A 57,509-nucleotide genomic window follows, 5' to 3' on the forward strand; every position below is an offset into this window, starting at 1 on the left:
GCGCCTTGAACGTTTGCCCGAGGTAGTGCGCGGTGGCTTCGCCTTCGTTGGTGAAATTGGTGGCCAGCACGACTTCCTTGACGACCCCGTCCGACGCGCGCCGGACCAGCCGGTCGAAATGGATTTCCTTGGGGCCGACGCCGTCGAGCGGACTGAGTCGTCCCATCAGCACGAAATAGAGGCCGCGATAGGTCATGGTCTGCTCGAGCATGATCTGATCGGCCGGCGTTTCGACGACGCACAGCAGCGAAGGATCGCGTTCCTCGTCGAGACAGGTCTCGCAGATCTGCGCCTCGGTGAAGGTGTTGCATTTCTCGCAGTGCTGCAGATGCTCGGTCGCGAACAGCAGCGAGCGTCCGAGTTTTTCGGCGCCGTCGCGGTCGTGCTGCATCAGGTGATAAGCCATGCGTTGCGCCGACTTCGGCCCGACTCCGGGCAGCGCGCGCAGCGCTTCGACGAGCGCCGACAAGGCGGAAGGTTGTTTCATGCGGATCGGCGTCGAAGTGGAATGGCCCGGGTGGGCGGATCACGATGCGGTTGAAGCGATCGGTTTCTACCATCGCGGCCTGGGTGCGCCTTCGAGGCGCGCACGATGCGCAACGCCGGCGAACCACAACCGCTGGTGTCCAACCGGAACAGGCGCGCCGCGAATGCCGCACTGCCAGCATGCGCGATTCGCGCGTTCCGTTTGCGCCGCGGCTGCGACAGCCGCGGCGTCTGCACCGCCTTGCGGCGGCGTCGTTCAGAACGGCAGTTTGAAGCCCGGCGGCAGCGGCAGGCCCGACGTCATGCCACCCATTTTTTCCTGGGCGGTGGCTTCGGCCTTGCGCACGGCGTCGTTAAACGCGGCGGCGACGAGGTCTTCCAGCATGTCCTTGTCGTCGGCGAGCAGGCTCGGGTCGATCGAGACGCGGCGCACGTCGTTCTTGCAGGTCATGGTCACTTTCACGAGACCGGCGCCCGACTGCCCTTCGACTTCGATCAGAGCGAGTTGCTCCTGCATCTTCTTCATGTTTTCCTGCATCTGCTGGGCTTGTTTCATCAGCCCGGCGAGTTGACCTTTCATCATGGACATGCTCCTTCTAGATAACGTGAAATTCGGAAATCGGGCGCGTTCCGCACTTTCGGGCCTGTCGGCCTGACGGCTTACCGCGCGGCGAATCAGTGGACCGACGGCGCGCCGGCCGGGCCGGCGTCCGGTGTAATCGGGCGAATCGAGCCGGGCACGATGCTCGCGCCGAACTCGCGGATCAACGACTGCACGAACGGATCGGCGCCGATCTCGCGCTCCGCTTCCTGCTGGCGCTGCGCGCGCGTCGCGGCGTCGTGCGCGGCAGCCGTGCGGCGAGCCGCACCGACTTCGACCAGCACCTCGACATTGCGGCCGAGCTTATCGGCGAGCGCGCTTTTCAGTTTGGCGACCTGCGACGCTTCCGCGTACTGCGGCACCGGCACGTTCAGTTTGAGCGTATTGCCTTCGAGCGCCATCAGTTCGCTGTTGAACGCGAGCTGATAGGAAATGCCCTTGAGCGGTAGGTCGACGGCCAGCGCCGGCCAGTCGCCGTTGAAACCCAATGGATCGAGCGGCACGGCGGGCGGCAGCGGGCGCTTGTCGATCACCGGCGCAGGCGACGGCGCGGGCGCGGCACTCATGCGCACGTCGTCCGGACCGCTGTCGAAGACCGGCATGTAGCTGTCGTCCGGCGGGCCGTAGTAGCCGTCGTCCGAGGCCGACAACGGCATGTAGTCGTCGGGCGGCATGTCGTCCCACGGCGGAACCGCTGAACCGTTCTGCTCGGCGCCGTTGCGTTGGGCGCCATCGCGTTGAGCGGGCGACGCTGAGCGCGGTGCGGTTGCGGCGGCCGGCGCGGCGTCCTGCTGCGGCGTGCGGCGCGGTGCGCCCGGCGTCGGCACCGGGACGACGACGCGAGGTGCGGCGGGTTTCGGCGTGGGCGCGGCGGCGGCCGTCGCGCGGCCACGATCCGACGAAACCTTCAAACCGGCACTGCGCAGGACGTCGAGCGCTGCGCTTGCTCCACCAGCTCGACGCGGCGGGATGCCGGCGGCGGCCGACGGTTCCTGCGAGGCGGCGGCGGACGCGGCCTCTTCCGCGCGTGCAAATGCAGCGGTTGCGGGCGCGGTGGGTGACGACGCGGGTTGTTGGTCGTCGAGACTGCGGAAGACGGCGGAGGCTTGTGCCGCGATTGGAGCGCTGAGGTCGCCGGACACCGCTGGGACTTCCGTCGACGCCGGGGCGTGAGAACCTTCGGACTCAACCGGGGCGCGCAGACCAGAAGCCGCAGAGACTTCTGAAGTAGCCGTGGCGTCGACGTCAGGCGCTGCGGAGATATCCGAAGCAGCCCTGCCGTTGTTGTCATTGACTGCCGGGACTTCCGACGCGGCCTTGGCGCTCACGTCGGATGTTGCCGAAACATCAACCGGGGTCGCGGCGTTCGCCTCCGACGCCAGAGGCGCTTCGTTCGCAGAGGACTCAACGGGCGCGTCGTCCCATGGAGCCAGGGGCGTTGTCCCGGTGGCATCAGCGGACGCCACTTCAGGTATCGACGTCGCCAACGCTGCATCCGCATCGACGGATGAGCGTGCTGAGATCGAACTCCCCTCGCCGGTAACCGGCGCAGGTTTGGCGACAGTTACCGCTTCGGCGCCGACGGCTCGTGACGCGACCGCATGCTGCGCGGAATCCGCGGAGACGGATTGCGCGGTGTCAGCCGCGGGTTCGGCATGCTGAACGACCGGCGCGGCCATCGTTTCGCGCGAACTCACCGCCGGCGACGCCGGCACCGATACCACGGCCGCCGTCGATACCGCCGCAGCCCCGGCCGACGAGCCCATCGCCCCGTGCTGCGCGGCTACCGCCGGCGCCCCCGCACGCCTTGCACCACCCGCACCCGCCGCACGGTTCGCTCCCACTGCGCCGCCACCGCCGCCCGTAGGCGCCGGTTCGAATGCCAGCATGCGCAGCAATGTCATCGTGAAACCGGCGTATTCGTCGGGCGCGAGGCCCAATTCGCTCCGGCCGATCGTTGCGATCTGATAGAACAATTGCACGTGCTCGGCGCTGAGCGCTTCCGCGAAACGACGCAGATCGGCCGCCTCCGGCCATTCGTCCAGCACCGACGACGGCGCGAACTGCGCCCATGCAATTCGATGCAGCAAGCTCGCCAGATCCTGCAACGCCGTCGAGAACGACAGACTGCGCAGCGCCATTTCATCAGCAACTGCGAGTACCGCTGCGCCGTCGCCGTCGGCGAGCGCGTCGAGCAGGCGAATCAGATAACTTTGATCGAGCGCGCCGAGCATGCCGCGCACGGCTTCTTCATTGACCTGATTGGCCGAGTACGCGATCGCCTGATCGGTCAGCGACAGCGCGTCGCGCATCGAGCCGTCGGCGGCGCGCGCGAGCAGACGCAGCGCTTGCGCGTCGAACGGCACCTTTTCTTCGCCGAGAATGTGCTCGAGATGCGACACGATGTGGCCGGCCGGCATCTGCTTCAGATTGAACTGCAGGCAGCGTGACAGCACCGTGACCGGAATCTTCTGCGGGTCGGTCGTGGCGAGAATGAACTTGACGTGTGCGGGCGGCTCTTCCAGCGTCTTCAACATCGCGTTGAAGGCGTGGTTGGTGAGCATGTGCACTTCGTCGATCATGTAGACCTTGAAGCGCGCGTCGACCGGCGCATAAACCGCCCGCTCCAGCAGCGCCGCCATTTCGTCGACACCGCGATTACTCGCCGCGTCCATTTCCACGTAATCGACAAAACGCCCTTCGTCGATCTCGCGGCATGCGCGGCACACGCCGCAAGGCGTGGAGGTCACGCCGGTTTCGCAATTCAGCGCCTTGGCGAAGATGCGCGACAGCGTGGTTTTGCCGACACCGCGCGTACCCGTAAACAGATAGGCATGGTGCAGACGGCCGCCGTCGAGTGCGTGCGTGAGCGCGCGCACCACGTGCTCCTGTCCGACGAGCGAAGCGAAACCCTTCGGCCGCCATTTGCGTGCGAGAACTTGATAGGTCATCCGGAAATTGTATCAGTAACGATGCCGCGCAAAACCGATTCGAGACGGTGTGCGAACGCCTGTGACCGCTTCATTGAAACGGGCTACCGAACCGATAGAAAAAAATAGTGGGAGCGAGTGAAAAACGCGAGCGCGGCCTCATGGCACGCATGAGAATTGCGGCATTGCGCACGACTCAGGGTAAAACAGGAGATGGGAGGTGAAGCGGAGAAAGACGACGACAAAAACAGAAGAAAGGAAGGTGACGAGCCTAACCCTCGGCACTGGTGGAAAACGGCTGTGGCTGCTTCGTTCCCGACCTGACCAGGTTGACCATCCCTCCATGCGAGGAGGCCCGTCACGAAACATTCTATCACCGCTTGGGCCGTCGCGCGACTGTTAATACGATCAAAGTGACATCGACGCGCCGAATCGCGACCTTCGCACGTTATAGGCAACGCAAAGACCGCGCTGTGCGCAGCCGCCGCGTGCCGCGCACTTGTGTTTGTTGCGCCCGCCACCAGATAGGCTGCGTGGCGGTCAGTAAAACGTCGCGGCGATTCATCGGCAGGTATCGGCCCCACTGCTCCTGATGAGTACTATCGCCCCCGGCAACGCATAGCGAATTAAGCTAAACTGCCGTACGGATGACCCGCAAGCGCGTGCCTTCCGCGCATGCCAGCCTAAGTCGACGACTTGTCAGGCGTGTGTCGGCGGGGCTCCGATTGCGGCAAAGCGAACGGAAGTTTCCCTAGATTTTGACGTATCGTGGCGAGCAATTCAGGCGGGCCTCGAACCGATAGAGGTATTCATACAATGAGCGAAAACATCAAGCATATTAGCGACGCATCGTTCGAACAGGACGTCGTGAAATCCGATAAACCCGTGCTGCTCGATTTCTGGGCTGAATGGTGCGGTCCGTGCAAGATGATCGCGCCGATCCTCGACGAAGTCGCGAAGGATTATGCCGATCGCCTGCAAATCGCCAAGATCAACGTCGACGAACATCAATCGACGCCGGTCAAGTTCGGCGTGCGCGGCATCCCCACGCTGATCCTCTTCAAGAACGGCGCAGTCGCCGCGCAGAAAGTCGGCGCACTGTCGAAGTCGCAACTCACCGCGTTCCTCGACGGCAACCTGTAAAGCAATGCGCATCGGCGTGCGGCGGATCCTTCGAGGTCCGCATGCGCGCTGAATCGAGCATGTTGTCAGTCGGCAACATGCTCGACAAGAAAGATGCCATGCCGTCGCACCGACGGAAATTGGCGTGTGCTATGCTAGAATCCGCAAAACGTCGAAAAGACGTGTAAGTCCTTGAGCGGTTCCGCTCACTCTCCTCCCAGATTTCATTTCGTCGCACCTTCTCCTGCGGGTTCTCCGTATGCATTTATCCGAGCTTAAGACTCTGCACGTGTCCGAATTGATCGAGATGGCCAATGGCCTCGAGATCGAAAGTGCAAACCGCCTGCGTAAGCAGGAACTGATGTTTGCCATTCTAAAAAAACGCGCCAAAACGGGCGACACGATCTTCGGCGACGGCACGCTCGAAGTGCTGCCGGACGGCTTCGGCTTCCTGCGTTCGCCGGAAACCTCGTACCTCGCCAGCACGGACGACATTTACATCAGCCCGTCGCAAATCCGCCGCTTCAACCTGCATACGGGTGACACGATCGAAGGCGAAGTGCGCACGCCGAAAGACGGCGAACGCTATTTCGCGCTGGTGAAGGTGGACAAGGTCAACGGCCAGCCGCCGGAAGCCTCGAAACACAAGATCATGTTCGAAAATCTGACGCCGCTGCACCCGAACAAGGTGCTGCTGCTCGAACGTGAAATGCGTGGCGAGGAAAACGTTACGGGCCGCATCATCGACATGATCGCGCCGATCGGCAAAGGCCAGCGCGGCCTGCTGGTGGCCTCGCCGAAATCCGGCAAGACCGTGATGCTTCAGCACATCGCGCATGCGATCAAGCAGAACCATCCCGACGTCGTGCTGTTCGTGCTGCTGATCGACGAACGTCCTGAAGAAGTGACCGAAATGCAGCGTTCGGTGGCCGGCGAAGTGATCGCCTCCACGTTCGACGAACCCGCCGCGCGTCACGTGCAAGTCGCCGAAATGGTGATCGAAAAAGCCAAGCGCCTCGTCGAAATGAAGAACGACGTGGTGATTCTGCTCGACTCGATCACGCGTCTCGCGCGCGCCTACAACACGGTTGTGCCGGCCTCCGGCAAGGTGCTGACGGGTGGTGTCGACGCCAACGCGCTGCAACGTCCGAAGCGCTTCTTCGGCGCCGCGCGCAATATCGAGGAAGGCGGCTCCCTGACCATCATCGGTACCGCGCTGATCGAAACCGGCAGCCGCATGGACGACGTGATCTACGAAGAGTTCAAGGGCACCGGCAACATGGAAGTGCACCTGGAGCGCCGTCTCGCTGAAAAGCGCGTCTACCCGTCGATCAACCTGAACAAGTCCGGCACGCGCCGCGAAGAACTGCTGATCAAGCCCGAAGTGCTGCAAAAGATCTGGGTGCTGCGCAAGTTCATCCACGACATGGACGAAGTCGAGTCGATGGAATTCCTGCTCGACAAGATCCGCCAGACAAAGAGCAACTCCGAATTCTTCGACATGATGCGTCGCGGTGGCGGTAGCTAAGCAAGGCTTCACGCCGACCTGACTGCACCGGCTTCGCAACAAGCCGTCACACGTAAAAGAAAGCCGCTCGCCGCAAACGAGCGGCTTTTTTTCGTCCGTGCGGCGGGGTTTTCGACCGTGGGATTCTGGTCGCCCAATATTGGCCGAGAGTATCAACCTGTACGTGAACGTTCACGTTGAAGTACAATGCGATGGTTGCCTGCGATAGCTGCACCACCCTTTATGCCAACGGACTCCCCCGCTCTGCTCACGGTGCGCGACGCCGCCGAACGTCTCGGCGTCACGCCTCGTACCTTGAAGTACTACGAGGAGCGCGGCCTCGTCTCGCCCACGCGCAGCGAGGGTCGCTACCGGCTTTACGACGAGGAAGATCTCAAGCGCTTCGGGCGCATTCTGCGGTTGCGCTCACTCGGTTTTTCGCTGCATAGCGTCACCGAAATGCTCAAACGGCCGCTGGAACCCGTCGACGGCGGCCTGCGCTATTCGACCGAATCGCTGCAGCAGATTCACGACGCCATCGCGCAACAGGTCGAAGCGCTCGACGCCCGTATCGACTCGATGCGCCGGGAACTCAAGGAAGCGCAAAAACTGCGCGCCGAACTGAGCCCCGACATCGACTATCTGAGGCGGCGTCTGGCGGGTGAAAACGCGGAGGCGTTGCTGGCGCAACGGCGCAACGCGCGAGCGAAATCGCCGGGGGCGGCGCCGGTTGAACGCGCGGATCAAGCGGATCGCTCGACACCGCGCAAGCCGCGTGCCGCCGAGCCAAGCGCAACCCGCGCAAGCAAGTCAAAACCCGCCGAACCCACTCGAAGCAAAACCGCACAACGCGAGCCGGGACCAGCGAAAGACAAGGCCAAGGTCACCTCACCCGAGCCGCAACCGCGCGCCTCCGCCCGCCGCCGGTCCACGCCCGGCAAATCCCCCGTCGGCGATCTCAAATGACTGCGGTATCCCCTCGCGCACCGCTATTCAGCGTCGACAACCTGCGCGGCGATTTTTTCCCTTGGGTGCTGGCCGTCGTCACCGGCCTCGACTATTTCGACAACTCGATCTTTTCGTTTTTTACGAGCTATATCGCGGGCGGCATCAACGCATCGCCGGACGAACTCGTGTGGGCCTCGAGCGCGTATGCGGTCGCCGCCGTGCTTGGCATCCTGCAGCAGCAATGGTGGGTCGAGCGCTTTGGCTACCGGCGTTATGTCGCCGGCTGCATGCTGCTCTATGCGGCGGGTGCAGTGGCCGCGGCGCTGTGCGAATCGTCGATCGAACTCGCGTTCGCGCGCGGCTTTCAAGGCTACTTCATCGGCCCGATGATGGGCACCTGCCGCATTCTGATCCAGATGAGCTTCACGCCGCAGCAGCGGCCCGCCGCCACCCGCGCGTTTCTCCTGCTGATCGTATTGAGCAGCGCGCTCGCGCCGCTGATCGGCGGTCAACTGGTTGCGCATTTCGACTGGCGCGCGCTGTTTCTATGTACGGTGCCGGTCGGCGTTCTGTTTGCCGTGCTGGCGTTTCTCGCGCTGCCCGACGCCGGCAACCGCCTGCCCGAAGAGCGCGGCTCGGCGCATTTTTGGCCTTATCTGATCTTCGCGTTCGCGCAAGGCGCGTTGCAAATTGTCATGCAGCAGGTGCGCTTCCAGTTGTTCAGCACGTCGCCGGGCCTGATTCTGCTGACCGTCGTCGGCATCACTGCGCTCGGCTGGTTCGCGTATCAGCAATGGCACCACCCGTCGCCGCTCATGCGTCTGCATGCGCTGCGCGAAAAGGTCTTTCAGGTCGGGCTGGTGCTGTACATGTTCTATTACTACATCTCGACCGTGTTCAGCTATCTGATCTCGCGCTTTCTCGAGAGCGGCCTCGCTTATCCGGTCGACAACACTGGGCGCCTCGTCGGTGTCACGTCGCTGATTTCGGCGAGCGCGCTGTTCGTCTATCTGCGCTATGCGAAGCTGCTGCCGCACAAGAAGTGGATCATCGTGCCGGGCTTTGCGGTCGCCGCGTTCGCCGCGGCCTGGATGACACGCATGTCGCCCGGCGTCGGTGAGGCCGCGCTGATCGTGCCGTTGCTGTTGCGCGGCCTGCTGTTGCTGTTCATCGTGCTGCCGGTCGCCAATCTGACCTTCAGGATCTTCGCGATCGAGGAATTCACGCACGGCTACCGGCTGAAAAACATCGTGCGGCAACTGACCATCTCGTTCGCGACGGCGTCGGTCATCATCGTCGAACAGCATCGCCAGGCGCTGCATCAAACTCGCCTCGCGGAGTTCGTGAATCCGTACAATCCGTTATTCCAGAACTCGCTTGCCGCCTTGACGCAAAGCTTCGCCGCCGGCGGCCGCTCGCCGTCCGAGGCGCATTCGCTGGCGATCGTGGAAATCAGCCGGACGGTCGCGACCCAGGCCAGCTTTCTGGCCTCGCTGGACGGCTTCACCTTCCTGATCGGCATTGCGATATGCGGCGGCATCTTTGCCGCGTGGCAAAAACAGATCGACTAAAGGTTGCCTCAGGTCATGCTCACGAAACTCACCCAATGGCTGGGCACACGCCGCCGCGACCGCGCGCTGCGCGACTACGCGATCGACGACGCGTTATGGCAAGCCACGCTCGACGGCCTGCCGTTCCTCGCCCATCTCGAGGCACCGGACCTTGCACGGCTGCGCGAACTGACCAGTCTGTTCATCGCGCAAAAGGAGTTCTCCACCGCGCACGCGCTCGAACTCACCGACGCGATGACCGTGGCGATTGCCGCCCAGGCTTGCCTGCCGGTGCTGAATCTGAGCCTCGACCTGTATCGCGGCTGGGTCGGCGTGATCGTCTATCCGGGCGAGTTCGTGATCCGCAAGACGGTCGAGGACGAAGACGGCGTGGTCCACGAAGTCGAGCAGGACGCGAGCGGCGAGGCGTGGGAAGGTGGCCCGGTGGTGTTGTCGTGGGAAGACGCGCAAATGACGGACGGCGTGGACGCCTACAACGTGGTGATTCACGAATTCGCCCACAAGATCGACATGCTGAACGGCGAGGCCGACGGTCATCCGCCGCTGATGCGTCGCTGGCACGCGCCGCTCGATTCGCACGCGTGGGCCGACGTGTTCGATCACGCCTACGACCAGTTCTGCGCGAAAGTCGATGCGGTGCCGGAGCGGCGCTGGGCGCGCTTCGAGCGCGAGTCGCTGATCGATCCGTATGCCGCGGACCATCCATCGGAATTTTTTGCCGTGTGCAGCGAGGCGCTGTTCGTGCAGCCGCAGGCATTCGAGGCGGCCTACCCGGAGCTGTACCGATTGCTGGCGCGCTTTTACCGGCAGGATCCCGCGCGTGTCGGACTGACTTTTACCGCGACCTGACCGGCGTAACGCTGCCATCAGGTCCAAAGCACGCAATTTAGAAGGCCCGCAGTGGCCGCCAGGCAAGCGTTACGGCTAGTTAGGCGCCTTCAGGGCGCAAACCGTTCGGATGACGGCCGGAACCACGCCCGGGGCTCGCAAAAAGCTGGCACAAAAGTCGTCAAGCGCCTGATTTTCTGGCATAATCGCCGTTTTTCGACCATAGGCAAGTGGCTCGCGCCTAGATGCGGTTCGCCTTCAAAGGCGGTCGCACGCGGGTTGGCTACCGCCAGATTAAAGGAAAGACCATGAAAGAAGGCATTCACCCGGATTACCGCGAAGTTCTGTTCATCGACATGTCGATCGACTTCAAGTTCGTGACGCGCTCCACCATCATCACGCGTGAGACCGGCGAATTCAACGGCAAGACCTACCCGCTGGCCAAGATCGAAGTGTCGTCGGAATCGCATCCGTTCTACACCGGTCAACAAAAGATCATGGACACGGCAGGCCGCGTCGAGAAGTTCAACAAGAAGTTCGGCACGCGCGCTACCGGCAAGGCAGCAGCGAAGTAATACCCGCGTCGTCGTCGGTTTCGGCCGGCAGCGAAGCAGAAAAGAGGGCAGCGCGAGCTGCCCTTTTTTGTCGCCGTGCCTGGCGCTCGGGGTGCCAAAGGGGGCAAAAACCCCGCACCGACGCAGCACGACGCGCCCCCTTACCACCTCCCCCGACCCTGTTGCGTGCCGTTACCGGCCGTGACGCGCATCGCACGGCACGACTACAATGCCGGATGCTCCAGATTGGCCATTCCCGCCGGACCACCGGTCCGGTCCCAGGCTGCACCGCTTTAAGTTAGCTCATCCAATACCTACACACCGCATGAGACCTGTCGTTCGCCTCACTGCCTCCGCGACGAGTGCGTTGCCGCGCTGGCTGCTGCTGACCATCTGTATCGTCTACGCATCGTTCGGGCTGTTCGGCCGTGATCCGTGGAAGAACGAGGACGCAGCCGGCTTCGGCGTCATGTGGACCATGGCGAACGGCGGCGCCCACGACTGGCTGCTGCCGAACCTAGTCGGCAAATACATTACCGAAGACGGCCCGCTCGGTTACTGGCTCGGCGCCAGCGCGATCCGCGCGCTGGCGCCGTGGGTCGATGCGAGCAATGCGTCGCGCGTTTTCACGGGTCTGCTGTTCTGCGCGGCCTGCGCGTTCGTCTGGTATACCGCCTACCTGCTCGGCCGGCGCGCCGAGGTCCAACCGTTCAAATACGCATTCGGCGGCGAGCCGGAACCGCGCGACTATGGCCGCACGCTCGCCGACGGCGCGCTGCTGATCCTGCTCGCGTGCTTCGGGCTGGCCGAACGCGGCCACGAGACCACGCCGCAACTGGCGCAATTCGTCGGCATCGCGATGATGGTGTACGGCCTCGTGCGCACCATCGACAAACCGATTCAAGGCTCGCTGGTCTGGGGCGTCGCGCTCGGCCTCGTCACGCTGGCGAGCAGCCCGGTGCTGGTCGGCGCGCTGCTGCTCGGCACGCTGGCCATGCCGCTGATCGTGCGCGAGGCGCGCTCGCGCTGGCTGCTGCTGGCCGGCTTGCCGGTCGCGCTCGTACTGGCGCTGTCGTGGCCGATCGCCGCGCTCAGCGCCTATCCCGACGACGCCGTCTGGTATCTGAATCAGTGGGTTCACGTCAGCTTGAGCTCGTTCGCCGGGCCGCCCGGCTCGGTCGCCGCGTACGCGCTGAAAAACCTGCCGCTCTTTACCTGGCCGGCCTGGCCGCTCGCTCTGTGGGCATGGTTCAGCTGGTCAGGGCTGCGACGCGCGCCGCACGTCGCGATTCCGCTGTCGGTGATCGGACCGCTGCTGGTGCTGGTGGTCCTGCAAAGCCATCAGTCGAACCGGCTCTACATGCTGCTGTTGCCGCCGCTCGCGGTGCTGGCCGCGTTCGCGCTGCCCACGCTCAAGCGCGGCGCGATCAATGCGATCGACTGGTTCGCGCTCCTGAGCTTCACGATACTCGGCAGTTTCGTCTGGCTGGTGTACGCGGCCGGGCTGACCGGCTTTCCGCATCCGCTCGCGCGCAATCTCGCGCGTCTCGCACCGGGCTTCGCGCCGCAGTTCAAGATTCTGTCGTTCGTGTGCGCGGTCGCCGTGACGGTCTGCTGGTTCCTGCTGGTGCGCTGGCGCCTCGCGCGTCATCCGAAGGTGCTGTGGCGCAGCGTCGTGCTGTCGAGCGCCGGCACCACGCTGATGTGGGTCCTGCTAATGACGCTGGCGCTGCCGGTCGTCAACTACAGCCGCACCTATAAAGACGTCGCCGAACAGATCGCGAGCCATTTGCCGGAGGACTACACCTGCATTTCGCCGGTCCGTCTGGGCAACGCGCAGATCGCGACATTCGCCTATTTCGGCGACATGCACTTTTCGTTCGACCAGGACTGCGACGTGATCCTGCGTCAGGACACGCAGGAATACGGCGACCCGAGCTCGATGCCCGACTACATCTGGAAGCTCGTGTGGGAAGGCCGCCGCGTGGCCGACCGCGACGAACGGTTCCGCCTGTACGTGCGGATCGACCGGCCCAAGCCGCCGGTCGTCAAACGTCGCAGCTGGCACAAGAAGCCCGACTGACCATGCTCGCCGACGTACGGAAAATCGCCGGGCTCGCGTGGCCCGTACTGATTGGCCAACTGGCCATCATCGCGTTCGGCGTGATCGACACGGCGATGGTCGGCCGCTATTCGGCCGTCGATCTCGCCGCGCTCGGGCTCGGTTCGTCGATCTATATTTCCGTCTACATCGGCCTGACCGGCATTCTGACCGCGCTGCAACCGATCACCGCGCAACTCTACGGTGCGCGCCGCTACGGCGAAATCGGCGAGGAAGTACGTCAGGCGCTGTGGCTCGCGCTGGCACTCACCGTGATCGGCTCCCTGATCCTGTATTTTCCGGGGCCCATGCTGCACGTGGCGCGCGTGCCCGAGGCGTTGCACGAGCGCACGGTCGCGTATCTGCGGATTCTGGCGTTCGGCCTGCCGGCCGGTCTGACGTTTCGCGTCTATAGCTCGATCACCAACGCGGTCGGCAAGCCGCGGCTCGTGATGATCCTGCAGATCGGCGCGCTGCTGCTCAAGGTGCCGCTCAACACCTGGTTCATCTTCGGCGGGTTCGGCATGCCGGCGCTCGGCGGACCGGGTTGCGCACTTGCCAGCACCCTCATCAACTGGGCGCTCGCGACGCTCGGCATGGTGCTGCTGACGCGCGTCGACCTGTTCAAGCCGTTCGAAATCTTCGCGCACTTCTGCTGGCCGGTCTGGCGGCGTCAGGCGGCACAGTTGCGGCTGGGCATTCCGATGGGCCTGTCGTACCTGATCGAAGTCACGTCGTACACGTTCATGGCATTGTTCATCGCGCGCTTCGGCACGACGACGCTCGCCGGCCATCAGATCGCCGGCAACATCGGCGCGGTGCTGTACATGACGCCGCTGTCGATCGGCATTGCGTCGTCGACGCTGGTCGCTCAGGCGCTCGGCGCGCATCGGCCGGAAGCGGCGCGCACGCTGTCGCGCCACGGCATCGTGATGGCAATGGCGATCGCCTGCTGCTACGGCGCGATCATGCTAGTGCTGCGGCCCTACGTGATCGAAGGCTATACGACCAATGCGCAGGTCGCGGCGGCGGCGCTACCGCTGGTGTTGATCGTCGTGTGCTATCACCTGTTCGACGCGCTACAGATCACCACCGCGTTCGTGCTGCGCGCGTACAAGGTGGCGGTCGTACCGACCGTGATCTATGCGGTTGCGTTGTGGGGCGTGGGACTGGGCGGCGGCTACATGCTCGGCTTCAATGTGACTGGCGTCACGCCGGTGTGGCTGACCGGCGCGCGGGGTTTCTGGGTCGCGAATACGGCGAGTCTGGCGATCGCCGGGATCGGCTTGCTGATGTACTGGCGGACGGTGAGCAAGCGGTACTTGCGCGAGGGCGCTGGGGCGCCGGTCGATTCGACGGTTTGATAGCCTACGGCTGCTGCTGGATAGCTGCCGGCTCGACCTCATTCGCAGGCGCGCCATGTGTCGAAGTGGCTTACCGTATTCGACAGTTAGTTGCGTTCCAATTCATAAAAAAAGCGGCTGCACGAAGCAGCCGCTTGTGATCCCCTGCCCTGTCGCCGCAAGCGAATATCAGCCGGCGTGCGCCACGTCAGCCGCCAGTTCGGGCGTCGACAGTTGCCGCGCCGCCTCAGCCTCCCGATCATGCCGCTCGAAAATCTCACGCGCCGCAAACAAGGCATTCAGCGCGGCCGGGAAGCCCGCATAAAGCGCCATCTGCATAAACACCTCGACGATTTCCTCACGCGTGCAGCCGACGTTCAACGCGGCCTCGATATGCACCTTCAACTGCGGCTGCGCGCAACCAAGCGTCGCCAATGACGCAATCGTCGCGATTTCACGCGCCCGCAGATCGAGTTGCGGCCGGCTGTAAATATCGCCGAAACCGAACTCGATCAGCAGACGGCCGAAATCCGGCGCAATCGGCGCGAGCGCGGCGATAACCTGTTCGCCGGCCGAGCCGTCGATTTCCTTCAGTTTGTCCCAGCCTCGGGCGTAGCGGTCGTTGTGTGCGTGGTTCATGGTGAGTCCTTTTCCGAATGTGAAAGCGCCTGGGGTTCGTCGGTGTGTCGTGTCGAACGATCCGCGGCCGGTGCTTGCGCGGCCCCTTCGTAATAGTCGATCTTGTCGACGATCGCGCCGAGGTTGATCTGCAACTCGGCGATCCGCGCCAAAACCGCATCCCGATGCGCCACCAGTAAATCGCGCCGCGCACTCATGGTTGGCTGGCCGTCGGCGCGCAACGCCGCGAACGCCTGCATGCCGGCAATCGGCATACCGGTCGCCTTCAGACGCATCACGAAGCGCAACCAGTCGAGATCGGCCGGCGAATACAGGCGATGCCCCGCCTGCGTACGCCCGACCGCCCGGATCAGGCCAGCCTGTTCGTAATAGCGCAGCGTGTGCGCCGACACGCCGAGCGTTTGCGCGACCTGCCCGATGGTGAGTGCTTTGGAGATATTCGACATGACGGAACTCAGGTTAGGACTTCGAGTGCACTCTAAGTCAAGCGCGCGATGCTGTCATTTGTCTGTGTTGTTATCTTTTATGACGCGCGGCAATGGCTCGATAAACTCGTCCATGCCCGTTCGGGAGGCAAAAGCTTTAAATCTTGTTCACACTGATTTACTTGTCACAAATCGATCGGTATAAATCGTCCGCGCTCGCAAATAAGGGCGCGCAATTTGTTCTATGCTTAAGCGCAGCGCGCGGCTGACAGGTGCGTCGTCCCGAGCCGCCACGCATTGTCATGAGTCATTCAGAGTTGTCCTGAGTTGTCTTGCGCGGCTAAATTTTTTTGCCCTCAATGGAGTGCTTGCCATGCTGAAGAAGCTTTTAATGCTTTGCGTTGCTTTGGCTTTGTCGCTGTCGGCCGGATTTGCCGCCGCCGTGGAAGTGAATTCCGCCGATCAGGCGGCGCTCGAATCGGTCAAGGGTATCGGCCCGGTGCACGCCAAAGCTATCATCGACGAACGCACCAAAAATGGCCCGTTCAAGAATGCCGATGATCTCGCGGCGCGGGTCAAGGGCATCGGCACGAAGTCGGTCACGAACCTCGAAGCGGCCGGGCTGACCATCAACGGTTCAGCCACCCCGCCGACCGGCGCCAAGGCCGCGGCGAAGTCGGGCAGCAGCGCAAGCAGCAAGGCGGCGCCGGTAGCAACGACCGCGTCGGCCAGCGCGCCGGCCGACGCATCCGGCACCAAGACATCGAAAAAGAAAGCAAGGAAGAGCAAGGCAGCATCGGCCGCGGCAGCATCAGGCGGCGCATAACCCGGGGGGCCAAGCGCAGGCAGCAGGCGTTCGGTGCGATCCGTGAAGCGTGGCGTGTGTGATTCCAGCATCACCGCGCCGCGCTGAACGCAGCAGCATCGCCTAACCGTCGCCAGGCCTGCTTCACACGGCGCCGCGCAACCGCGCGGCGTTTTTACCCGCCGACTCGTCAACCGCGCGTCGGCATTCAAGAGAGACCGTCATGAGCCTACTCGACACTATCGGTTCCCTGATTGGCAAATCGCCGGAAGGCGGCGGCCAGCAAGCCCTGGTTTCAGCCGCCCTCGAATTCGTCAACAACCAGCCCGGCGGGCTGAACGGCCTGATCGACCGTTTCAAGGAAAAAGGCCTCGGCGACGTCGTGACGTCGTGGGTCAGCAATGGCGACAACCAGCCGATTTCGGCCGACGCGCTGCATAGCGTGCTCGGTTCTGACGCCGTCACGAACCTCGCGGCCAAGGCCGGCGTGCAACCGGACCAGGTCACCGGCCTGCTGTCGCAGATCCTGCCGCACGTTGTCAACGCCGCCACGCCGGAAGGCGAAGTGCCCGCCGAAGGCAAGCTCAATTCAACGACCGTGCTCGGCGCGCTGGGCGGCCTGTCGGCATTGTTCAACAAGGGCAACGCCTGACGCCACGACGCCCGCGTGTAGTTGGACCGACCCGTTGACCGGTCGGGAAACCGGGCAAAAAAAAGCGGCAACGAAGAACACTTCGTTGCCGCTTTTCTATTCGCCGAGCCGCGCCCGGCGCGAACGCATTACGCTCAATGCACGACGCGTTCGAACACCAGCTTGCCGTCGTCCACTTCGACCGGAATCACGTCTTTCGGGCCGAACTTGCCGGCCAGAATCAGCTTGGCGACCGGGTTTTCGATCTCCTGCTGGATCGCGCGCTTCAACGGCCGCGCACCGAACAGCGGATCGTAGCCGACCTTGCCGACGTGCTCGAGCGCCTCGTCCGACACGACCAGTTGCATGTCGAGCTTGGCCAGCCGCTCGTGCAAACGCTGCAGCTGGATCCGCGCGATCGACTGGATATTCGAGCGGTCGAGCGCATGGAACACCACGACGTCGTCGATCCGGTTCAGGAACTCGGGCCGGAAGTGCAGCTTCACCTCTTCCCAGACCGCGTCCTTCACCGCTTCCTGCGGTTCGCCGACCATGGCCTGGATCACCTGCGATCCGAGGTTCGACGTCATCACGATCACCGTGTTCTTGAAGTCGACGGTGCGGCCCTGGCCGTCGGTCATGCGGCCGTCGTCGAGCACTTGCAGCAGCACGTTGAACACGTCCGGATGCGCCTTCTCGATTTCGTCCAGCAGGATCACGCTGTACGGCTTGCGACGCACGGCTTCCGTCAGATAGCCGCCTTCTTCGTAACCGACGTAGCCCGGCGGCGCGCCGATCAGGCGCGCGACGCTATGCTTCTCCATGAATTCGCTCATGTCGATCCGGATCAGGTGATCTTCCGAATCGAACAGGAACGACGCCAAAGCCTTGCACAGCTCCGTCTTACCCACCCCGGTCGGGCCGAGGAACAGGAACGAACCATACGGCCGGTTCGGATCCGACAGACCCGCGCGCGAGCGGCGGATCGCATCGGCCACCGCGGTGATCGCCTCGTCCTGCCCGACCACGCGATCGTGCAGTTTTTCCTCGATCTGCAGCAGCTTTTCGCGCTCGCCTTGCATCATGCGCGAGACCGGAATGCCGGTGGAACGCGACACGACTTCCGCGATTTCCTCCGCGCCGACCTGCGTGCGCAACAGCCGCGGACGCGTCGGATTGCTTTGCTCGTTCGCTTCGGCCTTGGTCACTTCCTTCAGTTGCGCCTCGAGCCCCGGCAGCTTGCCGTACTGCAACTCGGCGACCTTCTCCAGCTTGCCCTCACGCTGCAAGCGGGTAATTTCCGCGCGGGTCTTCTCGATCTCTTCCTTCAACTGCGCGCTGCCCTGCACCGCGGCTTTTTCCGCCGTCCAGATTTCGTCGAGGTCCGAATAGTCGCGGTTCAGCTTTTCGATTTCTTCTTCGATCAACTGCAGACGTTTTTGCGACGCCTCGTCTTTTTCCTTCTTGACGGCTTCGCGCTCGATCTTCAACTGGATCAACCGACGATCGAGCCGGTCCATTTCTTCCGGCTTCGAATCGATTTCCATCTTGATCTTCGACGCGGCTTCGTCGATCAAGTCGATCGCCTTATCGGGCAGGAAACGATCCGTGATGTAGCGATGCGACAGTTCCGCCGCCGCGACGATTGCCGGGTCGGTGATATCGACGCCATGGTGCAGCTCGTACTTTTCCTGCAGGCCACGCAGAATCGCGATGGTGGCTTCCACCGACGGCTCGTCGACCAGCACCTTCTGGAAGCGGCGTTCGAGCGCGGCATCTTTTTCGATGTACTTGCGGTATTCGTCGAGCGTGGTGGCGCCGACGCAATGCAGTTCACCGCGCGAGAGCGCCGGCTTGAGCATGTTGCCCGCGTCCATTGCGCCTTCGGCCTTGCCCGCGCCGACCATGGTGTGAATTTCGTCGATGAAGACGATGGTCTGCCCTTCGTCTTTCGCGATGTCGTTCAGCACGGCCTTCAGGCGTTCCTCGAACTCGCCGCGATACTTCGCGCCGGCCAGCAACGCCGCCATATCGAGCGACAGCACGCGTTTGCCCTTGAGCGTTTCCGGCACTTCGCCGTTGACGATACGCTGCGCGAGACCTTCGACGATCGCGGTCTTACCCACGCCCGGCTCGCCGATCAGCACCGGGTTGTTCTTGGTGCGGCGTTGCAGGATCTGGATTGAACGGCGGATTTCGTCGTCGCGACCAATCACCGGATCGAGCTTGCCGGCGCGCGCGCGCTCGGTCAGGTCGACGGTGTATTTCTTCAGCGCTTCGCGCTGGCTTTCGGCGTCCTGGCTATGCACCTGCGAGCCGCCGCGGACGGCCGCGATCGCGCTTTCGAGCGACTTGCGCGACAGCCCGTGCTGCCGGGCGAGACGGCCGGCTTCGCCTTTGTCGTCCGCCACCGCGAGCAGGAACATCTCGCTCGCGATGAACGTGTCGTTGAGCTTCTGCGCTTCTTTGTCCGCCTGATTCAGCAGACCCGTCAGCTCGCGGCCGATCTGCACGTTGCCGTCGGTGCCCTGCACCTGGGGCAAGCGCGTCATGGCGTCGTTGAGCGCCGTTTGCAACGCCTGCACATGCACGCCGGCCCGCGACAGCAGCGAGCGCGCCGAACCGTCCTGCTGCGCGACGAGCGCCGACAGGACATGAACCGGTTCGATGTATTGATTGTCGTGACCGACCGCGAGACTTTGCGCGTCCGACAGTGCTTCCTGGAATTTAGTGGTGAGTTTGTCGATTCTCATCAAGAGACCTCCAATTTCGATTACCACCAAAATGAGGCGTTTCCTCCAGGTTTCAAGCGCTTTTTTGCCCTTCGCGGCAACTATTTAACATTTGACGCGAACGAAATGCCTGGCTGTCTTCAGGAGACCGGCGCGGGGTTGCCGCCGGCAGGCGCCACGGGCGCAAGCGGCATGATCGGGATGATGCTGCTCAAACCGAGCAGCGCCGCCAGCGGCCCATGCGGTTGCGCGACCTCACCGATGGTATGCCGGTCGAGCTCGACAAGGAAGGCATTACGTGCCGCTTCGAGCGCGCCGCGCAAACGGCATTGCGCCGTAATGACGCACGAGCGGCGCGCGCCCTGCTGGTCGGGAAAACAGCCGACCAGCGCGAAGTCGCTTTCCGTGACGCGAACCACGTCGCCGACGGTCAACGCGCTGCTTTTATCGGCCAGCCGCAAGCCGCCGTTGCGTCCGCGCACCGTCTCGACCCAGCCGAGTTCGCCGAGTTGCTGAACCACCTTCATTAAGTGGTTCTTGGAGATTCCGTATGCGTCCGAGATGTCCTGAATCGTCGATAATCCCTCGCCACGGACAGTGAGATACAACAGAACGCGAAGCGAATAATCCGTGTAGTCGGTCAGTCTCATAAGTGCAGTTATCACGATGAGCGCAAGCCGCGATCCGGGGGAAACCGCGCCGACGCAAGGGTTGCCGGGGACCGCCTGTTCGCCCTAAGATGCGGGCGCCGCGCATGTTTATTGTTTTTGCGTTGACAGACGGCGTTTGTCTTTCGGCAGTAATGGTAACGTTTCCCGCGTAGTCCATTCATACGAAAAGGAAGGGTTTCGCGGCTTACTTCCTTGAGTTTGCCCTTCTTTGAGGCCATTCCTGACGGTCTGTGGCACCGTGTGGAGATGGACGGCGCGGGTTGCCGTCATCTGGCATATTCATTGGCGACCTGATTGGCTCCGTTCATTGCCCACCTCGTCAACCCAATCAGCAGACCGCATTTTCTGGAATCCGCATGAATCCGTCTTTCCCCGCCGCACCGGCCGTCGAGCGCGCCGCGGAGCCCACCGAGGCGAACGTCCGCGATCTCGTCCATGCCTTTTACGACCGCGTGCGTGCGGATGCGCTGCTCGGCCCGGTTTTCGACGCAAGCCTGGCCGGCCGCTGGGACGAGCATCTGCCGAAGATGTGTCTGTTCTGGGGCAGTCTCGTGCTCGGCGCGAAGCAGTATCGCGGCAACGTGCAGCAGGCGCATCAGCCGCTCGAAGGCGTCGAGCCGCAGCACTTCAGCCGCTGGCTGTATCTGTTTCTGGATACGGTCGAGTCGCGCTACGAGCCGGCCGCCGCGATCCGTTTCATGGAGCCGGCGCTACGCATTGCGCAAAGTTTGCAGTTGAGCCGCTTCGGTTGGGACTACAGGATTCCGGCGGAGCAGCAGGCGCTGCTGGAGCGCGTCGCGCCAAAGCGTGCGCGAGATGAAGAAGATGACCATGGCGCGGCGCGTCAGGCGCGGCAGCCGGGTGAGCCGTTTCCGACGCGGATTATCGGCCGTGCAAGGGATGAGTGAGGTGAGCGGCTGGGTGGGAGTCGTCGACGGATTCCGCGGGCGATTCTGCGTCGGCTTTTCCAGCTACTCCCCCGCCCGATTCCCTGACTCGATGCCCCAGCGCGCCAGTGCGGCGTCGTCGGTGACGCGGGCGTCGACCCAGCGCTCGCCGGCCTCCGTCTTTTCCTTCTTCCAGAACGGCGCCTCGCTTTTCAGATAATCCATCACGAATTCACACGACGCGAAAGCGTCCCCCCGATGCGCCGCGGTGGTTGCCACCAGCACGATCTGATCGAGCGGATAAAGCTTGCCGACCCGGTGCACGATCAGCACCTCGATGCCGGGCCACCGCTCGCGCGCGCTGGCGACGATCGCTTCCAGCGACTTCTCCGTCATGCCCGGATAGTGTTCGAGTTCCATCGTCTCGACCGCGCTGCCCTCGTTCAGATCGCGCACAGTGCCGACGAAACAGGCCACCGCGCCGATCTTTGGATTGCGCGCGCGCAATGCGGCAACCTCGGCGCTGAGGTCGAAGTCTTCGGTCTGGACGCGAACGGGCATCTGAGGCTCCTGATGGTGGGCTAAGGCGGTGGCAGCCGATCAGCCGCCGGTAACCGGCGGAAAGAACGCAACCTCGCAGCCTTCGGTGATGCGCGTACCGGCGTCGGTCATCACATGATTGCAGGCCATGCGCAGTGCGCGACCTTCGGCCAGCGTGTCGGCCCACGCGCCGCCACGCACGCGCAGCCACGCGCGCACGTCGCCGACCGTGGCGATGCCGTCCGGCAGGTCGACCGTTTCGTCGGCCAGATCGAGCGCTTCGCGCACGCTCGCAAAATATCGCAATTGAATCTTCATCGGGATGCCGCCGGCGCGAGCCGGCCTCAGTTCAGCAATTCGGAAAAGGGAATGAAGCGCACGGTCTCGCCGGCGCTGATCGCGTGGTTCGGCGGATTGTCGATCAGGCCGTCGCCCCACACCGTCGACGTCAGCACGGCCGAGCTCTGATTCGGAAACAGATCGAGACCGCCGGCCGGGTTGATCCGCGCGCGCAGGAACTCGTTGCGGCGATCGGCCTTGTTCTGCGTGAAGTCAGCGCGCAACGACAGCGCGCGCGGCGCAACCGTCCGCACACCGGCGAGGCTCAAAATGAACGGACGCACGAACAGCAGGAACGTAGCGAAGCTGGAAACGGGGTTGCCCGGCAGACCGATAAAGAACGTTTCCGATGCGGATGCCGTGGCTGAAGCTGAACTACTCCGGGAAGCCGCCGCCTCTTCAGTCGCCGCCCCCCGCCGCACCGCACCGAACGCCAGCGGTTTGCCCGGCTTCATCGCGATCTGCCACATCGACAGACGGCCTTCGGCCTCGACCGCCGGCTTCACGTGATCCTCCTCGCCCACCGATACGCCGCCGCACGTCAGGATCAGATCATGCGCCACGGCGGCCTCTCGCAGCGTGGCGCGGGTCGCGTCCAGCTTGTCGGCGACGATGCCGTAATCGGTCACGTCGCAGCCGAGCTTGTCCAGCAGACCGCGCAGCGTAAAGCGGTTCGAGTTGTAGATCGCGCCGGGTTTGAGCGGTTCGCCCGGCATGGTCAGCTCGTCGCCGGTGAAGAACACCGCGACCTTGACGCGCCGCCGCACCGCCAGCGTCGCGCAACCGACCGAGGCCGCCAGCCCCAACGCCTGCGGCGTCAGCCGCGTACCGGCCGGCAGGATCACCGAGCCGCTGCGAATGTCCGCGCCTTGCGCGGTGATCCACTCACCCGGTTGCGGGCTGTGCAGGATCGTGACTTCGTCGCCGGCGGCTTCGGTTTGCTCCTGCATCACGATGGCGTCCGCGCCGGGCGGCACCGTTGCGCCGGTGAAGATTCGCGCCGCGGTGCCGGGCTTCAGCGCTTCGGGCGCGTGGCCGGCCGGGATGCGTTGCGAGACGGGCAAACGCTGGTTGCGGGCGTCAGCCAGGTCCGCCACGCGGATCGCGTAGCCGTCCATGGAACTGGTATGCATGGGCGGGACGTCGAGCGGCGACGTGACGTCGGCCGACAGAACCCGATTCAGCGCGTCCAGCGTGGGAATCGATTCGACGCCGTCGATCGGGCTTGCGGCGCTGAGCAGGGTCGCCAACGCTTCGGCGGTAGCGAGCATCGGAGCGCGGGGCGTGGGTGTGGACATCTCGGGTTTGGAAGCCGCAGGTTAAAAGAATATTGTAGCGGCCGACGCCGACGGCATGGGCAGCCGGGCGTTATGGAGGGATTTATGGGTGTTGGGGAGGGGTTGGCACGGGCCAGGAACGACGGTGCGTGAGCCAGGCGACCCACGCACCGCGGCACGACGAACGACTTAACCGCCCGTCTTCGCGACGATAAAGTCCTTCACACGCTGCGCATCCGCCGGCAGCACGTCGAAGCGCTGCGGCAGCGACTCCAGGCCCGAGAACGCCGCCGGCCGCTCCGGTTCGCGCCGCAGCGCTTCGCGGATCGTTTCGCCGAATTTGACGGGCTGCGCCGTCTCCAGCACGATCATCGGAATACCCGCTTGCAGATGCTCGCGCGCCACCTTCAGACCGTCGGCCGTGTGGGTATCGATCATCGTGTGGTAGCGCTCGAACACGTCGCGGATCGTTTCGAGGCGCGTTTCGTGACTGCTGCGGCCCGACACGAAACCGAATTCCCGCACGCGCGCGAAATCGCCGCTCGCGGCGAGGTCGAAACCGCCCTTCTCCTCGACGTCGCGGAACAGTTGCAACACGCGCGCCGGATCGCGGCCCAGTAGATCGAACACGAAGCGTTCGAAATTCGAGGCCTTCGAGATATCCATGCTCGGGCTGCTCGTGTGGTACGTCTCCGCAGCCTTGCGCACGCGGTAGATGCCAGTGCGGAAGAACTCGTCGAGCACGTCGTTTTCGTTCGTGGCGACCACCAGCTTCTCGATCGGCAGACCCATCATGCGCGCGATGTGCCCCGCGCACACATTGCCGAAATTGCCCGACGGCACCGTGAACGACACGCGCTCGTCGTTCGACTTCGTCGCGGCGAAATAGCCCTTGAAGTAGTACACGACCTGCGCGACGACCCGCGCCCAGTTGATCGAATTGACCGTGCCGATCTTGTGCTTCGCCTTGAACGCGTGGTCGTTCGAGACGGCCTTGACGATGTCCTGCGCGTCGTCGAACACGCCTTCCACCGCGATGTTGAAAATGTTCGGATCCTGCAGGCTGTACATCTGCGCCGTCTGGAACGCGCTCATCTTCTTGTGCGGCGAGAGCATGAACACGCTGATGCCCTGCTTGCCGCGCATGGCGTATTCGGCGGCGCTGCCGGTGTCGCCCGAGGTCGCGCCGAGAATGTTCAGCGTCTCGCCGTGTTTGGCCAGCGCGTACTCGAACAGGTTGCCGATCAACTGCATCGCCATGTCCTTGAACGCGAGCGTCGGCCCGTTCGACAACTCCAGCAACGCGAGCGGCGCGCCGTTTTCGACGCCGAGCGTCTTCAGCGGCGTGATCTGCGCGGCGCTTTCGTCGTCGCGCACGTTGCAGTACGTCGCGGCGGTGTAGGTCTTGCGGGTCAGCGCGCGCAGGTCTTCGGCGGGAATGTCGTCGCTGAATTTCGACAGGATCTCGAACGCGAGGTCCGCATACGGCAGCGTGCGCCAGCGCGTCAGTTCGTCGGCGGTAACGCGCGGATACTCGGCCGGCAGATACAGGCCGCCGTCTTTCGCGAGACCGCCCAGCAGAATCTGGGAGAAGGTGTGGCGCTCGCCGGCTCCGGCGCCGCGCGTGGAAAGATAGTTCATAGTTCGGCCTAGTTCAGCGCTTCCATGCGCAGCTTCGTGACTTGCGAGACAACGGTGCTCAATGCTTCGATCGTTCTGATCGCGGCGTTGACATGCTTTTCGACCGTTTCGTGCGTGATCAGGATGATGTCGGTTTCGCCCTTGCCGTTCGCGTCGACCTGCTCCGATTCCTTCTGCAGCAACGCGTCGATCGAGATGCCCGTATTCGCCAGAATGCGCGTGATGTCGGCCAGTACGCCGGTCACGTCCGCCACCCGCAGACGCAGGTAGTAACCGCTCGTCACGTCCTCGATCGGCAGGATCGGGGTGCTCGACAGGCTGTCTGGCTGGAACGCCAGATGCGGCACGCGATGTTCCGGGTCGGCCGTATGCAGACGCGTCACGTCGACCAGATCGGCGACCACCGCCGACGCCGTCGGCTCCGCGCCCGCGCCCTTGCCGTAGTACAGCGTGGTGCCCACAGCGTCGCCATGTACGACGACCGCGTTCATCGCGCCTTCCACGTTGGCCAGCAGGCGCTTTTCGGGAATCAGCGTGGGGTGCACGCGCAGTTCGATGCCCTTGTCGGTGCGGCGCGCGATGCCGAGCAGCTTGATGCGATAGCCGAGTTCCTCGGCGTATTTGATGTCGATCGCCGCGAGCTTGCTGATGCCTTCCACGTAAGCACGGTCGAACTGCACCGGCACGCCGAACGCGATCGCGCTCATGATCGTCGCCTTATGCGCGGCGTCCACGCCTTCGATGTCGAAGGTCGGATCGGTTTCGGCGTAACCCAGCTCCTGGGCGGCCTTCAGCGCGGTCGCGAAGTCGAGCCCGCGGTCGCGCATTTCCGAAAGAATGTAATTCGTGGTGCCGTTGATGATGCCGGCGATGTACTGGATGCGATTGGCCGTGAGCCCTTCGCGCAGCGCCTTGATGATCGGAATGCCGCCCGCCACCGCCGCTTCGAACGCCACCATGACGCCGTTGGCGCGTGCCGCTTCGAAGATTTCCGTGCCGTGCACCGCGAGCAGCGCCTTGTTGGCGGTGACCACATGCTTGCGGTTCTTGATCGCGCGCAGCACCAGATCGCGCGCCACGCCCGTGCCGCCGATCATTTCGGCCACGATATCGATCGACGGATCGTCGACCACCGCGTTGAAGTCATCGGTCAGCGCCACCGTGCCGGCTTCCGAGCCGAGCGCCGCTGTCGCTTTCGCGGGATTGCGCACGGCAATGCGCGCGATCTCGATGCCGCGGCCCGCGCGGCGTTTGATTTCTTCCTGATTGCGGCGCAGTACCGTGAAGGTGCCGCTGCCTACCGTGCCGAAGCCCAGCAGTCCCACTTTGATCGGTTCCATGCAGCGTGTGTTTTCGATTAGAGGTTGAAAAATAAACGGGTGGCGCGAGATGCGGCGCGGCCTCGGCCGCGCCTGGCTCCACATTGTGCGCTAGGCGGTGTGACGCTTGCGGTAACCGTCGAGGAAGCGCGCGATCCGGTTGATCGAATCCGCGAGGTCGTCCAGGTTCGGCAGGAACACGACGCGGAAGTGATCCGGCGTCTTCCAGTTGAAACCGGTGCCCTGCACGAGCAGCACGCGCTCTTCCAGCAGAAGATCGAGGATGAACTGCTGGTCGTCCTGAATCGGATAAATCTTCGGGTCGAGGCGCGGGAACATGTACAGCGCCGCTTCGGGCTTCACACAGCTCACGCCGGGGATCGCCGTCAGCATGTCATACGCGAGTTCGCGCTGTTTGTACAGGCGGCCGCCCGGCAGGATCAGGTCGTTGATGCTCTGGTAGCCGCCCAGCGCGGTCTGGATCGCGTACTGGCCGGGCACGTTCGGACACAGCCGCATGGAGGCCAGAATGCCGAGCCCTTCGAAGTAGTCTTTCGCGTGGCGGCGGTTCTCGCCGGCAGTGAGGCCCGAGATGAACATCCAGCCGGCGCGGTAACCGCACGCGCGATAGCTCTTCGACAGGCTGTTGAACGTGACCGTAAGCACGTCTTCGGACAGCGACGCGAGCGCCGTGTGCTGCTTGCCGTCGTAGACGATCTTGTCGTAGACCTCGTCGGCGAAGATCACGAGGCCGTGCTGGCGCGCGATCTCGATCAGGCCGAGCAGCAGTTCGTCCGAATACAGCGCGCCGGTCGGGTTGTTCGGGTTGATCACGACGAGCGCGCGCGTATTCGGTGTGATCTTCGCGCGAATGTCGTCGAGGTCGGGCATCCAGCGATTCGACTCGTCGCAGATGTAATGCACCGGCGTGCCGCCCGACAGGCTCACGCCGGCGGTCCACAGCGGGTAGTCGGGCGCCGGCAGCAGCACTTCGTCGCCGTCGTTGAGCAGGCCCTGCAGCGCCATCACGATCAGTTCGGAGGCGCCGTTGCCGATGTAGATGTCATCCAGCTCGACGCCATGCACGCCCTTTTGCTGCGTGTAATGCATGATCGCCTTGCGCGCGGCGAACACGCCCTTCGAATCGGAGTAGCCCGACGAGCCGGGCAGGTTCAGGATCATGTCCTGAATGATCTCGTCCGGCGCGTCGAACCCGAACGGCGCGAGATTGCCGATGTTCAGCTTGATGATGCGATGACCTTCTTCCTCGAGCCGTTTCGCATGTTCGAGGACGGGCCCGCGAATGTCGTAGCAGACATTCAACAATTTGTTGGACTTGAGTATCGGTTTCACGGCGGGCACGGATCCTGGTTGATGGCTTGGGCGAACCGGCGCGGGCGCGCAACGCCGGGCGGTTCGCCGATACGGGGAATTCGGTCGCAGTCCGGCCGCGATACGGCCGCGATACGGCCGCGATACGGCCGAAAACGGCCGAAAACAGCCGCCAGACGCGGATTGCATCGCCTTGACCGGCTGCGGGTCGAAACACAGCCGGAAGGCGCGCGAAAGCGGCAAAACCAAGGCAGGTAGCCGATGGGTCGCGCCCCGTATCGTCAACGCGGCTTGTGGCGGCGGATCGGCGAGGGGCGCCGCAAGGCGGCTAAAAAGTTATAATTTAGCGGATTTTGGCCGACTTCCGCAATGCACCAACCGCAACGGCAAGCCTTTTCGGCAATTTGAGCGTTGTGGGCCGCGCTGTGGGCCAGCTCGGCCCTCTCGTGTTCCACGACTCGCGTCGCCCCACCCCGCCTGTGCCCCGTGCGGCGTGGTCACGGCCTCGCATGATGCCCTACGACGACTTCGGAAAACGAATTTGAAATTACATCAGGATGCCAGCGGCGCCCTCAACACCGTCACCGGTTACGGCGCCGACTACGTCGAAATCAATCTGGTGCGTCATTCGGGCAGCATTCTCGTGCTGCCGAACGCGCCCGTCATCCCTTGGCCCGTCGCCTCTTTCGACCAGTTGAGCGCCGAGCATTTCGCCATGCTGGTGGAAGCCGCGCCCGAAGTGGTGGTGTTCGGCAGCGGCGAACGGTTGCGTTTTCCGCACCCGCGCCTGACCGCCGCGCTGACCGCGAAGCGCATCGGCGTCGAAACCATGGACTTCAAGGCCGCCTGCCGCACGTACAACATTTTGATGGCCGAGGGCCGCAAGGTCGCGGCCGCGCTGCTGATCGAAGGCTAGCAGGGCCACGGGCGCGGCTTGGTGCCCGGTCGGCGTGCGGCCGGCGTCCTCGTGCCGCGGCGACGTGTCGATCCGCCACGTGCGCCGGCGCGAAAAAAACGCGGGTGCGCGCTTCCCTACCCGCCAGCCGGCAAGTTCACGCAGCTAACAGACCGCGCACCCTGGCCGCACCGGGGCCGATAACGTACACTGCGCGCCATCGGAACCGGGCGCCGGTTCCAGACAACACCGCTTCGCCGCCCCACGCGGCGTCGCCAAACAGGTTAAAAAACCCATGAACGATACGCCGTCGAGGCTACCGCTCAACCGCACGACGATCCTGCTGCTCGTGCTGGCGCTCGCCGTGATCTGGTTCGTGCCGCTCGGCTGGCGCCATCTGCTGCCGAGCGACGAAGGCCGCTACGCCGAAATGGCGCGCGAGATGTTCGTCACCGGCGACTGGATCACGCCCCGCTACAACGGCTACAAGTATTTCGAGAAACCGCCGCTGCAAACCTGGGCGAACGCGCTGACGTTCGCCTGGTTCGGCATCGGCGAATGGCAGGCGCGGCTTTATACGGCGCTGACAGGCTTTGCCGGCGTGCTGCTGATCGGTTTCACCGGCGCGCGCGTATTCAACGCGGCCACCGGCGTGTTCGCCGCGATCGTGCTGGCCACGTCGCCGTACTGGAACCTGATGGGCCACTTCAACACGCTCGACATGGGCCTGTCGTTCTGGATGGAGCTGACGCTGTGCGCACTGCTGCTCGCGCAACGCCCCAACCTGCCGACCGCGAACGTGCGCGCATGGATGTGGGTGTGCTGGGGCGCCATGGCGCTCGCGGTGCTCTCCAAGGGTCTCGTCGGCGTGATCCTGCCGGGCGCCGTGCTGGTGCTTTACACGCCGATCTCGCGCGACTGGGCCGTCTGGAAGCGTCTGCATCTGATCGGCGGTCTGATCGTGTTCTTCGTGATCGTCACGCCGTGGTTCGTGCTGGTGCAGCAACGCAACCCCGAATTCCTCAATTTCTTCTTCATCGTCCAGCAGTTCAAACGCTATCTGACGCCGGAGCAGAACCGTCCGGGGCCGTTCTATTACTTCGTGCCGGTGCTGCTGGTGGGCTTCCTGCCGTGGCTGTCGGTGACCGTGCAGAGCCTGCGCCACGTGCTGCGCCTGCCACGCCAGCCGAACGGCTTCGCACCCGTCACGATGATGCTGGTGTGGACCGGCTTCATCTTCCTGTTCTTCAGCGCGTCGCACTCCAAGCTGCTGTCGTACACGCTGCCGATCGCCCCGCCCATCGCGCTCGTGATCGGCATGTATCTGCCGCTCGTCACGCGTGACCAGTTGCGTCGTCATCTGGCCGGCTACGCGCTGTTTCTCGTCGTCGCCGCGTTCGGCGCACTGTTCATGACGCGTTTCGGCAGCCAGCGCAATCCCGCCGAGCTGTACGCCGAATACCGCGGCTGGGTGCTGGCGGCGCTCGGCGTGGCATTCGTGCTGACGCTGGCGGCCTTGTGGCTGAACCGCCGCAGCCGGGCCGGCAGCCTCGGCGCGCTCGCCACGTTCGGCGCGGCTTGGCTGCTGCTCGGCACGATCGCCGGCACCGGTCACGAAGTGTTCGGCCGGCTGAGTTCGGGCGCGCCGCTCGCGCCCGTCATCAAGGCCGAGATCGCCAGGCTGCCGCCGGACACGCCGTTCTACTCGGTCGGCGTGCTCGACCACACGCTGCCGTTCTACGTCGACCACACGATGATCATGGTCGCGCACCCCGACGAACTGGCGTTCGGCATTTCCGTCGAACCGCAGAAGTGGCTGCCGAGCGTCGACGCGTGGGTCGCGCGCTGGAAGGCCGACCGCTATGCGCTCGCGCTGATCCCGCCGTCCACTTACGACCAGTTGCTCAAAACCGGGCTGCCGATGCAAGTGATCGCCCAGGACTCCCGCCGGGTCGTGGTGGCGAAGCCGGACGCGGCGCCGACGCCCGCGCCGGCGCTGGAAAAACCGCAATCGTGACCCCATCTCAGGAACAGATCGTTCGATGAACCCGATTTCCCTCTTCTGTATCCTCGCCGGCGTGACGTTGAACGCCTGCGCGCAGTTGCTGCTCAAAGCCGGAACGAATGCCGTTGGACACTTCGAATTCACCCGTGCGAACATCCTGCCCATCGGTTTCCGGATCGCGACCCAGCCGCCGATTATCGCCGGGCTGGCCTGTTATGTGATCAGCCTCGTCGTGTGGATCGTCGGGCTGTCGCGGGTGGACGTGTCGATCGCCTATCCGATGCTGTCGCTCGGCTACGTCGTCAATGCGTTCGCGGCGTGGTATCTGTTCGGCGAAGTCCTGTCGGTGCAGAAGCTGATCGGGATCGGCGTGATCCTGATCGGCGTGCTGATCCTGGCACGCAGCTAGGCGTCACGGTCCGGCGGCGGTTCGCCGGGTTCACTTTATTACCGTTTATTGCCCGCGCGGCCCGGTGGCCCAGCGGTTCGGGTCAGCGATTCGGGGCGACGGCGAAAGACGGCGAAAGACGCCGTCGGCAAACGCCTGGAGCGCGCCGGCATGCTGGCTCAGCAAGACGTAAGCTTGACCGCGGTATGCTGTGCGGTTGCACCTTTTTTAGTTGTGGCCTTGGGTTTGCGCGGACTTTGTGGTTTACTGCGCGCCCTCTGGCTGACAAGCCTTTCAATCGAGCGAAGCATTCATGACCCAGCCTACCGTGCCGTTTTTGCCGTTTGTGAAGCCCGAAATCGATGAAGAAACGATTCAGGGTGTCGCCGAGGTCCTGCGCTCCGGGTGGATCACCACCGGCCCGCAGAATCAGAAGTTCGAGGCGGCGCTCTCCGAGTTCTGCGGCGGCCGACCGGTGCGCACCTTCAATTCCGGCACGGCAACGCTCGAAATCGGACTGCGCATTGCCGGCGTGGGCGCAGGCGACGAAGTCATCACGACGCCCGCGTCGTGGGTCTCGACCAGCAATGTGATCTACGAAGTCGGTGCGACGCCGGTGTTCGTCGACATCGATCCGGCCACACGCAATATCGACCTCGATCTGCTCGAAAAGGCCATCACGCCGCGCACCAAGGCGCTGATTCCGGTGTTTCTATCGGGCCTGCCGGTCGATATGGACCGTCTGTATGAAATTGCCCGCGCCCACAAGCTGCGCGTGATCGAAGACGCCGCGCAGGCGTTCGGCTCGAGCTGGAACGGCGAGCGCATCGGCAAGCTGGGCGACATCGTGTCGTTCAGCTTCCATGCGAACAAGAATCTGACGTCGATCGAAGGCGGCGCGCTGGTGCTCAACAACGAGGAAGAAGCGATCCTCGCGCAGAAGTACCGTCTGCAAGGCATTACGCGCTCCGGCTTCGACGGCATGGACTGCGATCTGCTCGGCGGCAAGTACAACCTGACGGACGTCGCCGCGCGCGTCGGCCTCGGTCAGTTGCCGCATATCGAGCGCTTCACCGCGCAGCGCCGCCAATTGGCGCGCGCCTACTTCGACGGCTTCGCGGGCGGCGCGGCGGTCAAGCTGGGCCTGGGCCTGCCGCTTGCGGACTTCGACAACAGCAACTGGCACATGTACCTCGTCACGCTGCCGCTCGACAAACTGTCGATCGACCGCGCGGGTTTCATGGGCGAACTGAAAGAGCGCGGTATCGGCTCGGGCGTGCACTATCCGGCGATCCATCTGTTCTCGCTGTATAAGGCGCGCGGCTTCCGGGAAGGCATGTTCCCGCACGCCGAGCGCTACGGCGCGAGCACCGTCACGCTGCCGCTCTTCACGCAGATGAACGAAGGCGACGTGACGCGGGTCTGCCGCGCGGTCAATGAAATTTGCGAACAATACGGAAAATAAGCGGAAATGAGTTATTCGGAACATCGCGCTGTCGCACCGGAAGTGTCCATCATCATCCCGGTGTACAACGAGGAAGCCGGGCTGGCGGCGCTGTTCGCGCGCCTGTACCCGGCGCTCGACGCGCTCGGCACCGGTTATGAAGTGATCTTCATCAACGACGGCAGCCGCGACAAATCCGCCGCGCTGCTCGCCGAGCAGTTCCGCGCGCGCCCCGACACCACCCGCGTGATCCTGCTGAACGGCAACTACGGCCAGCACATGGCGATTCTCGCGGGCTTCGAGCAATCGCGCGGCGAGATCGTCATCACGCTCGACGCCGATCTGCAGAACCCGCCGGAAGAAATCGCCAAGCTGGTGGCGAAGATGCGCGAAGGCTACGACTACGTCGGCACGATCCGCCTGCAGCGCCAGGACAGCCTGTTCCGCCGCAAGGCATCGCGCGCGATGAACCGGCTGCGCGAACGCATCACCCGCATCAAGATGACGGACCAGGGCTGCATGCTGCGCGCGTACAGCCGGCACATCATCGACACGATCAACCGGTGCGGCGAAATCAACACGTTCATTCCGGCGCTCGCGTACACCTTCGCGCAGAATCCGGTCGAAATCGAAGTCGCGCACGAAGAGCGCTTTGCCGGCGAATCGAAGTACTCGCTGTATTCGCTGATCCGCCTGAATTTCGACCTCGTCACCGGTTTCTCGGTGGTGCCGCTGCAATGGCTGTCGTTCATCGGCGTGATCCTGTCGCTCGGCTCCGCGGCGCTGTTCGTGCTGCTGCTGATTCGCCGCTTTATCATCGGCGCGGAAGTGCAAGGCGTGTTCACGCTGTTCGCCGTGATCTTCTTCCTGCTCGGCGTCATCATCTTCGCGCTCGGGCTGCTCGGTGAATACATCGGCCGGATTTATCAGCAGGTACGGGCGCGTCCGCGTTATCTGGTGCAAACCATTCTCGAACAGCGCGACGGCACGACCGTGGCCGAAGCGCCGCGTCAGGCCGTCGTGCAGGCCGTGCAGGCCGCGCCGCTGGTCGATCAGGGACCGAATCCATGAAGCCGCGCGCCGTCGTATTCGCGTATCACAACGTCGGCGTGCGCTGCCTGCAGGTGCTGCTCGCGCGTGGCGTCGAAGTGGCGCTGGTCGTCACGCATGAAGACAGTCCGACCGAGAATATCTGGTTCGGCAGCGTCGCTTCGGTCGCGGCCGAGCACGGCATTCCGGTCGTCACACCGGCCGATCCGAAAAGCGCCGAACTGCGCGCCGCGGTGAGCGCCGCGCGGCCCGACTTCATCTTCTCGTTCTACTACCGCCACATGTTGCCGGTCGACCTGCTGGCGCTCGCCGCACGGGGCGCTTACAACATGCACGGCTCGCTGCTGCCGAAATACCGCGGCCGCGTGCCGACCAACTGGGCGGTAATCCACGGCGAAACCGAAACCGGCGCCACGCTGCACGAAATGGCCGCCAAGCCCGACGCGGGCGCGATCATCGCGCAAACGCCAGTGCCGATCCTGCCCGACGACACGGCCGCGCAAGTGTTCGACAAAGTCACGGTGGCCGCCGAGCAAACCCTGTGGCGCGTGCTGCCGGCATTGCTGGCCGGCGAAGCGCCGCATCTGCCGAACGATCTCGCGCACGGCAGCTATTACGGCGGGCGCAAGCCGGAAGACGGCCGCATCGACTGGACGCAATCCGCGCAGCAGGTCTATAACCTGATTCGCGCGGTCGCGCCGCCCTATCCCGGCGCGTTCACCGATCTCGGCGGACAGCGTTTGATCGTCGCGCGCGCGCGCCTGGCCGCGCCCGGCGCGCTTCGCTCGGATTTGCCCCCGGGCCTGCACGTAAGCGATAATGCCGTTTTTGCGATATGCGGCGACGGTCGCGCGATCACCATCCACGAGTTGCGGCGCCAGCTCGACGGCAACGAAACTGTCGTCACGCCGGCCGAATTCGCCCAGCTCATTCAGATTCCCTCCCAAATTCCTCGCTCCTCATGAAAAAAGTCCTGATTCTGGGTGTGAACGGCTTCATCGGCCATCACCTGTCCAAACGCATTCTCGAAACGACCGACTGGGAAGTCTTCGGGATGGACATGCAGACCGAACGTCTGGGCGACCTCGTCAATCATGAGCGGATGCACTTCTTCGAAGGCGACATCACGATCAACAAGGAATGGGTCGAGTACCACGTCAAGAAGTGCGACGTGATCCTGCCGCTGGTTGCGATCGCCACGCCCGCCACGTACGTGAAGCAGCCGCTGCGCGTGTTCGAACTCGACTTCGAGGCGAACCTGCCGATCGTGCGTTCGGCCGTGAAGTACGGCAAGCACCTCGTGTTTCCGTCCACCTCCGAGGTCTACGGCATGTGCACGGACGAGCAGTTCGATCCGGAAGAATCGCAGCTGTCGTACGGTCCGATCAACAAGCCGCGCTGGATCTACGCGTGCTCGAAGCAGCTGATGGACCGCGTGATCTGGGGTTACGGCATGGAAGGCCTGAACTTCACGCTGTTCCGTCCGTTCAACTGGATCGGCCCGGGCCTCGACTCGATCTACACGCCGAAGGAAGGCAGCTCGCGCGTGGTGACGCAGTTCCTCGGCCATATCGTGCGCGGCGAGAACATCAGCCTGGTGGACGGCGGCGCCCAGAAGCGCGCGTTCACCGATATCGACGACGGCATCGGCGCGCTGATGAAGATCATCGAGAACAAAGACGGCGTCGCCACGGGCAAGATCTACAACATCGGCAACCCGACCAACAATTTCTCGGTGCGCGAGCTCGCGCACAAGATGCTGGCGCTCGCCGCCGAGTTCCCGGAATACGCGGAGCTCGCACAGAAAGTGCAACTGGTCGAAACCTCGTCGGGCGCGTACTACGGCACCGGCTATCAGGACGTGCAGAACCGCGTGCCGAAAATCGACAACACGATGCAGGAACTCGACTGGGCGCCGAAGTCGACCTTCGACGAAGCGCTGCGCAAGATTTTCGAAGCGTATCGCGGCCACGTCGCCGAAGCGCGCGCTCTCGTCGAACAGCAATAAAGGTCGATCCTTGGCCCGTATCGTTCTGAAGATCGACGTCGACACACTGCGCGGCACCCGCGAAGGCGTGCCGAACCTTGCACGCATCTTCGACCGCTTCAAGGCGCGCGCCACTTTCCTCTTCAGCCTCGGGCCCGACCACACCGGTTGGGCGATGCGCCGCGTGTTGCGGCCGGGCTTTCTGAAGAAGGTGTCGCGCACGTCGGTGGTCGAACATTACGGCGTCAAGCAGTTGATGTACGGCGTGCTGCTGCCTGGTCCGGACATCGGAGCGAAGGCCTCGGCTGAAATGCGTGCGATCCACGAAGCCGGCTTTGAATGCGGCATTCATACGTGGGACCACGTGTACTGGCAGGACAACGTGCGCGCGAAAGACCGCGCGTGGACCGCCGCGCAAATGGGCAAAAGCCACGACCGTTTCTGCGAGGTGTTCGGCGCGCCGCCGGTCACGCACGGTGCGGCCGGCTGGCAGATGAACGGCCACGCGTTCGAACAGATCGACGCGTGGGGCATGCGCTACGCGTCCGACGGCCGGGGCCGTTCGCCGTATCTGCCGGTGGTCGACGGCAAGACGCTCGCGCATGTGCAGATGCCCACCACGTTGCCCACGCTCGACGAAGTGCTCGGCGTGGACGGCGTCGATCTGCACAACGTCGCCGCATGGATGCTGAAGCACACCGAAAACAATCCGCACGATCAGGTGTTCACGCTGCACGCGGAACTCGAGGGGCAGAAGCTCGCGCCGGTTTTCGAACAGTTGCTGGACGGCTGGCGCGCGCAAGGTCATACCTTCGCGACGATGGGTGATTACTACGCCACGCTAGACCGCGACACGTTGCCATCGTACCCTGTTACGTGGGGCGAGCTTCCAGGCCGCTCCGGCGAGTTGATTGTCCAGCCCTGAGCGGACCGCCAGCCGTCGGCAGCCCGCCTGACGACCCGACCGCCGCGCGAGACCATGCCGCGCGCCGGCCACCTCCCCAGCCTCGATGCCAGGCCGACGCCGCCACAGCCCTGCTGCGGCGCCGACCATAACAACCGGAGAACCTCGTGCCCATCGCAGTCGACCAACCCATCCCCGACTTCACCGCCCCCGCTACCGGCGGCGAGATCACGCTGTCCAAGCTGCGGGGCAAGAAGGTGGTGCTGTATTTCTATCCGAAGGACAACACGCCGGGCTGCACGACCGAAGGCCTGCAATTCCGCGACCTCTATCCGAAGTTCAAGAAGGCCGGCGCGGAAATCCTCGGCGTATCGCGCGATAGCCTGCGCTCGCATGACAATTTCAAGGCGAAGCTCGAATTGCCGTTCCCGCTGATCTCCGATCCGGAAGAAACGCTGTGCGCGCTGTTCGGCGTCATGAAAATGAAGAAAATGTATGGCAAGGAAGTGCGAGGAATCGAACGCTCCACCTTCCTCATCGACGCTGAAGGGGTGCTGCGCCAGGAGTGGCGCGGCGTGAAAGTGCCCGGCCACGTCGACGAGATTCTGGAGGCTGTACAAGCGCTTTGAGGCGCGCTATATTGGGCCGCAATGAGTGCCTGTCCACCCCAAATTTTTCGCCGCTGCGCCAGACTCGACGGCCGTTTTACCGGATCTGCCGGTGCTGTCGGAGTCGTGAGGCGCAACGTGAGCATTGAAGGCGAGCCGCTTGCCCCGTACGCCGGGGCGGCGGCTTTTTTAATTGCGCGCGGCCGTTCGTTCACTCGGCTGCGTGCTTCCGTTAAGGAGCCGATCGAAACCCAGGCGAACCGGCATCTCTAGACCGAATGCGCGCCTCCGGGCGCAAACTGCGTGCGCACTCATTGGCACCAGCAGAATGCGACAGGCGGCGCACGATATGTGACCCGATTAATTCGAGGGAAACCATGCCTTTGCCTACTCCCCCCAGCAAGCTCGGCAATCTCCTGCCGCCTGACGAATACAAGGCCAAAGCCGCTACGCCGGCGCGCTCCGCCTCGAAGAAACAGGCTGGCGACGGGGAAGCCGCAGAGTCGGCCGATTACGGCCGCGCGAACGTCGCCACGCCAATGGCGAATGCCGCCAATGCCGCGACCACCTTGCGGACCGTGCCGGCGTCGTCGGCAAGCCCTGTTGCGAATGCTTCCGCGGAGCAAACCGCTCCGGCGCGCAGTCGCAAAACGAAGCAAACCGCTGCCTTGTTGCAGCCGGTCCCCGCCGCCCGTCCGCGCGCCGAGCCGGCCGCACCCGCGGCACAACCGGTGGTGGCGCGCGCGCCGAGCGCGAAGCAGGCCGACGCCGCCGCACCCGCGGCCGTTGCACCCGCTACCCGTGGCGCCGGCAAGAAACGCAGCGCGAGCGCCGACCCGGCCGAAGTGCAGAAGCTGTTCGTGCTCGACACGAACGTGCTGATGCACGACCCAAGCTGCCTGTTCCGGTTCGAGGAACACGACGTCTATCTGCCGATGATGACGTTGGAAGAACTCGACAACCACAAGAAGGGCATGTCGGAAGTCGCGCGTAACGCGCGTCAGGTGAGCCGCACGCTGGACGCGCTGGTGGCCAACGCCGGTAATATCTCCGACGGCATTTCGCTCGCCCGTCTGGGTAGCCGCGAAGCGTCCGGCCGCCTGTTCTTCCAGACCACGCTGGCCACCATCGAACCGGTGGAAGGTCTGCCGGAAGGCAAGGCCGACAACCAGATCCTCGGCGTCGTGCGCGCGTTGCAGCGTGACCGGATGGATCGTCAGGTCGTGCTGGTGTCGAAAGACATCAACATGCGTATCAAGGCGCATGCGCTCGGCCTGCCCGCCGAAGACTACTTCAACGATCAGGTGCTCGAGGACAGCGATCTGCTGTACTCCGGCATCCGCGCGCTGCCGCAGGACTTCTGGACCAAGCACGCGAAGGGCATGGAGAGCTGGCAGGACACCAAAACCGGCACCACGTATTACCGGGTGACGGGTCCGCTGTGCGCCTCGATGCTGGTCAACGAGTTCGTCTATCTGGAGCCGCAAAACGGCGAACCGGCGTTTCATGCGCTGGTGCGCGAGTTGAACGGCAAGACCGCGTTGCTGCAAACCTTGCGCGACTACGGCCACCACAAGAACAACGTGTGGGGCATCACGGCGCGTAACCGCGAGCAGAATTTCGCGCTGAACCTGTTGATGAATCCGGAGATCGACTTCGTCACGCTGCTGGGTCAGGCCGGGACCGGCAAGACGCTGGTCGCGCTCGCCGCCGGTCTGGCGCAGGTGCTCGACGACAAGCGCTACAACGAGATCATCGTGACGCGCGCCACGGTGCCGGTCGGTGAAGACATCGGCTTCCTGCCGGGTACGGAAGAGGAAAAAATGCAGCCGTGGATGGGTGCATTCGACGACAACCTCGAAGTCCTGCAGAAAACCGACGACGCTGCCGGCGAATGGGGCCGCGCGGCCACGCAGGAGCTGATCCGTTCGCGCCTGAAGGTCAAGAGCATGAACTTCATGCGCGGCCGCACGTTCGTGGACAAGTATCTGATCATCGACGAGGCGCAGAATCTGACGCCGAAGCAGATGAAGACGCTGGTCACGCGCGCGGGTCCGGGTACGAAGATCATTTGTCTCGGCAACATCGCGCAGATCGATACGCCGTACCTGACCGAAGGCAGCTCGGGGTTGACGTATGTGGTCGACCGCTTCAAGGGTTGGGCGCACAGCGGGCACGTCACGCTGGCGCGCGGCGAACGCTCGCGCCTTGCCGATTACGCGTCGGAAATTCTTTAAGTTTCAACTAGTTAGAAGCTTACCGAAGCCGCCTCCGGAACCTTCCGGAGGCGGCTTTTTTATTGCCCGCGGGTTTTGCGTGCAGCAACACTTAGCGCATGAACTTCAAGTAATTTGTCAAGATTTCTTGCCGGCGCGATGCGGCACGGGCTACTATCCCGAAATCGTCCGCCGTTAAACGAGCGTTTACCCGCTCTCCTCGTCTTCATGCGCCGACTCGCCCTGTCCCTGCTGACCGTTCTGCTACTTGCCGCCTGTGCCGGCGCGCCGCAGAAGACGTCGTCGCGTGGCGCGTCGGGCAGTTCGATCGTCGTCGCCAATGGCGCGTATCATGCGCCGCCGCCGGGCTTTCCGAATTTCGTCGATCACAGCATCGGCCGCGAGGAAATCTCCATTCAGGCGATGGGGCTGGTCGGCATTCCATACCGCTGGGGCGGTAATACGCCGGATAGCGGCTTTGATTGCAGCGGACTGGTTCGTTATGTCATCGCGCGAGCGGCTTCGGTGAATCTGCCGCGCACTACCGCGGATATGAGCGGACGCGGCGAGTCGATCGAGCCGGACGAGATCGCGCCAGGTGATCTGATTTTCTTCAACACCACTGGGCGGCCGCATTCGCATGTCGGCATTTATGTCGGCAAGCTGCGCTTCGTCAATGCGCCGTCGACGGGCGGTACGGTGCGGCTCGATTATCTGACCAACCCTTACTGGGCTAAACGCTTCGACGGAATTCGCCGGGTCGCCGCGCCGGCCGCGACGCCGGCGCCGTTCGACACGCCAAGCTATCAGGCCGCGGCGCCGCAGCCTGAGCGGGTTGCGCCGGTGGCGCAGCAGGTTGCGCCGGCTTATGCGGCAACAGCGGCGACGACGGCGACGGGCACGGCGATGGCGACGGCATCTCACGCGCCGCTGACCGCTGAGGCGCAATCCGTCACAGCCGCACCCCAAGCCGACCCGTTCGAACCACCGCCGCCCGGCATGAGCGCAGCACAAATCCAGGCCCGCGCAGCAGGCGCCGTGTCGCCGACGCCGGTGCCGGCCGCTCAAGCCAGCGCCTATGACGGCACGCTCGGTGCGTCACCCGTTCAGCAGGCCACGACCCCACGCGCCATCCCGCAGACGGCGTCCAATCGTGCGCCCGACCCGATCGACGCCGCCGCGGATGCGTTCGAACCGCCGCCGCCCGCTTCTGTAGCCGCCCATCAGGCTCAACAAGCGCAGCGCGCCGACGCGAACGGCGGCGTGCAGATCATGCGTGCCTCGACGGCCTCGCGCGCCATCCCCGCTCCGACGCAAACCACCGACGATCCGATCGCCCGCTTCGCCAACGGCAACTTCTGAGCGTCCGCAACGCAGCGCGTGAAAGCCGCCCGCGCGGTGCCGTGCTGTGCGGTGCCGTGCCGAATAAACCCCACTCGATGAACACGCCCCTCCGCGCGCGCCGCACCGGCGCCTAAGCGCACGCAAACCACCGCGCCAAGCGCTCCCCGACACATCGCGGCGAACGCGTCCCTCGCCGCCAACGCCCCGCCACACCCGCGCTGCCGATCTGCTATCGTCATCGATATTCTTCCGACAGCGGGTGGTGACGATGGATCTTGGGCTGAAAGACAAGGTGGTATTGATCACAGGCGGCAGCAAAGGAATCGGCCTCGCCTGCGCCCGCGCGTTCGCTCTGGAAGGCGCCAAAGTCGCGATCGTCTCGCGCGACCCGGCCAATCTGGCGCGCGCTTACGAACAATTGAAGCAGGAAGGCCTGCACGTACACCGAACCCGCGCCGATCTGCACGAGCCGCATAGCGCGGCCGATATCGTCGAAGAGGTCAGCACCGCGGTCGGCCCGATCGACGTGCTGATCAACAGCGCGGGCGCCGCGCGCCGCTACGACCCGGAAACGCTCGACGCCGACGCGTTCCGCGCCACCATGGAAGCGAAATATTTCCCGTACATCTACCCGCAGCAGGAAGTGCTGCGGCGCATGGCCGAACGCGTGAAGGCCAACCGCGGCGCCGAACCGGGCACGATCGTCAATATCATCGGCATGGGCGGCAAAATCGCCAGCGACATCCATATTGCGGGCGGCGCCGCGAACGCCGCGCTGATGCTCGCCACCGTCGGCCTCGCGCACTATTACGCGCGCTACGGCATCCGCATCAACGCGATCAATCCGGGATCGACGCTGACCGAGCGCGTCGAGGAAGCGGTCAAGCTGGAAGCGACCCAGCAAGGCATCGACAGCGCGGACGCGCTCGCGCGTGGGCAAGCCAAGGTGCCGCTCGGCCGCTATGCCAAACCGGAGGAAATTGCCGACGTCGCGCTGTTTCTGGCGAGCCGCCGCGCGAGCTACGTGACGGGCGCGATCGTCCCGATGGATGGAGGCAGCGCGCCGCTGATCTGAGCGACGCGCTGTTATGGCGCTTCGATTAACAGCGCGGCGCGTCTGAAACGCCCGCGCTCCGCCCTCACAACAAACGGTGGCCGAGCCACCAGGCGACCGCGGCGAGCGCCGCGGAAGCCGGAATCGTTAAAATCCACGCCCAGACGATGTTGCCGGCCACGCCCCACCGCACCGCGCTCAACTTCTGCGTGGCGCCGACACCCACAATCGCGCCGGTAATCGTGTGCGTGGTGGACACTGGAATGCCGAGCCACGACGCGGTAAACAGCGTGATCGCCCCGCCCGATTCCGCGCAAAAACCACCGACCGGCTTGAGCTTGGTGATCTTCTGCCCCATCGTGCGGACGATCCGCCAGCCGCCGAACAGCGTGCCGATACCCATCGACAGATAGCAGCCGCCGATCACCCACAGCGGCGGCGCATCTGCAATCGACGACGCATAACCGGTCGCGATCAGCAGCATCCAGATAATGCCGATGGTTTTCTGCGCGTCGTTGCCGCCGTGGCCGAGGCTATACAGGCCCGCCGACACCAGTTGCAGACGCCGGAAGCGCCGGTCGACCTTGCTGGGCGGCGTGCGGAAGTAGATCCACGAGACCGCCAGCATGAAGAACGACCCGAGCACGAAGCCGAGCAGCGGCGAGATAAAGATGAACGCGACCGTCTTCATCAGGCCGTCGACATTCAGCGATCCCCAGCCCGACTTGGCCAGCGCCGCACCGACCAGACCGCCGATCAACGCATGCGACGAGCTCGACGGAATGCCGTAGTGCCAGGTGATGATGTTCCAGCCGATTGCACCCACCAGCGCACCGAAAATCACGTAGTGGTCGACGATCTGCGGGTCGATCGTGCCTTTGCCGACGGTCGCCGCCACCTTCAGATGGAACACGAAGTACGCGATCACGTTGAACGCGGCCGCGAAAGCCACCGCCTGCTGCGGCTTCAGCACGCCGGTCGACACGACGGTAGCGATCGAATTCGCCGCGTCGTGAAAGCCGTTCATGAAATCGAAAATCAGCGCGACGGCCACCAGGCCGGCAACGACCCAGATAGCGAGTTGTATCGATTGCATTATGCGTTTTCCAGCACGATGCCTTCGATGATGTTCGCTACATCCTCACACTTGTCCGTGATCGTCTCGAGCAATTCATAAATCGCTTTCAGCTTGATCAGGGTCTTGACGTTGTCTTCTTCGCGGAACAGCTTCGACATGGCCGAGCGCAGCACGCGGTCGGCTTCCGATTCCAGCCGGTCGATGTCCTCACAAGCCTTCAGGATCTGGCTCGCCTGCTTCATGTCCGACAGCAGGCCGACGGCGAATTGCACGCGCTCGGAAGTCGCCGTGCAAATGTGCGCCAACTGGCTCGCCTCGGAGGTCACGGCCTGCACGTCGTACAGCGAAATGGCGGTGGCGACGTCTTCCATCAGATCGAGGATGTCGTCCATCGTGGTGATGAGCTTGTGGATTTCATCGCGATCGAGCGGCGTGATGAAGGTCTTGTGCAGCAGGTCGATGGTTTCGTGCGTAAGCTTGTCGGCAGCCTTTTCGGCCTTCTGCACGTTCTGCTTGTGGGTTTCGGCGTCTTGCAGATTGTCGATCAGCAGTTCCAGCTCACGACTTGCTGAGACGATGCACGTTGCGTGCGCATTGAAAATTTCAAAGAACTTGCCCTCGGTGGGCATGAATCGACCGAACATTGGGATCCCGAAAATTGGTCACGGTATGGCTGACATAAAACCGCCACATTGTACCGTTCCAAGTCTCCGATCACACTTTCGAAAGCGCCGTTACAACAGGCGCTGCGCGTAACGCTTCCCTTCTCCGTAGATTTCCCGTGAGCTTTCAGCACGCCTTTCGTGGATCTTGCCGGGTGACTTACCGGCCCGTCCGGTCAATCGCTGTAGAAATTCTGCGCGCCCGCAAAATTATCGAACTTCGTGAATTGACCATGGAACGTAAGCCGAACGGGGCCGATCGGACCGTTCCGTTGCTTGCCGATAATGATCTCCGCGGTGCCCTTGTCGGGGCTGTCCGGGTTGTAAACTTCGTCGCGGTAGATGAACAGGATCACGTCCGCGTCCTGTTCGATAGCGCCCGATTCGCGCAAGTCGGACATGATCGGCCGCTTGTTCGGGCGCTGTTCGAGCCCCCGGTTGAGCTGCGACAACGCGATAACCGGCACGTCGAGTTCTTTGGCGAGACTCTTCAGCGAACGCGAGATTTCCGAAATTTCGGTCGCGCGGTTTTCACCGGACGACGAACCACTCATCAGCTGCAAATAGTCGATGATGATCAGCCCGAGCTTGCCGCACTGGCGCGACAGCCGGCGTGCACGCGAACGCAACTCCATCGGGTTCAAACCGCCGGTTTCGTCGATGAAAATCTGCGCTTCGCTCATTTTCTGCACGGCATGCGTGAGCTTCGGCCAATCCTCGTCGGTCAGACGGCCGGTACGCATGCGATGCTGATCCAGCCGGCCGACGGAGCCGAGCATACGCATGGTCAGTTGCGAACCCGGCATTTCCATCGAGAACACCGCGACCGGCAGGCCGTACTCGACCGCCACGTATTCGCCCACATTCATCGAAAACGCCGTTTTACCCATCGACGGACGACCCGCGACGATGATCAGCTCGCCGCCGTGCATGCCCGAGGTCATGCGATCCAGATCGACGAAGCCGGTCGGCGTGCCGGTCACATCGCTCGGATTGGCGGTGTGGTACAGCGTGTCGATCCGTTCGACCACCTCGGTCAGCAGCGGCCCGATTTCGAGGAAGCCTTGCGTGCCGCGCGCGCCGTCTTCGGCAATCGAAAACACCTTCGACTCCGCCTCGTCCAGCAACTGGCGAACTTCCTTGCCTTGCGGATTGAACGCGTCCGCCGAGATTTCGTCGGCGACCGACACCAGCCGGCGCAACACCGCACGATCGCGCACGATTTCCGCGTAGCGGCGGATATTGGCCGCGCTCGGCGTGTTCTGCGCGAGCGCGTTCAGGTAAGCGAGACCGCCAACCTCTTCCGCCTTGCCCGAGGTGCCGAGCGCTTCGTACACGGTGATCACGTCGGCCGGCCGCGTGGCCGCGATCAGCTTGCCGATGTGTTCGAAGATGATACGGTGGTCGTAGCGGTAAAAATCGCTCTGCGACAGGAAGTCGGCGATGCGGTCCCATGCCGCGTTGTCGAGCAGCAGGCCGCCCAGCACCGATTGCTCGGCCTCGATCGAATGCGGCGGGACTTTCAGCGACTCGATTTGGGGATCTTTGGACGGTGCGTTCATGGAGAGGAATTATCGGGTAATCGGGCAGCGACGGCGAGTGGAAAAGCTAAAAACCGGGCACAAAAAAAGGCAGGGGCCGGTCACCCGGCCCCTGCCTTTTGCCAGCAACTTCCTGGCCAATACTGCTTGAATGCTTAGACGTGTTCGCCGATCACAGCCACCGTCACATCGACGAGAACGTCGGTGTGCAGCGAAACTTGAACTGCGTGCTCGCCAACCAGCTTCAGCGGGCCTTCCGGCAGACGCACTTGCGCCTTTTCCACTGCGAAGCCAGCCTTGCCCAGCGCGTCAGCGATGTCGGCGTTCGTCACCGAGCCGAACAGACGGCCGTCGACGCCAGCCTTCTGACCGATCTGAACCGTCGAGCCTGCCAGCTTTTCGCCTTGAGCCGTAGCGGCAGCCAGCTTTTCAGCGGCGATCTTTTCGAGTTCAGCGCGGCGAACTTCGAATTCAGCCAAAGCTTCCTTCGTTGCACGGCGAGCTTGCTTGTTCGGGATCAGGAAGTTACGTGCGTAACCGTCCTTGACCTTCACGATATCGCCCAGGTTGCCCAGATTGACGACTTTTTCCAGAAGAATGATTTGCATTCGGATGCTCCTTATCGCGTCGTCGGGTTAGGCCTTGTGCTGGTCGGTGTACGGCACCAGCGCGAGGAAACGTGCGCGCTTGATTGCCGTATCCAGCTGGCGTTGATAATGCGACTTCGTACCCGTGAGACGCGCCGGCGTGATCTTGCCGTTTTCGCCGATGAAGTCCTTCAGCGTTTCGAGGTCCTTGTAGTCGATATGATCGACATTCGCGGCCGTGAAACGGCAGAACTTCTTGCGCTTGAAGAGCGGATTTTGTTGCTGACGACGCTTGTCGAATTTCTTACCAGTCGGGCGGGGCATGTTCAGTCCTTTCCAATGTCCTGCAATGCTGTGATGTGAAATACCAGAGTTCTTGCGTTGCGGTGCTTTTTTGCCAGAAAGCCGGTGAAGAGCGTTTCCACGCCCATCTGGCAGCTTTCGAGCTTACCGCTCGCCTCGCCTGCCGCTACCGCCTGCATGGTCAGTTCGACTTGCCGGGCAATACCGGCTTCGACGACTTCCGTGCGGTGGTGCAACGTGCAGCCTGCAATCGGAACGCCGGCGGGGGTGTACCGCACCGGTTCGCGTTCTACGACGCTGGCCGTGAGTTGCAGCCGATTCATGGAGCCTTGGGCAAAAGCGACGCTGGAGTCTCTGGTAGCTTAAATAATGTGTCTTAAGCCTGCGCTTCGGACGGTTGCGTAGCAGCCGACTTCTTGGCTTCTTCGCGCTGCACTTCCTTCATCATCGGCGACGGGCCGGTTTCGGCCTTCTTCATCTTGACGATCAGGTGACGCAGAACAGCGTCGTTGAACTTGAATGCGTGTTCCAGCTCGTCGAGCGTGGCTTGGTCGCATTCGATGTTCATGCAGACGTAGTGAGCCTTAGCGAGTTTCTCGATCATGTAGGCCAGTTGGCGACGGCCCCAGTCTTCGATACGGTGGATCTGGCCACCGTGCGAGGTGATCGTGGACTTGTAACGCTCGATCATGGCGGGCACTTGCTCGCTTTGATCCGGGTGCACGATAAAGACGATTTCGTAATGACGCATATTCACTCCTTGTGCTGACTTATGGATTTAAGCCACCCGGGCGTCGAACCGGTGTGGCAAGTGAGAAGCCAAAGAGTGTAACCCGAATGGGGCCGGGTTGCAAGATATCCCGTTAATCCGCGGCCCGAATCGGGTGTGTTTTCAAGGGTTTAGTCGTCAACTGCCCTCCGAACGTTCGCTGCCCGCCTGCAAACGCGCCTTCAACGCCGCTTCGAGGCCCGTCAACGCATCCGGCGCGGCGTCGGTGATCGCCCACCAGGTCATGCCCGCCGCGTTCCAGTGAGCGATCGAATAGCCTTCGCGCTCGAGCGTCGCGGGTGCGGTGGGTGCCGCGCCGTCCGTGTCATGGGCCGTGTTCCCGGAACCCGCCTGCGGAAAGACGTACACGTCGATCACGTGCTTGCGGTAGTGGTACACCAGCACGCCCACCCGCTGATGCGCGAGGTAATCCAGCCGCCCGCCTTCCAGTGGAAAGCCGCTCGCCGCGAGGTCCTCGACCGGTGGCGAATAGTCCAGCCGGCCGTTGAACCACGGTTTGACCGTGTGCTTGTCGGTCGAAATCACGTCGATGTCGCGGCCGGAGACCTGCGCGCGCACGTGGCTTTCCACCAGTTCGTCGGCGAACGGCGAGAGCGCGGCGGGACGGCTAAGGTTCAGAGTCACTACCGCCGCTCCGGCGCACAACGCGATGACCAGCGCCGCGAGCCAGCCCGGCGCGAGCAATCGGGACGCGCCGCTCCCACCGCTCGCGCCGCCCATGCCGATCGGCTGGCCGAAGCCTCCCGGCGGCAGACGCCAGCCATCCAGCCAGCCGGCCAACCTGCTCCGCCGCCGACGCGGACGTGATGGGGCCTTAGCCGCGTCCATCATGCGGTCCGGTTGCTGGCCCGTTGCGCGCGGATCGTCGGCGGCAGTGGACGGCCCTTCGATCGCGGCTTCCGACCTGTCGGTCGCCGTGAGCGGCTGTCCAATCGCGATGTCCGCTACGCCGTTCGACGTCAGCGGTTCAGCTGCCGCGACGGCCTCTTCCATCGCCGGCAAGCCGGCCAGAATTTGCGCTCGCAGCGACTGCGGCGCGCGATGATAAGTGGCCGCCCGCAGCGCCCCCCGCAACGCCGCGAGACTCTCGCTCTCACGCCGGCAGGCTTCGCAGCTCTCGATGTGCTGCTGGACACGCCGCGCATCCGGCGCGGGTAATTCATGATCGGCGTTCGCATCGAGGAGCGGCCGTGCTTCGTTACAGTCCATCTGGCGTCTCCTGAGCGTGGCCGGCGTTGCCGCCGGGGTTGTTGAGCGGCCGTCCGTTGGCGGACGCCCGCAGCGGCGTGATGGTGGCCGAAGCAGTGGCCGAAGCGGTGCCCGACGCATTGGCCAAACCCGCGCCCGACCCGGCGTCCGGCGCATTGCCCGAACCCGAAGCGTTGCCCGGCGCGCCGGCCGACCGGGCACCCGACCCAGCCCCCGCCTTGCCGCCACCCGGCGCCGCCTTCAGCAGCGCGGCCAGCTTGCGCCGCCCCCGCGCGAGCCGCGACATCACCGTGCCAATCGGCACATCGGCCACGATCGCGATCTCGCGGTAGCCCATCTCTTCCAGTTCGCGCAGGATCAGCACCTCCCGATATTCAACCGGCAACAGCGCCAGCGCCTCGTGCACGCGCTTCGTATCCTCGTCGCGGATCAGCAGCGCCTGGGGATCCGCGCCGCCGACGCTCCAGCCGTCGAAGGCGGTGTCGTCCATGCTGTCGTCGAACTCGACCGTTTCGTGCGACGACGCGCGCCGCCGCCACTCCGTGTACCAGGTGCGGCGCACGATCGCGAGCAGCCAGGGCCGCGCGGTGTCGCCGCGAAACGTGTCGAAAAAACGGAACGCCCGCATGAAGGCTTCCTGGACGACGTCGTCGGCGTCGCTGGCGTTGCCGCAGAGCCAGCGCGCGAGGTTGTACGCCGCATCCAGATGCGGCAGCGCGAGCTGCTGGAAGCGGCGGCTCCTGGCGGCGTCGGCTGCGGCATCGGAATCGGCATCGCCGTGCGCGCGCGCGGCGTCTGAATCGGTCTGGACCACCTGGGCCCTCCAGGGCATTGCGGCTACGCGAATCGTGGTTTGGCGTGAAGCGTTCATACCCACATAACCGGCGATAGGCCGAGTTTATTCCCGCGTCGGCATCGAAACCTCTAAATACGAAGAGAAACAGCCCGCGCCGATGCAAACGAGCCACCAACGAGCCACCGGCAAGCCGCTAATAAGCCGCGCGGTTCCAGTAGTCCTCGCTGGCGTACACCTCTTTCAGATAATCGATGAAATACCGCACCTTGGCCGGCACATATCGCTGCTGCGGATATACCGCGAGGATGTCGTAGTCCGGCAACGCGAACTCGTCCAGCACGGTTTCCAGTTCGCCGCGCGCCAGTTGCTGCTGAATCTCCCACGTCGAACGCCAGCCGAGCCCAAGCCCTTCCGACACCCAGCGATGCAGCAGTTCACCGTCGTTGCAATCGAGCGTGCCGCCCACCCGCACGGTCGCGAGTTTGCCGTTACGGCGGAAATACCAGCCGCGGTTCTGGCCGCCTTGCAAATTGAACGCGAGGCAATTGTGCTGCGGCAGATCCTCGAGCGTTTTCGGCTTGCCGTGGCGGCGAAAATAGTCGGGCGTGCCGCACACCACACGCCGGTTGGTCGCCAGCTTCACCGCGACAAAGTTCGGATCGACCGCGCCGCCGATCCGGATCGACAGGTCGTAACCCTCGCGCACCAGATCGACCACGCGGTCGGTCAGATTGAACGACACCTGCAGTTCCGGCTTGTCGGCGAGAAAATCCGGCGCAAGCGGCGCGACGTGTTTGCGGCCGAACGCCGCGGGCGCGGACACGATCAGGTGGCCGTTCACCGCGCGCCGCCCGGCGCTCAGTTCGTTTTCCGCCTGATCCCATTCGGTCAGCAGGCCACGGCAGCGCTCCAGAAACGCGGCGCCGTCTTCGCTCACCACCAGACGGCGCGTCGAACGGTACATCAGCTTCACGCCGAGGCGCTTTTCCAGCGCGTCGATGCGCCGCCCCAGAATCACCGGCGACACGCCCTCTTCCAGCGCGGCCGCCGCGAGGCTGCCCGCGTCCGCCACGCGCACGAAGGTTTCGATCTGTTTGAAGCGATCCATTTTTGTCTCCTGTCGAACGAGGTCGCGTGCTAGCGCTTACCCTGGGTCTTATGCCAACCCGTCGCGGTCTTCTCTCAAGGGCCTGAACCGCGCGCCGGCGCGCAGCGCGACACCTTGCCGCAGCCCTGCGCGCTCCCACGCCGCTCAATCGCGCAAGCGCCCGTACGCTGCGAGATTCCATACTTTTTGTTTCGAAATAAGCGACCCGGACTGATCTTATCAAACCTTTAGGTCAGGCCTACAGTGCGTTCAACACCCTTAGTTCGCCAATTTCCAGACATTCAGGAGACATTCATGGCCAAGATGAGAGCCGTCGACGCAGCCGTACTGGTGCTCGAAAAAGAAGGTATCGACACCGCGTTCGGCGTACCGGGCGCAGCGATCAACCCGTTCTACTCGGCCATGCGCAAGGCAGGCAACATCAGCCACGTGCTGGCGCGTCACGTCGAAGGTGCGTCGCACATGGCCGAAGGCTATACGCGCGCTCAACCGGGCAACATCGGCGTGTGTATCGGCACGTCGGGCCCCGCCGGCACCGACATGATCACCGGTTTGTATTCCGCTCAGGCCGACTCGATTCCTATTCTGGCCATCACGGGCCAGGCGCCGCGTGCGCGTCTGTACAAGGAAGACTTCCAGGCTGTTGATATCGAATCGATCGCCAAGCCCGTCACCAAGTGGGCCGTCACCGTGCGTGAGCCGGCGCTGGTGCCGCGCGTGTTCCAGCAGGCATTTCACCTGATGCGCTCGGGCCGTCCGGGTCCGGTGCTGGTCGATCTGCCGATCGACGTGCAGCTCGCCGAAATCGAATTCGACATCGACACGTACGAACCGCTGCCGGTCTACAAGCCGAAAGCGTCGCGCAAGCAGATCGAAGCCGCACTGACCCTGCTCAACGACGCGGAAAAGCCGCTGATCGTGTCGGGTGGCGGCGTGCTGAACGCAGCCGCTGAAGACCTGCTCGTGACGTTCGCCGAAACCGTCGGCGTGCCGGTGATCCCGACGCTGATGTCGTGGGGCGCGATCCCCGACGACCATCCGCTGATGGCCGGCATGGTCGGCCTGCAAACCTCGCACCGCTACGGCAACGCGACGATGCTCGCCTCCGACTTCGTGCTCGGTATCGGCAACCGCTGGGCGAACCGTCACACGGGCAGCGTCGAGGTGTACACCAAGGGCCGTAAGTTCGTGCACGTGGACATCGAGCCGACGCAGATCGGCCGTGTGTTCGGTCCGGACCTCGGCATCGTGTCGGACGCGAAAGCCGCGCTCGAACTGTTCGTGGAAGTGGCGAAGGAATGGAAGGCCGCCGGCAAGCTGAAAGATCGTGGCGCGTGGGTCGCCGACTGCCAGCAACGCAAGCAGACGATGCAGCGCAAGACCCACTTCGACAACGTGCCGATGAAACCGCAGCGCGTCTACGAAGAGATGAACCAGGTGTTCGGCCGCGATACGTGCTACGTGAGCACGATCGGTCTGTCGCAGATCGCGGGGGCGCAATTCCTGCACGTCTACAAGGCGCGTAACTGGATCAACTGCGGCCAGGCAGGCCCGCTCGGCTGGACGATTCCGGCAGCGCTCGGTGTGCGCGCAGCGGATCCGCAACGTCCGATCGTGGCGCTCTCGGGCGACTATGACTTCCAGTTCATGATCGAAGAACTGGCAGCGGGCGCGCAATTCAAGCTGCCGTATGTGCACGTGGTGGTGAACAACTCGTATCTCGGCCTGATCCGTCAGGCGCAGCGCGCGTTCGACATGGACTTCTGCGTGCAACTCGGTTTCGAGAATATCAACGCGCCGGAAACCAACGGCTACGGCGTGGACCACGTGGCGGTTGCCGAAGGTCTGGGTTGCAAGGCGATCCGCGTGCACAAGCCGGAAGAACTGAAGCCGGCCCTGTTGAAGGCGCAGTCGATGCTCTCCGAGTTCAACGTGCCGGTGATCGTCGAAGTGATTCTGGAACGCGTGACCAACATTTCGATGGGCACCGAGATCGACGCGATCAACGAGTTCGAAGAACTGGCCGCGAAGCGTGAAGATGCGCCGACCGCGATCAGCATGCTCGACTGAATTGCATGATGTTCCGAACCGCTTCCGCTTCAAATCGATGAAGCCGCCGTGAGAGCGATCGGGCGGCGCGCCGGGAAATGACCTTGAGCGCCGCGCGATTGCCTCACACCGAGCTTCATCGAGTTATTCCACTGACCGACCAGAGAGACAGACGCACCATGCCGAAATTTGCAGCGAATCTCACCATGCTGTTCAACGAAGTCCCGTTCCTCGACCGCTTCGCGGCCGCGGCGGACGCGGGCTTCCACGCCGTCGAATTCCTGTTTCCGTATCCGTACGCGATTGCCGAACTGAGCGAGCGCCTCCAACAGAACCGCCTGAAGCTGGTTCTGCACAACCTGCCCGCGGGCAACTGGGAAGCGGGCGAACGCGGAATCGCGTGCCTGCCGGATCGCGTCGGCGAATTCCAGGAAGGCGTGGGCCGCGCAATCGAATACGCAAGCGCCCTGAAAGTGCCGCAACTGAACTGCCTCGTCGGAATTCCGACGGCGGGCGTCGACGCGGACAAGGCGCGCTCGACGATCGTCGAGAACCTGCGCTTCGCCGCCGGCGAACTGAAGAAAGCCGGCATCAAGCTGCTGGTCGAACCGTGCAACTCGTACGACATTCCGGGCTTCGCGCTGAACCGTTCGGGCGAAGGCCTCGACGTGATCGACGCGGTCGGTTCGGACAATCTGTTCCTGCAATACGACATCTATCACATGCAACGGATGGAAGGCGAACTCGCGGCAACCATCAAGAAGAACCTGCCGCAAATCGCTCACATCCAGCTCGCCGACAACCCGGGCCGCAACGAACCGGGCACCGGCGAAATCAACTACCCGTTCCTGTTCAATCTGCTCGATTCGCTTGGCTACGACGGTTACGTCGGTTGCGAATACAAGCCGCGCACCACCACTGCTGCCGGCCTCGGCTGGGTGCAGAGCGTGGCCGGGCAGACCCGCGGCGCAGCTCACGCCGCTGCCTGAGCGCGTCGAGCCCTCACATTCGAGGCCTGGACGAGCGGCATCAGGCGCATGACGCTCAAGGGACACTCCCTTGGGCAGCCCCGCAACGGGGCACCCCAAACAACACTGGAGATTCAGACACATGGCAAAGATCGGTTTTATCGGCCTCGGCATCATGGGCGCGCACATGGCGCGCAACCTTATCAAGGGCGGTCACACGCTGTTCGTGAACGGCGCGTACCCGGTGCCGGAAGATCTGAGCAAAACGACGAGCGTGGTCGCCGATTCGACGGCTGTCGCGCAAGCCGCCGACATCGTCATCATCATGGTGCCGGACACGCCTGACGTCGCCAACGTGCTGTTCGCCGACGACGGCGTCGCCGCCGGCCTCACGCAAGGCAAGCTGGTGATCGACATGAGCTCGATCTCGCCGCTCGACACGCAGGCGTTCGCGAAGAAGATCAACGCACTGGGCGTCGACTACCTGGATGCGCCGGTGTCCGGCGGCGAAGTCGGCGCACGCGAAGCGACGCTGACGATCATGGTGGGCGGCCCGGAAAAAGCGTTCGCGCTGGCCAAGCCGCTGTTCGAACTGATGGGCAAGAACATCTCGCTGATCGGCGACAACGGCGCGGGTCAAACCTGCAAGGTCGCGAACCAGATCATCGTCGCGCTGAACATCGAAGCCGTGGCCGAAGCGCTGCTGTTCGCGTCGCGCTCGGGCGCCGATCCGGAGCGTGTGCGCAAGGCGCTGATGGGCGGCTTCGCCTCGTCGCGGATTCTCGAAGTGCACGGCGAGCGTATGACGAAGCGCACCTTCGATCCGGGCTTCCGCATCGAACTGCATCAGAAGGATCTGAACCTCGCACTCGACGGCGCACGCAAGCTGGGTATCGCGCTGCCGCACACGGCGAGCGCGCAGCAACTGTTCAGCGTGTGCGCGGCCAACGGCGGCAAGGCATGGGATCACTCGGCCATGGTGCGCGCGCTGGAAATCATGGCGAACTACGAAGTCGCGCAAGCGCCGGGTAGCGAAGCCAAGGCTGCGTAATCCGCTTAGCGGTCGTCTGGTAGCAGAAAGTCGTTACAGATCGTCGTGATGGTTGCGTGCGCAACGTCGTGACGATCGCAGGTGGGGCGCCCGGTTCGTCGTGCACATGCACGGCGGAACGGGCAAATCGTGCCGCTCTGGGCTGAGAGCGGCAAGTGGGGTCCGCAGCGGCACCCGGCGACGCCGGGGAAGCCTTGGTCGGTCAGACGTCGTCGTCGGGTGTCCGGCTGTCGGATTTCATGCGTGGTTCACGCTTATGCTTTTTCAGCCAATCTCTCGCAGCGGTTGCATCCTGCACTCCGCCCGCGCGCAACTGGGTTCAACTCTCGGCGCGCGCCTGCCTCCTGCTAGTGGGCTGCGCGCCCGGTCGCAAGCCCGTTTGCATTTGCTTGCAACTCCATCTTCTCTTCGCGACCTTATTTGACACATCGGTCCGCGCTTTTCTCCTACACTCGTTGAGTCTGGTTGCCGGCGTCTCTGCGTTCGCGTGCGGCTTGCCGATCGCGTCAACGCAGGCCTCTGTTTGATTCGCCCGTTTCGCAACCAGTGTTCAACCCGTGAGCGAAGACTGCTTGCGCCAGTAACCCCTCTGCAAAGGATTCAGAATGAGTATCTTTGGTGACATCGTCAACAAGCTCTTCGGCAAAGCGAAACCCGATCAGCCTGCTCCCGCGGTCGAGCCGACCCCGGATCCGGCAGCCGCGCAAGCTGCCGCGCCGGACGCTGCACCGGCACCCGCCCCGCTCGCCGACGTCGACGTCGCGGCCGTCATGGATCAGTTCGTGAGCGAGAGCGGCCAGACGTTGAACTGGCGCACGTCGATCGTCGACACGCTGAAAGCGCTCGGCGTGGACAGCAGCCTCGAGCACCGCAAGCAACTCGCCCAGGAATTGAAGTACAGCGGCGACACGAACGACTCGGCAAGCATGAACATCTGGCTGCACAAACAGGTGATGCAAGCGCTCGCGGCGAATGGCGGCAAGTTGCCGCCGGATCTGGCGAGCTAAGTGCTCGCCTGGCGAATCAATCTTCGCCGGAAACAACAAAGCGGCGCTCGGGTCGATAGCCCGCGCGCCGCTTTGTCATTGAAGCGCCTTATGCGCTGAGTCGGCTGAGTCGCTCAGCACGAGATCGATCAGTACGTATCGAACGTTTTCTGCAGCGCCACCGGCCCCGTGCCGCCCGCGGCCAGTGCCAGCATCAGCAGCACACGTGCCTTATACGGATTCAGCAAACCCGCGCTGACGAAACCGAGCGCGTCGTCGGCCGCCGCGCCGTTGCGCATCACATGGCCCGACCCCACGCGCGACGAACGCACCACCGCGACGCCCTGCGACGCCGCGTCGGCGAGCGCCTGCTGCATCGACAGGTGAATCGAACCGTTGCCCGTGCCCGCCACGACGACGCCACGCACACCGGCAGCCACCAGCGCATCCACCGCGATTCGCGACACGCCTGCATAGCTCGCGACGATCTCGACATGCGGCCACTTCGGCCCAATCACGAATTCGGTTGCCAGCGTATGCGGCCGCACCACGGCGCGCTGGAATTCGACGCGACCGTCCTGCACCCAACCGAGCGCGCCGACTTCGGGCGACTGGAACGCGTCCACCGCGTAGGTGCTCGTCTTGACGACGTCGCGCGCGCTGTGAATCTTGTTGTTGAAGGCCACCAGCACGCCCTGCCCGCGCGAGCCCGCATGCGCCGCGACCGTCACCGCGTTCAGCAGGTTCAGCGGACCGTCGGCCGACAGCGCCGACGCCGGACGCATGGCCGCGGTCAGCACCACCGGCTTATCCGACTTGACCGTCAGATGCAGCAGGTAGGCGGTTTCCTCGAGCGTATCGGTGCCGTGCGTGATCACCACGCCGTCGATTCCATCAGTCGCCAGCAGCGTATTGACGCGCTGGGCGAGCGTGGTCCACAACGGCATCGTCATGTCTTTACTGTCGACGCTGGCAATCTGTTCGGGCGCGATGCGCGCCACCGTGGACAACGCCGGCACCACGGAAAGCAGTTGCTCGACGCCGACCACGCCAGCCTGGTATCCGGAGGTGTTGGTAGCGTCAGCGGCCGCGCCGGCGATCGTGCCGCCGGTCGCGAGCACGGCAATGCAAGGCAGCGGCGGCGTAACGCCTGCGCCCGAAGGCGCGGCGGAAGAGGAAGTCAGAGTATTCATGGCGGCGATTGTAAGCGATGCGCCGCGCGCCGCCATGCGTGAAAAAACGGATGTCCGTTCGTTTCCGTACCGGACCTTAAACCGCCTCGCGCAACTGCGCGGCGATTTCCGCTTCGTTCAATTGCGGCGCGAACATCTCGATCAGCCGGTACGCGTACGCGCGCAGGAACGCGCCCTTGCGCAGACCGACCCGCGTGGTGCTCGCCTCGAACAGATGCTGCGTGTCGAGCGCGACCAGTTCGGTATCGCGCTTCGGATCGTAGGCCATGGCCGCGACCACGCCGATCCCCATGCCGAGTTCGACGTAGGTCTTGATCACGTCGGCGTCGATCGCGGTCAGCACGACGTCGGGCAGCGCGCCCGCTTTCGCGAACGCCTGGTCGATATGCGAGCGACCCGTGAAGTCCTGGTCGTACGTGACGATCGGGAATTCGGCGATTTCGTCGAGCGTCAGATTCTCGCGGCCCACCAGCGGATGCCCCTTCGGCACGACCACGATGTGATGCCACGAATAGCACGGGAACGTGACGATATCGGGGAAGCGGTCGAGCGCTTCGGTCGAGATGCCGATATCCGCTTCACCGTTGATAATCATCTGCGCGATCTGCTGCGGGCTGCCTTGGCGCAGCGCCAGATGCACCTTCGGGAACACCTCGGTGAATTGACGGATCACCTTCGGCAACGCGTAACGCGCCTGCGTGTGGGTGGTCGCCACGACCAGATGGCCGCTGTCCTGATCGGCGTACTGACGCGCGACACGGCGCAGATTTTCCGCATCGAGCAGCATCCGTTCGATCAGCTGATGCACCGCCTTGCCCGGCTCGGTGAGACCCGTCAGGCGCTTGCCGCGTCGAATGAAAATGTCGACGCCGAGTTCGTCTTCCAGATCCTTGATCTGTTTCGACACGCCCGATTGCGACGTGTACAACACGTTCGCCACCTCGGTCAGGTTCATGTTCTGACGCACGGCCTCGCGCACGAAGCGCAATTGCTGGAAGTTCATCTGTATGTCTCCGGTTCAGCCAGAGTTGAGTTATTTGAGTTTATTGAAACGCCGAGTTTGCTGCCTTGCCTATCCTGCGCGCCATGCCGCACCGCCTGGACAGGCGCCCTGCTACTGCGCCGGAAACACCCGCAACGCGCGCGGCACGGCGGTCACGCCGTCGCCGACGGCCAGTTGCAGATCGCGCCACGACTCGCGATCCAGCTCGGCCTCGAGCAGATTGCCCTCGCGGCCCGCGAGTTCGACCCGCACCGAGCCGCCGAGCGTCACGACGCGCCGCACGTCGACCACGATCCCTTCGCGATGACCGGATGCTTGCGGATACAACTGCAAGTCGTGCGGCCGCACGTAGGCAAACGCCGGGCCGCTGAAATCGGCCTTGATCGACACCGGCAACGCGGCGCCGTCCACCACGAATCCGCTCGCATCGACGTTGCCGTGCAGGCGGTTGGCCGCGCCGAGAAACTCGTAGACGAACGAGGTTTGCGGATGGTCGTACACATCTTGCGGACTGCCCACCTGCTCCACGTGTCCACGATTGAGCACGACGATACGGTCCGCCACTTCGAGCGCTTCTTCCTGATCGTGCGTGACGAAGATCGTCGAGATATGCAGATCGTCGTGCAGGCGGCGCAGCCAGCTACGCAATTCCTTGCGCACCTTCGCATCGAGCGCGCCGAACGGTTCGTCGAGCAGCAGCACTTTCGGTTCGACCGCGAGCGCGCGCGCCAGCGCAATACGCTGCCGCTGACCGCCCGACAATTCCGACGGATAACGCTGCGCGAGCCAGTCGAGCTGTACGAGCTTCAGCAGTTCATGCACCTTCTCGCGGATCACCGCTTCCGAAGGCCGCTCCTTGCGCGGCTTCACACGCAGGCCGAACGCGACGTTCTCGAACACCGTCATATGACGGAACAGCGCGTAATGCTGGAACACGAAGCCCACCTCACGTTCGCGCGCGCCGACCGTCGCGACGTCCTGACCTTGCAGCACGACCTGACCGCCGTCCGCGTATTCGAGTCCGGCGATCACGCGCAACAGGGTGGTCTTGCCACAACCCG

52 protein-coding genes, 1 other RNA gene and 1 pseudogene (2 of these 54 cut by a window edge) are annotated in these 57,509 nt (G+C 63.7%); 27 read left to right on the forward strand and 27 right to left on the reverse strand.

All coding sequences use genetic code 11. The features are described 5' to 3' along the window. The 4 genes from recR to ffs form a co-directional block, all read right to left on the reverse strand. Positions 1-487, reverse strand: partial view of a recombination mediator RecR gene (gene recR, locus B0G83_RS15850; RefSeq protein ID WP_035550459.1) — the 5' portion only. Its footprint begins 110 nt before the window's first position; only the first 487 of its 597 coding nucleotides appear in the window; its start codon is at positions 485-487; its stop codon lies off the left edge, out of view. 255 nt (positions 488-742) lie between these two features. Continuing rightward, entirely contained in the window at positions 743-1,069 is a 327-nt protein-coding gene (locus tag B0G83_RS15855) for a YbaB/EbfC family nucleoid-associated protein (protein ID WP_007182071.1), read from the reverse strand. 92 nt (positions 1,070-1,161) lie between these two features. Continuing rightward, positions 1,162-4,038, reverse strand: a complete 2,877-nt coding sequence (gene dnaX, locus B0G83_RS15860) for a DNA polymerase III subunit gamma/tau (protein ID WP_105508338.1) — start codon at positions 4,036-4,038, stop codon at positions 1,162-1,164. 240 nt (positions 4,039-4,278) lie between these two features. Further along, positions 4,279-4,377: signal recognition particle sRNA small type (gene ffs / locus B0G83_RS15865), an RNA gene on the reverse strand. A gap of 456 nt (positions 4,378-4,833) precedes the next feature. Here ffs and trxA point away from each other — a divergent pair. The 8 genes and pseudogenes from trxA (at position 4,834) to B0G83_RS15905 (ending at position 14,012) form a co-directional block, all read left to right on the forward strand. Beyond that, positions 4,834-5,160: a thioredoxin TrxA gene (gene trxA, locus B0G83_RS15870; protein ID WP_035550463.1), complete on the forward strand. Its 327-nt coding sequence runs from the start codon at positions 4,834-4,836 to the stop codon at positions 5,158-5,160. Between the two features lie 238 nt (positions 5,161-5,398). Further along, on the forward strand, positions 5,399-6,667 hold the full coding sequence (gene rho / locus B0G83_RS15875; protein ID WP_006048863.1) for a transcription termination factor Rho: 1,269 nt from the start codon (positions 5,399-5,401) through the stop codon (positions 6,665-6,667). 222 nt (positions 6,668-6,889) lie between these two features. Beyond that, positions 6,890-7,366: pseudogene (locus B0G83_RS15880) on the forward strand (MerR family transcriptional regulator); the annotation flags it as partial. 242 nt (positions 7,367-7,608) lie between these two features. Continuing rightward, positions 7,609-9,165 carry an MFS transporter gene (locus B0G83_RS15885; RefSeq protein WP_105508339.1) on the forward strand — a complete coding sequence of 519 codons (1,557 nt, stop codon included), beginning with the start codon at positions 7,609-7,611 and terminating at the stop codon, positions 9,163-9,165. 15 nt (positions 9,166-9,180) lie between these two features. After that, the gene (locus tag B0G83_RS15890; protein WP_105508340.1) at positions 9,181-10,014 is read left to right on the forward strand and encodes a zinc-dependent peptidase; all 834 of its coding nucleotides are present in this window, start codon (positions 9,181-9,183) and stop codon (positions 10,012-10,014) included. A gap of 287 nt (positions 10,015-10,301) precedes the next feature. Then, positions 10,302-10,568: a type B 50S ribosomal protein L31 gene (locus B0G83_RS15895; protein ID WP_105508530.1), complete on the forward strand. Its 267-nt coding sequence runs from the start codon at positions 10,302-10,304 to the stop codon at positions 10,566-10,568. A 304-nt stretch (positions 10,569-10,872) separates the two neighbouring features. After that, entirely contained in the window at positions 10,873-12,630 is a 1,758-nt protein-coding gene (locus tag B0G83_RS15900; RefSeq protein ID WP_181156889.1) for a glycosyltransferase family 39 protein, read from the forward strand. 2 nt (positions 12,631-12,632) lie between these two features. After that, positions 12,633-14,012 (forward strand): MATE family efflux transporter, encoded by a 1,380-nt coding sequence (locus B0G83_RS15905; protein WP_105508342.1) that lies wholly within the window; start codon positions 12,633-12,635, stop codon positions 14,010-14,012. A gap of 168 nt (positions 14,013-14,180) precedes the next feature. Here B0G83_RS15905 and B0G83_RS15910 read toward each other — a convergent pair whose 3' ends face one another. Beyond that, entirely contained in the window at positions 14,181-14,630 is a 450-nt protein-coding gene (locus B0G83_RS15910) for a carboxymuconolactone decarboxylase family protein (protein ID WP_105508343.1), read from the reverse strand. Continuing rightward, positions 14,627-15,076 carry a MerR family transcriptional regulator gene (locus tag B0G83_RS15915; protein WP_105508344.1) on the reverse strand — a complete coding sequence of 150 codons (450 nt, stop codon included), beginning with the start codon at positions 15,074-15,076 and terminating at the stop codon, positions 14,627-14,629. Before B0G83_RS15915 ends, B0G83_RS15910 begins: the two co-directional genes overlap by 4 nt. Positions 15,077-15,428: 352 nt before the next feature. On the opposite strand from B0G83_RS15915, the gene B0G83_RS15920 reads away from it, so the two are divergent. Both B0G83_RS15920 and B0G83_RS15925 read left to right on the forward strand, forming a co-directional pair. After that, positions 15,429-15,881, forward strand: a complete 453-nt coding sequence (locus B0G83_RS15920; protein WP_105508345.1) for a helix-hairpin-helix domain-containing protein — start codon at positions 15,429-15,431, stop codon at positions 15,879-15,881. A gap of 202 nt (positions 15,882-16,083) precedes the next feature. Then, positions 16,084-16,512: a YidB family protein gene (locus B0G83_RS15925; RefSeq protein ID WP_105508346.1), complete on the forward strand. Its 429-nt coding sequence runs from the start codon at positions 16,084-16,086 to the stop codon at positions 16,510-16,512. A gap of 134 nt (positions 16,513-16,646) precedes the next feature. Here B0G83_RS15925 and clpB read toward each other — a convergent pair whose 3' ends face one another. Together clpB and B0G83_RS15935 are read right to left on the reverse strand one after the other, a co-directional pair. Beyond that, positions 16,647-19,244 carry an ATP-dependent chaperone ClpB gene (clpB, locus tag B0G83_RS15930; protein WP_105508347.1) on the reverse strand — a complete coding sequence of 866 codons (2,598 nt, stop codon included), beginning with the start codon at positions 19,242-19,244 and terminating at the stop codon, positions 16,647-16,649. 119 nt (positions 19,245-19,363) lie between these two features. Continuing rightward, positions 19,364-19,873, reverse strand: coding sequence for an Rrf2 family transcriptional regulator (locus B0G83_RS15935; protein ID WP_105508348.1), 510 nt, complete (start codon positions 19,871-19,873; stop codon positions 19,364-19,366). A 377-nt stretch (positions 19,874-20,250) separates the two neighbouring features. On the opposite strand from B0G83_RS15935, the gene B0G83_RS15940 reads away from it, so the two are divergent. Next, positions 20,251-20,802 (forward strand): group III truncated hemoglobin, encoded by a 552-nt coding sequence (locus B0G83_RS15940; protein WP_105508349.1) that lies wholly within the window; start codon positions 20,251-20,253, stop codon positions 20,800-20,802. A gap of 63 nt (positions 20,803-20,865) precedes the next feature. Here the strand turns inward: B0G83_RS15940 and B0G83_RS15945 are convergent, their stop codons facing one another. The 6 genes from B0G83_RS15945 to B0G83_RS15970 form a co-directional block, all read right to left on the reverse strand. Further along, on the reverse strand, positions 20,866-21,342 hold the full coding sequence (locus tag B0G83_RS15945; protein ID WP_105508350.1) for a molybdenum cofactor biosynthesis protein MoaE: 477 nt from the start codon (positions 21,340-21,342) through the stop codon (positions 20,866-20,868). Positions 21,343-21,381: 39 nt separating this feature from the next. After that, positions 21,382-21,639 (reverse strand): molybdopterin converting factor subunit 1, encoded by a 258-nt coding sequence (gene moaD / locus B0G83_RS15950; RefSeq protein WP_105508351.1) that lies wholly within the window; start codon positions 21,637-21,639, stop codon positions 21,382-21,384. A gap of 26 nt (positions 21,640-21,665) precedes the next feature. Beyond that, positions 21,666-22,931, reverse strand: coding sequence for a gephyrin-like molybdotransferase Glp (gene glp / locus B0G83_RS15955; protein WP_105508352.1), 1,266 nt, complete (start codon positions 22,929-22,931; stop codon positions 21,666-21,668). A gap of 195 nt (positions 22,932-23,126) precedes the next feature. Beyond that, positions 23,127-24,578: a threonine synthase gene (thrC, locus tag B0G83_RS15960; protein ID WP_105508353.1), complete on the reverse strand. Its 1,452-nt coding sequence runs from the start codon at positions 24,576-24,578 to the stop codon at positions 23,127-23,129. A gap of 8 nt (positions 24,579-24,586) precedes the next feature. Next, positions 24,587-25,918, reverse strand: a complete 1,332-nt coding sequence (locus tag B0G83_RS15965) for a homoserine dehydrogenase (RefSeq protein ID WP_105508354.1) — start codon at positions 25,916-25,918, stop codon at positions 24,587-24,589. A gap of 90 nt (positions 25,919-26,008) precedes the next feature. Next, positions 26,009-27,259, reverse strand: a complete 1,251-nt coding sequence (locus B0G83_RS15970; protein WP_105508355.1) for a pyridoxal phosphate-dependent aminotransferase — start codon at positions 27,257-27,259, stop codon at positions 26,009-26,011. Between the two features lie 511 nt (positions 27,260-27,770). Between B0G83_RS15970 and B0G83_RS15975 the strand changes: the two genes are divergently transcribed. The 12 genes from B0G83_RS15975 (at position 27,771) to B0G83_RS16035 (ending at position 41,145) form a co-directional block, all read left to right on the forward strand. Next, positions 27,771-28,145 carry an Mth938-like domain-containing protein gene (locus B0G83_RS15975; protein WP_105508356.1) on the forward strand — a complete coding sequence of 125 codons (375 nt, stop codon included), beginning with the start codon at positions 27,771-27,773 and terminating at the stop codon, positions 28,143-28,145. Positions 28,146-28,419: 274 nt separating this feature from the next. Continuing rightward, positions 28,420-30,141: a glycosyltransferase family 39 protein gene (locus B0G83_RS15980; RefSeq protein WP_105508357.1), complete on the forward strand. Its 1,722-nt coding sequence runs from the start codon at positions 28,420-28,422 to the stop codon at positions 30,139-30,141. Between the two features lie 25 nt (positions 30,142-30,166). Then, positions 30,167-30,538 (forward strand): SMR family transporter, encoded by a 372-nt coding sequence (locus B0G83_RS15985; protein WP_105508358.1) that lies wholly within the window; start codon positions 30,167-30,169, stop codon positions 30,536-30,538. A gap of 292 nt (positions 30,539-30,830) precedes the next feature. Continuing rightward, the gene (locus B0G83_RS15990) at positions 30,831-31,982 is read left to right on the forward strand and encodes a DegT/DnrJ/EryC1/StrS aminotransferase family protein (protein ID WP_105508359.1); all 1,152 of its coding nucleotides are present in this window, start codon (positions 30,831-30,833) and stop codon (positions 31,980-31,982) included. A gap of 6 nt (positions 31,983-31,988) precedes the next feature. Beyond that, positions 31,989-33,032 (forward strand): glycosyltransferase, encoded by a 1,044-nt coding sequence (locus tag B0G83_RS15995; protein ID WP_105508360.1) that lies wholly within the window; start codon positions 31,989-31,991, stop codon positions 33,030-33,032. Next, a complete protein-coding gene (locus tag B0G83_RS16000; RefSeq protein ID WP_105508361.1) occupies positions 33,029-33,976 on the forward strand; it encodes a formyltransferase in 948 nt (315 codons plus the stop codon). The genes B0G83_RS15995 and B0G83_RS16000 overlap by 4 nt, the downstream gene beginning before the upstream one ends. Further along, complete coding sequence (locus B0G83_RS16005; RefSeq protein ID WP_105508362.1) at positions 33,973-35,019, forward strand: bifunctional UDP-4-keto-pentose/UDP-xylose synthase; 1,047 nt, start codon at positions 33,973-33,975, stop codon at positions 35,017-35,019. Before B0G83_RS16000 ends, B0G83_RS16005 begins: the two co-directional genes overlap by 4 nt. Before the next feature lie 10 nt (positions 35,020-35,029). Then, entirely contained in the window at positions 35,030-35,923 is an 894-nt protein-coding gene (locus B0G83_RS16010; RefSeq protein WP_105508363.1) for a polysaccharide deacetylase family protein, read from the forward strand. Between the two features lie 146 nt (positions 35,924-36,069). Further along, positions 36,070-36,531, forward strand: coding sequence for a peroxiredoxin (locus tag B0G83_RS16015; protein ID WP_105508364.1), 462 nt, complete (start codon positions 36,070-36,072; stop codon positions 36,529-36,531). 356 nt (positions 36,532-36,887) lie between these two features. Further along, a complete protein-coding gene (locus tag B0G83_RS16025) occupies positions 36,888-38,747 on the forward strand; it encodes a PhoH family protein (RefSeq protein WP_105508365.1) in 1,860 nt (619 codons plus the stop codon). A gap of 207 nt (positions 38,748-38,954) precedes the next feature. Further along, complete coding sequence (locus B0G83_RS16030) at positions 38,955-40,088, forward strand: C40 family peptidase (protein WP_105508366.1); 1,134 nt, start codon at positions 38,955-38,957, stop codon at positions 40,086-40,088. 250 nt (positions 40,089-40,338) lie between these two features. Beyond that, the gene (locus B0G83_RS16035) at positions 40,339-41,145 is read left to right on the forward strand and encodes an SDR family NAD(P)-dependent oxidoreductase (protein WP_105508367.1); all 807 of its coding nucleotides are present in this window, start codon (positions 40,339-40,341) and stop codon (positions 41,143-41,145) included. A 64-nt stretch (positions 41,146-41,209) separates the two neighbouring features. Here B0G83_RS16035 and B0G83_RS16040 read toward each other — a convergent pair whose 3' ends face one another. From B0G83_RS16040 to B0G83_RS16085, 10 genes are all read right to left on the reverse strand, one after another. Continuing rightward, complete coding sequence (locus B0G83_RS16040; RefSeq protein WP_105508368.1) at positions 41,210-42,220, reverse strand: inorganic phosphate transporter; 1,011 nt, start codon at positions 42,218-42,220, stop codon at positions 41,210-41,212. Then, positions 42,220-42,846 carry a DUF47 domain-containing protein gene (locus tag B0G83_RS16045; protein ID WP_105508369.1) on the reverse strand — a complete coding sequence of 209 codons (627 nt, stop codon included), beginning with the start codon at positions 42,844-42,846 and terminating at the stop codon, positions 42,220-42,222. The genes B0G83_RS16040 and B0G83_RS16045 overlap by 1 nt, the downstream gene beginning before the upstream one ends. Before the next feature lie 194 nt (positions 42,847-43,040). Continuing rightward, on the reverse strand, positions 43,041-44,426 hold the full coding sequence (locus tag B0G83_RS16050; protein WP_105508370.1) for a replicative DNA helicase: 1,386 nt from the start codon (positions 44,424-44,426) through the stop codon (positions 43,041-43,043). A 134-nt stretch (positions 44,427-44,560) separates the two neighbouring features. Further along, on the reverse strand, positions 44,561-45,013 hold the full coding sequence (gene rplI, locus B0G83_RS16055) for a 50S ribosomal protein L9 (RefSeq protein WP_105508371.1): 453 nt from the start codon (positions 45,011-45,013) through the stop codon (positions 44,561-44,563). A gap of 27 nt (positions 45,014-45,040) precedes the next feature. Beyond that, positions 45,041-45,316 (reverse strand): 30S ribosomal protein S18, encoded by a 276-nt coding sequence (gene rpsR / locus B0G83_RS16060; RefSeq protein WP_012432802.1) that lies wholly within the window; start codon positions 45,314-45,316, stop codon positions 45,041-45,043. Between the two features lie 2 nt (positions 45,317-45,318). Continuing rightward, positions 45,319-45,618, reverse strand: coding sequence for a primosomal replication protein N (gene priB / locus B0G83_RS16065; RefSeq protein WP_007182110.1), 300 nt, complete (start codon positions 45,616-45,618; stop codon positions 45,319-45,321). Positions 45,619-45,671: 53 nt separating this feature from the next. Beyond that, the gene (gene rpsF / locus B0G83_RS16070) at positions 45,672-46,046 is read right to left on the reverse strand and encodes a 30S ribosomal protein S6 (RefSeq protein ID WP_097392318.1); all 375 of its coding nucleotides are present in this window, start codon (positions 46,044-46,046) and stop codon (positions 45,672-45,674) included. 156 nt (positions 46,047-46,202) lie between these two features. After that, positions 46,203-47,294 (reverse strand): zf-HC2 domain-containing protein, encoded by a 1,092-nt coding sequence (locus tag B0G83_RS16075; RefSeq protein WP_105508372.1) that lies wholly within the window; start codon positions 47,292-47,294, stop codon positions 46,203-46,205. Continuing rightward, a complete protein-coding gene (locus B0G83_RS16080) occupies positions 47,284-48,108 on the reverse strand; it encodes an RNA polymerase sigma factor (RefSeq protein ID WP_105508373.1) in 825 nt (274 codons plus the stop codon). Before B0G83_RS16080 ends, B0G83_RS16075 begins: the two co-directional genes overlap by 11 nt. Positions 48,109-48,283: 175 nt before the next feature. After that, a complete protein-coding gene (locus B0G83_RS16085; RefSeq protein WP_035550568.1) occupies positions 48,284-49,198 on the reverse strand; it encodes a LysR family transcriptional regulator in 915 nt (304 codons plus the stop codon). Between the two features lie 294 nt (positions 49,199-49,492). Here B0G83_RS16085 and gcl point away from each other — a divergent pair, with 294 nt between their 5' ends. The 4 genes from gcl (at position 49,493) to B0G83_RS16105 (ending at position 54,273) form a co-directional block, all read left to right on the forward strand. After that, the gene (gcl, locus tag B0G83_RS16090; RefSeq protein WP_105508374.1) at positions 49,493-51,268 is read left to right on the forward strand and encodes a glyoxylate carboligase; all 1,776 of its coding nucleotides are present in this window, start codon (positions 49,493-49,495) and stop codon (positions 51,266-51,268) included. Between the two features lie 158 nt (positions 51,269-51,426). Then, positions 51,427-52,236: a hydroxypyruvate isomerase gene (gene hyi, locus B0G83_RS16095; protein ID WP_105508375.1), complete on the forward strand. Its 810-nt coding sequence runs from the start codon at positions 51,427-51,429 to the stop codon at positions 52,234-52,236. Between the two features lie 121 nt (positions 52,237-52,357). Further along, positions 52,358-53,266, forward strand: a complete 909-nt coding sequence (locus tag B0G83_RS16100; protein WP_105508376.1) for a 2-hydroxy-3-oxopropionate reductase — start codon at positions 52,358-52,360, stop codon at positions 53,264-53,266. A gap of 605 nt (positions 53,267-53,871) precedes the next feature. Further along, positions 53,872-54,273, forward strand: coding sequence for a DUF3597 domain-containing protein (locus B0G83_RS16105; RefSeq protein ID WP_105508377.1), 402 nt, complete (start codon positions 53,872-53,874; stop codon positions 54,271-54,273). A gap of 128 nt (positions 54,274-54,401) precedes the next feature. Here B0G83_RS16105 and B0G83_RS16110 read toward each other — a convergent pair whose 3' ends face one another. The 3 genes from B0G83_RS16110 to B0G83_RS16120 all read right to left on the reverse strand — a co-directional run. After that, positions 54,402-55,445: an asparaginase gene (locus tag B0G83_RS16110; protein WP_105508531.1), complete on the reverse strand. Its 1,044-nt coding sequence runs from the start codon at positions 55,443-55,445 to the stop codon at positions 54,402-54,404. 76 nt (positions 55,446-55,521) lie between these two features. Further along, positions 55,522-56,448, reverse strand: a complete 927-nt coding sequence (locus B0G83_RS16115) for a CysB family HTH-type transcriptional regulator (RefSeq protein ID WP_074284329.1) — start codon at positions 56,446-56,448, stop codon at positions 55,522-55,524. A gap of 111 nt (positions 56,449-56,559) precedes the next feature. Next, positions 56,560-57,509, reverse strand: the 3' portion of a protein-coding gene (locus tag B0G83_RS16120) for a sulfate/molybdate ABC transporter ATP-binding protein (RefSeq protein WP_105508378.1). Its footprint extends 109 nt past the window's final position; only the last 950 of its 1,059 coding nucleotides appear in the window; the start codon falls outside the window, past its right edge; it ends in the stop codon at positions 56,560-56,562.

Origin of the sequence: Paraburkholderia sp. BL21I4N1 (genome assembly GCF_002973525.1) — a bacterium.
Classification (GTDB): domain Bacteria; phylum Pseudomonadota; class Gammaproteobacteria; order Burkholderiales; family Burkholderiaceae; genus Paraburkholderia.

Coding starts and splice junctions, on each gene's coding strand:
- B0G83_RS15855 (WP_007182071.1), bottom strand. CDS start 1,069: ATGATGAAAGGTCAACTCGCCGGGCTGATGAAACAAGCCCAGCAGATG.
- dnaX (WP_105508338.1), bottom strand. CDS start 4,038: ATGACCTATCAAGTTCTCGCACGCAAATGGCGGCCGAAGGGTTTCGCT.
- trxA (WP_035550463.1), top strand. CDS start 4,834: ATGAGCGAAAACATCAAGCATATTAGCGACGCATCGTTCGAACAGGAC.
- rho (WP_006048863.1), top strand. CDS start 5,399: ATGCATTTATCCGAGCTTAAGACTCTGCACGTGTCCGAATTGATCGAG.
- B0G83_RS15885 (WP_105508339.1), top strand. CDS start 7,609: ATGACTGCGGTATCCCCTCGCGCACCGCTATTCAGCGTCGACAACCTG.
- B0G83_RS15890 (WP_105508340.1), top strand. CDS start 9,181: ATGCTCACGAAACTCACCCAATGGCTGGGCACACGCCGCCGCGACCGC.
- B0G83_RS15895 (WP_105508530.1), top strand. CDS start 10,302: ATGAAAGAAGGCATTCACCCGGATTACCGCGAAGTTCTGTTCATCGAC.
- B0G83_RS15900 (WP_181156889.1), top strand. CDS start 10,873: ATGAGACCTGTCGTTCGCCTCACTGCCTCCGCGACGAGTGCGTTGCCG.
- B0G83_RS15905 (WP_105508342.1), top strand. CDS start 12,633: ATGCTCGCCGACGTACGGAAAATCGCCGGGCTCGCGTGGCCCGTACTG.
- B0G83_RS15910 (WP_105508343.1), bottom strand. CDS start 14,630: ATGAACCACGCACACAACGACCGCTACGCCCGAGGCTGGGACAAACTG.
- B0G83_RS15915 (WP_105508344.1), bottom strand. CDS start 15,076: ATGTCGAATATCTCCAAAGCACTCACCATCGGGCAGGTCGCGCAAACG.
- B0G83_RS15920 (WP_105508345.1), top strand. CDS start 15,429: ATGCTGAAGAAGCTTTTAATGCTTTGCGTTGCTTTGGCTTTGTCGCTG.
- B0G83_RS15925 (WP_105508346.1), top strand. CDS start 16,084: ATGAGCCTACTCGACACTATCGGTTCCCTGATTGGCAAATCGCCGGAA.
- clpB (WP_105508347.1), bottom strand. CDS start 19,244: ATGAGAATCGACAAACTCACCACTAAATTCCAGGAAGCACTGTCGGAC.
- B0G83_RS15935 (WP_105508348.1), bottom strand. CDS start 19,873: ATGAGACTGACCGACTACACGGATTATTCGCTTCGCGTTCTGTTGTAT.
- B0G83_RS15940 (WP_105508349.1), top strand. CDS start 20,251: ATGAATCCGTCTTTCCCCGCCGCACCGGCCGTCGAGCGCGCCGCGGAG.
- B0G83_RS15945 (WP_105508350.1), bottom strand. CDS start 21,342: ATGCCCGTTCGCGTCCAGACCGAAGACTTCGACCTCAGCGCCGAGGTT.
- moaD (WP_105508351.1), bottom strand. CDS start 21,639: ATGAAGATTCAATTGCGATATTTTGCGAGCGTGCGCGAAGCGCTCGAT.
- glp (WP_105508352.1), bottom strand. CDS start 22,931: ATGCTCGCTACCGCCGAAGCGTTGGCGACCCTGCTCAGCGCCGCAAGC.
- thrC (WP_105508353.1), bottom strand. CDS start 24,578: ATGAACTATCTTTCCACGCGCGGCGCCGGAGCCGGCGAGCGCCACACC.
- B0G83_RS15965 (WP_105508354.1), bottom strand. CDS start 25,918: ATGGAACCGATCAAAGTGGGACTGCTGGGCTTCGGCACGGTAGGCAGC.
- B0G83_RS15980 (WP_105508357.1), top strand. CDS start 28,420: ATGAACGATACGCCGTCGAGGCTACCGCTCAACCGCACGACGATCCTG.
- B0G83_RS15985 (WP_105508358.1), top strand. CDS start 30,167: ATGAACCCGATTTCCCTCTTCTGTATCCTCGCCGGCGTGACGTTGAAC.
- B0G83_RS15990 (WP_105508359.1), top strand. CDS start 30,831: ATGACCCAGCCTACCGTGCCGTTTTTGCCGTTTGTGAAGCCCGAAATC.
- B0G83_RS15995 (WP_105508360.1), top strand. CDS start 31,989: ATGAGTTATTCGGAACATCGCGCTGTCGCACCGGAAGTGTCCATCATC.
- B0G83_RS16000 (WP_105508361.1), top strand. CDS start 33,029: ATGAAGCCGCGCGCCGTCGTATTCGCGTATCACAACGTCGGCGTGCGC.
- B0G83_RS16005 (WP_105508362.1), top strand. CDS start 33,973: ATGAAAAAAGTCCTGATTCTGGGTGTGAACGGCTTCATCGGCCATCAC.
- B0G83_RS16025 (WP_105508365.1), top strand. CDS start 36,888: ATGCCTTTGCCTACTCCCCCCAGCAAGCTCGGCAATCTCCTGCCGCCT.
- B0G83_RS16030 (WP_105508366.1), top strand. CDS start 38,955: ATGCGCCGACTCGCCCTGTCCCTGCTGACCGTTCTGCTACTTGCCGCC.
- B0G83_RS16035 (WP_105508367.1), top strand. CDS start 40,339: ATGGATCTTGGGCTGAAAGACAAGGTGGTATTGATCACAGGCGGCAGC.
- B0G83_RS16040 (WP_105508368.1), bottom strand. CDS start 42,220: ATGCAATCGATACAACTCGCTATCTGGGTCGTTGCCGGCCTGGTGGCC.
- B0G83_RS16045 (WP_105508369.1), bottom strand. CDS start 42,846: ATGTTCGGTCGATTCATGCCCACCGAGGGCAAGTTCTTTGAAATTTTC.
- B0G83_RS16050 (WP_105508370.1), bottom strand. CDS start 44,426: ATGAACGCACCGTCCAAAGATCCCCAAATCGAGTCGCTGAAAGTCCCG.
- rplI (WP_105508371.1), bottom strand. CDS start 45,013: ATGCAAATCATTCTTCTGGAAAAAGTCGTCAATCTGGGCAACCTGGGC.
- rpsR (WP_012432802.1), bottom strand. CDS start 45,316: ATGCCCCGCCCGACTGGTAAGAAATTCGACAAGCGTCGTCAGCAACAA.
- priB (WP_007182110.1), bottom strand. CDS start 45,618: ATGAATCGGCTGCAACTCACGGCCAGCGTCGTAGAACGCGAACCGGTG.
- rpsF (WP_097392318.1), bottom strand. CDS start 46,046: ATGCGTCATTACGAAATCGTCTTTATCGTGCACCCGGATCAAAGCGAG.
- B0G83_RS16075 (WP_105508372.1), bottom strand. CDS start 47,294: ATGGACTGTAACGAAGCACGGCCGCTCCTCGATGCGAACGCCGATCAT.
- B0G83_RS16085 (WP_035550568.1), bottom strand. CDS start 49,198: ATGGATCGCTTCAAACAGATCGAAACCTTCGTGCGCGTGGCGGACGCG.
- gcl (WP_105508374.1), top strand. CDS start 49,493: ATGGCCAAGATGAGAGCCGTCGACGCAGCCGTACTGGTGCTCGAAAAA.
- hyi (WP_105508375.1), top strand. CDS start 51,427: ATGCCGAAATTTGCAGCGAATCTCACCATGCTGTTCAACGAAGTCCCG.
- B0G83_RS16100 (WP_105508376.1), top strand. CDS start 52,358: ATGGCAAAGATCGGTTTTATCGGCCTCGGCATCATGGGCGCGCACATG.
- B0G83_RS16105 (WP_105508377.1), top strand. CDS start 53,872: ATGAGTATCTTTGGTGACATCGTCAACAAGCTCTTCGGCAAAGCGAAA.
- B0G83_RS16110 (WP_105508531.1), bottom strand. CDS start 55,445: ATGAATACTCTGACTTCCTCTTCCGCCGCGCCTTCGGGCGCAGGCGTT.
- B0G83_RS16115 (WP_074284329.1), bottom strand. CDS start 56,448: ATGAACTTCCAGCAATTGCGCTTCGTGCGCGAGGCCGTGCGTCAGAAC.